This is a genomic window from Pelagibius sp., from assembly GCF_965249265.1.
Classification (GTDB): Bacteria; Pseudomonadota; Alphaproteobacteria; order Kiloniellales; family Kiloniellaceae; genus Pelagibius.
Map to the genome: position 1 here is coordinate 2138607 of NZ_OZ252224.1, position 55462 is coordinate 2194068.

The window sequence follows — 55462 nt, forward strand, 5'->3', positions numbered from 1 at the left end:
TCCTGTGTCATCGACCGTCCGTCCTCTTCGGAGCTACCTGACCCCCGTTGGAACAGTCTTGTCGAATTGGCTCAAGAATTCCCTAACACCGAAGGGCGCGCAGAGGCCTAGCGGTTGATGGCGAACAGCCGGGCTTGGCGCTGCAGGGAAGGCGGTAACACCACCTCTTCCGCCCACTGTGGTGCCTCGCCTTCGGAAAGGCGTTTGTAGAGGCTGTCGCTGGCGCTCGAGAAGAAGATCTTTTCCGCCCGGCTCTGACAGAGCAGGACCAGGTCGATCCGGCGCTCAGCCATCACGCGGCGGGCATTTTCGGTATCACTGCTGGTCAGGATCCTATAGCTGTCGTAGATCCCATCACTGTTGCGATGATACGGCGTGGCGATCACCGCATGGCCGGTGCGATAGAGCAGCTCCGGGCCGATGTCGAGGAATGTCAGAATGGTCTGTTGAGATCCGGCCCATCGGCCATCGGTTTCCAGGAAGTCTGAGACCTGCCGGACGTTGCAGGCCTCCAGCGACTGGCCGGAGGCATCCTTGGCGTCGGCCTCTTGGTTCTTCAGCATAGTACCGACCGTAATCGGTCCGAGCAGCAGCACGGTAATCACACAGCCACGTACCAACCCGCGACTGAGGTCGCTGTGAATGCTGTGGGTCCACTGCAGAAAGCGGTCGAAAACAACCGCGATGGCCATGACGAAGACGACCTCCGCATAGCTGGAGAACCGCATGTGTTTGATCGCCATCGGCCAAAGAATAAGACAAGCGAAGCCGATGAAGGCGAGGACCCAGAAACGGTCAGAACGACGCTCTTCAAGCATGAACTTGAGGAAAAATGGAAGCACCATAAGACCGCTGCCAAAGTAGAAGATAAAGGCCCCGAGGCTGTCGCGATCCTGCGGAATAAGAGGGCGCATCTCCAATACCCGATCGAGCCAGATCGGCAGAATGCGGGGATCGACACCGGCCATGGGGCCGGTGAAGAACAGCGGATAGACGGCGTTGACCAGCAATCCGGCGGAAGCGACGCCGAAGACGCCGAGCAGCAGGCGTCCCAGAATGTGGGTTTGCCTGGCGGCGTGGTTCTCATAGAACTCGGCGGCGCGCCAGAACAGCAGAATACAAACAACAATCAGGAACTGGACCGAGGAAACCCTGTCGTAGCTTGGCTCCAGAAGGTCTTCCAGGGGGCGTTCTGCGAAAAGCGCGGCCAAGAGAACCAAACTGGCCGAGAGCGCGAACCATTTGTTCTGAGCCGCTTTCTCCCTTTGCCCGAAGAGCCAGGGTGTTCCCAAGGCAGCCAGGCAGACGGCCATGGGCAGGAGGAACTCCACCGAAAGCCAGATTCCGAACCCGGCGCCGGCGCCGGCGTAGACGGCCGGGCGCGCATCCAAAGGATTGCGCAGGGCCTGCAGCGTGAAACCGGCAGTGATGACGAAGACCAGCATCAGCAGGCTGTGATGATCGGCCCGCCCCGCAATGGAGTAGGCGAGGGCCGCGGGTTGAAGAAACAGCGCTACTACCGGCAGGAACCACACCTCGGGGCGGATCAAGGGGCGCATGGCCCAGGCGAGCGCAAGCGCCGTCATTAACTGCAGCAAGGGCGAAACGAGAATGCCGGAAACGTAGATTGCTTTTTCGAAAGTCATCCCGAACGAGGCCGGCAGAGCCACCAGCATGATCAGGATGTCAAAAGGCCGAGTCCAGTGCAGCGTGTCACCGTATGGGGCGTTAGCGCGGTCGATGGTGCCATCGAACCAGTCCCAGCTCTGATAAAGCTCGGTGACGCGAAGCAGACGCATATAGCTGTCGGGGCCGACAAGTCCGGACTCGAAGACCGGTAGGTCGCGGAAGACGATCAGGCTGGTGTGGACCAGGGCCCAGGTGATGACGAGGGCCAGGTAAGGCAGCAACTGGGCTGGCCCGTTTCTTTTCGCGCTGTATGACTGCATTGACCCGTCGTGTTTTGTGCTGCGTGAGCAGCGGTGATCCTGGGGCCAAAGCTCTAAGGAACGATTAAGTCTGAGGTCCGTCCAGGCCAGTGGCCGGCGCAGCGGGTATCGCTGGTCACAAAGCTGTCAACGGCTTCAACTCCACTTAACGACTTTTCGCTACCTTCCCCTTTCCGGCCGACTCTCTGTCGGGATTGGGTCCGAGCATCTGCGGGCCTTCGCACAACTGGCCGCGGCCAAGCCGCAGTATCTGGGTTTTTGGATTGAGCGATGTCGTGGTTCGGAAAAGCTTTACTGCCGGCAGGCAACTCGAACAGGGGCTTCGGGGCGCAGCGTCATCTTGACTTGGGCAGCGACACTCTTTTCTGCCTCTTCCTTCTCGCTGCCTGCCTGTTGTACAGCCTGCATGCGTCATTCAATTATCTGACGACCTTTACGGATGGCATCCTGGACTTTGCAGGACGTCCGATCGGGCGCGATTTCGTCAACTACTGGACGGGCGGGGTCGCGGTTATTGATGGTGCGGTCTCGCGGCTTTTCGATTTTAACAGCTACCATAGCTACCAGGAATACATTCTCGGCTTGGACTTTGCCGATCACAGCTGGTCCTATCCACCTCATATGCTTCTGATCCTGTGGCCGCTTGGGAGTTTCTCCTATCTGCCTGCCTTGGCGCTCTGGTCTGCGGCAACACTGTTTGCATACCTTTGGGCTTGTCGGCTGCGTAACGGCGACCCTTGGGTTGTCGCTTTGGCGCTGCTGCTGGCGCCATCTTCGTACATCTGCCTTGCCGGCGGGCAGAACGGATTCTTGACCGCCGCTTTGTTGATTGGTGGGTTTCGACTCATGAGAACACACCCGATCATTGCCGGCGTTCTGTTCGGTATTCTTACGGTCAAGCCGCAGTTAGGTATCCTGCTTCCCTTTGCATTGATGGCTTCGCGAAGGTGGCTGACGATAGTGTCCGCCGGGGTGACGACGGTTTTCATGGTTGCCGCCAGCGCTTTCCTCTTTGGTCTCGAAAGTTGGGAGGCCTACTTCGAGATCATCGTTCCCTTCCAGGCAGTCATCATGAACGAAAGGCAAGGCGAGTTTCTGGTGATGATGCCATCCGCCTATATGGGTCTTCGGCTTCTTGGCGTGGAACAGGAGATTCGCACCGCGGTGCAGCTTCTGCTCTTCGTCATTGCGCTGGCCGGCGTGGTCTGGACCTTTGCCAGGTGTCAGGATTGGATTCTTCAGTTGGCCGTTCTGACGGTGGGAACGTTCATTGCTTCGCCCTATGCCTTCAACTACGACATGACCGCCATCAGCTTCGCCCTGGTACTCATCACCATGCGGGCGCTTCGCAGCGGATTTCTTCCGTTTGAGCGCATTATCTTGGCAATGGTCTGGTTGCTGCCGATCTCGATAAACTGGCTCAACCTGCACAACCTCCCTGTTGGCTCTGTCATGCTGATGGCTTGTTTTTGCTGTCTGCTCTTGCGTGTCCACGGTGAGCTGGCAACCCCGAAGGTTGGCGGCGCGCAGTTGGGAAAGAAGCAGATATAGCGGATCGCTGACGACGCTTTCTTGATTGTTGTGTGCCAAGTGAATGGCTGCGTGCCTTTTTTAGGCTTCAGGCCGAGCGGCGGTCGGTCGGTTGAAGCGGCGTTTGTTTGGCTGCGATCATGCTGCCGCTTTGCGACTGACCGATCCGCTCTTCGGTAGGACCGTACTCGCTTTCGACGAGGTACTTCTCCTCTTCCTGAGGACGGCTGGCCCGGATCACTTCAGCAATCAGTCCGGTGGCCACCATCTGGGTTCCGAACAGTACCGCCATGATCCCCAAGAACAGGAGTGGACGCGATCCGATGGGCCCGGCGCCGATCAGCCAAAGCACTGACAGATAGGTAAGGGCGGCAAACCCAGATCCGGCGATCGGCAGGCCGATATAGGCAAAGAGGTGCGCCGGGCGCATGCGAAAGCGCGTCGAAAGCAACACGGTGAAGAGGTCGATCATGCCCTTGATCAGGCGGCTCCAGCCGTACTTCGACTGGCCATGACTTCGCGGGTGATGGGTAACTGGAATCTCGCTCACCTGAAAACCGAGGCTGTGGAGCAGGGCAGGGGTGAAGCGATGTAGCTCTCCATAGAGGTTGAGGTGCACCAGGGCGGAGCGCCGATAGGCCTTAAAGCCGCAGTTGTAGTCGTGCAGGCGCAGCCCGAAAATGCGCCCGACCACGGCGTTGAACAGCTTGGAGGGCAGAGTCTTGCCGAGCGGGTCGTGGCGCTTCTGCTTCCAGCCGCTGACCACGTCGACCCCGCTGCGGATCTGTTCCAGGAAGCGTGGTATCTCGGCAGGGTCGTCCTGCAGGTCGGCATCCATGGTGATAACCACATCGCCGCGGGCCCTTCGAAAGCCGGCGGAGAGGGCGGCGGCTTTGCCGAAATTGGTTCTGAAGTTGATCAGCGAGACTGCGGTGTTGCTCTCCACCAGCTTCTGGGCCTTCATCGCGCCCAGGTCGGTGCTGCCGTCGTTCACATAGATAACCTCGAACGGGCAGCCTGTCGGCGCGACCGCGGCGACGATCTGCTTGTAGAGTTTGTCTATGGTTTCCTCTTCGTTAAAAAAGGGGACCACGATTGAAAGAGACAGCGACATGAGGCTTCCTCGCATCTTCTCCGCGGCCGCGGAAACGCAGGATCCACGCGGCGGCAGAGGCTGCAGTCTGCGACAGAGTCATTAATCCTTTCACAAGCCGAATGGTTTACGACTTGGCGTTTCCATGAAAAGTCAAGGCGGGCCAACTGCTTGTCGACCTTTCCAGCTTCAGAGAACACAGGGCTGCCTGGCCTGCGCCGGTATGCCGGCCTGCTGACCGTCCTGACGATGGGCGTGGTCGTTTTTGCATTACCCCTCGTCTTTCCTCTCGGCATCGCCCGCGATTACCCCAATCATCTGGCCCGGGTTTTTATTCAGTACAGTCTTGGCGACGATGCCTTGCTGGCAGAGAACTATGCTCTTGAATGGCGTTTGATCCCCGACCTGGCGATGGATCTCTTCGCGGCGCCTTTCATGGGATGGCTGTCACCCTATGTCGTCGGCGCACTGTTCAACAGCCTGACCCTGCTGCTTCTGTTTTCCGCCGCCGTGGCCCTGCAACGGCGCAGGGCAGCGGCCATCAACCTTTGGGCGCTGCTGCCGCTGGCACTGCTATTTAACGAAGCCCTGCGCTGGGGGTTCATGAATTTCCTCTTCGCGGTCGGCCTGGCGCTCTGGGCTGTCTACTTCTGGCTGATGAGTGAGACCTGGTCCTGGCGCCGGCGCTTAGCGGTTTTCGCCTGCGCGCAGTCGGTTCTCTTTTTCGCCCACCTTCTTGGCTTTCTGCTCTGCGGATACCTGATCCTCTGCCTCGAACTATTGCGGGTCTGGCGCAGGCGGGACCTTGGTCTGCGGGAAAACCTGCTGACTTTCATCAGACACATGATGCAGTTTGCGCTGCCGCTCGTGTTCTTCGCCTACGTGCTCTTCGGCCAAGCCGGGGTCGGCGACAGCCAGACCTTCTATGGCCCGCTCAGAGCGAAGGCCTTGGCCTTTCTTTCCCCGACCTCGGCCCAGGTGGTGCCGGCCGGTCCTCTGGTGTTGCTGGTCATTCTGGTGCTCCTCTATGGCCTGCTGCGCCGCGGCGAAGCCAGGCTCGATAGCGATCTGAAGCCGCTGCTTTGGGCCATGGCGGGCCTTGTGATCGCCATGCCCAACATGGTCCTTGGAATCTGGGGCCTGGACTTTCGTTTTCCCTTTGTCGGGCTGCTCTTGCTTGTCGCAGCGGTGCAGCCTGCGGCGTCGGTTCTGGCCTCGCGACTGGTTCAGGTTCTATTGTTGTCGGTGGTCGGCACTTCGCTATTGGCCGGTGGGCTGCAGATGGCCCGTAACGACGCGGTACAGCAGGAGGTCCGACAGGCTCTGATGAAAGCCACACCCGGCGGCGCTCTTCTTGTCGCCGGCGACTACGATCCGGCCTGTCCGGGCTGCTCTCCAGCTTGGATCGACTTCGTGCACAGCGGCTCTCTCGCCGCTATTGAGCGCGGCATGTTCGTGCCGCTACTCTTCACCGCAACGTCTTTGGTGGAGGCCGCGCCTGCGCGTGCTGCCTTGGACGTGCCCCAGGGTTGGCCGGTGCCACGACAGGCCTTGGAGCAAGGCCGGGACCGGGTCCTGGCCGACCCGGCCGGCCGCCATGACCCGGCCCATGCCTATTGGAACGACTGGCCGCGCCACTTCGACTATCTGCTGTGGCTGCGCAGCGGCACCGCTACGTTGGATGAACTGGGTGGTTTGGAAAGAGTGGCAACGAGCGAGGTCTTCATTCTCTACCGGATCATCGCGCCGTTGCCGAGGGGCGGCTCTGGGCGCTGACTTCCTGACCCGGCCGGAACAGAAAGCCGGAGACCGAGAACAGCGCCTCGCCAACCAGGAAGGCGCCGCGTGTCAGGGCGGCAAAAGCGAGCACGGCTTCGGGGTCGGCCAAGCCGCCGAGCCCCGCCAGCAGACAGGCCTCCCGCACCCCCAGTCCGCCCGGGGCGCCCGGGGTCACGAAACCGATAAGCCAGGACGCCAGATAGACGAAGACCATTAGGGGCATGGCCTCCTGCGGCAGGTTTAGTACGGGAATAGCAAGCCAAACGCCGAGCAGAGCCACCAAGGCGAAGAAACTGAGCTGCAGCAAGCCGACGAAGGATAGCAGGCGGATGTCCAAGGAAGGCAGCAGTGCGCGCGCCTTCGGCGACAGCCACAGAAACACAATGCCGGCAACCGCACAGAGCAGCCCGGCGAAAACCCAAGGTCGCAGTTGCTCACCGGCCAGTGACAACAGCGCGGCAAGGCCGGACAGTGTGAAGGGCAACAGGGCCAGCAGGATCACCCCGACCGCAGCCAAGTGTCCCAGTATCTCCAGGAAGGTTGCCTGTGCCGGTGCCTTCTGGCCGTAGCCCAGGCGGGCTGCGGCGATCTGTCGTCCGGCATAGTGGAAGACGTTGCCGGGAAGGTACTTGGCGAAGGTGGCGAAGGCGTAGAGTTGCACCGCTGCTTCCGGACTGACCGGATTTCTTGAACACTTCTGCAGGCAGGCCGACCAGGCGAAAGCCAGAAGATAGAGCCCGGCGCCATAGAGCAGGGCGACGATGCAGGCGACCCCCAGAACCCGGCTGTTCAGATAGCTACCGAACTCCGAGAGGTCGAGGTCGCTCAGGGCGAAGCCCAGATAAAGCAGGGCCGCAAGCGGCAGCAGCCAGGCGGCGGCTCTCAGCAGACCCCTTGTCATCCTGCGTCCACCAGGGCCTGCAACACCGCCTGCTCCGGCGACAGTAGGACGGTGGAGTCCGGATAAGGCAGACAGGCGGTGAGACCGGAGGTCGCCAGTTTGGGCATGGCGCTGCCTTCCAGGGCCGCACGATAGCGCCGCCGGCCGGCGTTGTCGAAGAGGATCAGCCCATCCGGTTTGATGCGCCGCTTGGCCGCCTGCAGGCAGTGGGCCCGGCAGCGGCCGTCGATTACGATGAGATCGAAGAGGCCTTCGAAACGGTCGATGGCCTGTACGTAGTTGTTGAAGTCATACCCGGACCAGGCGCGGTGGGCGGACCAGTGAGTGCTCTGGGCGTCTACCGGTTCCGCCTCTGCCAGAGTGAGGAGTACATTGGGATGTCCGGCCACCTTCTTGGTCACTGTCGCGTGCCAGCGCGGATCGTGCTCTGCGGAAACAACGATTTCGGCACGCTTTGCCAGAAAGACCGTGCTGGCGCCTGAGCCGTATTCGAAGACCATCGCCCCCGGCCGCTGCTGAAGGAAGCGGTCCACCAGCTTTGCAGCCCGCAGCGTCCACCAGGGCAGGTCCAGTCGGACCATGGCGTCGATGTCGTAGATCGCGAAAAGGCTGTGCAGCCAGCGCCACAGATCACCGTGCAACGGCGGTGTCTCTCGATTCAGCACACCGCTGCTGTAAAGCCCGGACCCCAGGCCTTGCATGGCTGAAGCATAGGCGTGCTTGATTGTCTGCATAGTGGCTTCGCGCTCGTGACGGTCGTTGGGCCCGAAAATCAGGCGCAATTGTCCCAAGCGGATGTTAAGCCGCAGTTAACCTTGGATTGTTTCCGGAAGGGGGGCGGGCAATGCCCCGTGATCTCGGAGCGGCAGCTTAGACGTGGAAGGATTCCCCGCAGCCGCAGCGTCCCTTTTCGTTCGGGTTGGTGAAGACGAACCCTGTCTGGAACTTGTCCTCGACATAGTCCATCTCACTGCCGAAAAGGAACATGACCGCCGTCGGCTCTATGAAGATCTTGACGCCCTTGTCCTCGACCACGTCTTCCAGCTTGCGCTGCTCTTTGGCGTACTCCACCACATAGCTCATACCGGAGCAGCCGCGCGTGCTGACGCCGACGCGCAGGCCGAGGACCGGCTCTTCGCTCTTGGCGATCAGGGCCTTGACCCGCTCTGCGGCGGCGTCGGTCAGGCTGATGAGATTCGCAATAGCCATGGTCTATCTTACCCGTTCTCTTGAAACCTACATATAGGGATTACCGGGTTCAAACGGAAGGCCCTATAACTATCTATAAACGTTAGAACATTCCTAATGCCAGCTTGGCGTCCTCGGACATCCGCTCCGGCGTCCAGGGCGGGTCCCAGGTCAGGGTTACCTGGACCTCGCCGACGCCCTCGGCATCGGCCACGGCGTCGGCGACCTGCTGCGGCATCTCGCCGGCCACCGGACAGGCGGGGGCCGTAAGGGTCATCTGGATGGCGACCGAGCCGTCGTCGTGGATATCCAACTCGTAGATCAGGCCGAGGTCATAGATGTTCACCGGAATCTCCGGATCGTGGACCTGGCGCATCGCGTTTTCCACGGTCAGCTTCTCGGCCACCGGTAGGCCGGACTGCAAAGGCGCCCCGGCTCTGGCGGTCAGGCCTTCCGGTGCGGCGCCGAAGCCGAAGCTGTCCAATCCCAGGGGATGATCGTTGGGCGGATGGTCGTTCATCTTATCCTTCTATTCCGCGCTTCATTCCGTTGTCGCTTCGCCGCCGCCGGAAAGCGCTGATGTCATGGCGTGCCAGGCCAGCGTGGCGCATTTCACCCGCACCGGAAACTCGCGCACGCCGGAAAGCACCTGAAGACGCTCCAGCGCCTCGCGGTCCTCGGCTTCAGCCTGATCGAGAGTGAAGTCGTTTTCCGTGCAGAGACGGTGGAAGTCGTCGAAGAGCCGTCGCGCTTCGGTTTCGGTCTTGCCGCGCAGCACCTCCGTCATCATCGAAGCGGAAGCGATGGAGATTGCGCAGCCCTGGCCCTCGAAAGCGACGTCCTGGATGCAGCCGCTGTCGTCGGCCGCCAGATAGACCGTCACCTGATCGCCGCAAAGCGGGTTGTAGCCGCGCGCGGAGCGGTTGGCCTCCGGCGGATGGCGGTGGTTCCGCGGATGCTTGCCGTGGTCCAGGATCACTTCCTGATAGAGATCGCGGAGGGCGTCTTCCATGGCGCTAACCGAAGAGGTCCTTCACTTTTTCCAGTGCCCGGGCCAGCACGTCGACCTCCGACGGCGTGTTGTAAAGGCCGAAAGAAGCCCGGGCGGTGGCGGGTACGCCCAGGCAGGCCATCAGTGGCTGGGCACAATGGTGGCCGACACGAATGGCCACACCCTCACGGTCAACGATCGTGCCGATGTCGTGGGGGTGGATGCCGTCCAGGGAGAAGGAGACGATGGCCGCCTTGTCCTTGGCGGTGCCGTGAATCGTCAGGCCTTCGATCTGCTGCAGCCGCTCCGTCGCATAGGCGAGCAGGCCCGCCTCGTGGGCGGCGATGGCGTCGTGGCCAATGGCGTTGACGTAGTCGATCGCCGCGCCGAGGCCGATGGTTTCGACGATCGGCGGCGTGCCGGCTTCGAAGCGGTGCGGCGGATCGGCAAAGGTGGTCTCGGCAAAGCTGACGGAACGGATCATATCGCCGCCACCCAGAAAAGGCGGCATCTCCTTCAGAAGCTCTGCCTTGCCGTAGAGGACGCCGATCGCGTTCGGCCCATAGAGCTTGTGCCCGGTGAAGGCATAGAAGTCGGCGTCGAGGTCGCGCACATCGACCTTGCCGTGGACGGCGGACTGGGCACCGTCGACCAGAACCCGGGCACCGGCTTTATGGGCCAGCCGGATGATGTCCTTCATCGGGTTCACCGTGCCCAGCACGTTGGAGGTATGGGTCATTGCCACCAGCCGCGTGCGTGGCGAGAGCATCGCCTCGAAGGCTTCCATCTGTAGGCTGCCGTCTTCGGCGATGGGAACCACTTTCAGCGTGATATCCGCCCTGTCCCGAAGCAACTGCCAGGGCACGATGTTGGCGTGATGCTCCATCTCGGTGATGATCACGTCGTCGCCGGCCGCGAAGCCGTTGCCGAAGCTGTGGGCAACCAGATTGATCGCCTCGGTAACGTTGCGCGTGAAGACGATTTCCTGATCCGAGGCGGCGTTGAGGAAGGCCGCCACCGTCTTGCGGACGCCTTCATAACGGTCGGTCAGATGCTGGCTGAAGTAATAGGCCCCGCGGTGCACATTGGCGTAGCAGGTTTCCTGGATCTCGCGCATGGCATCGATCACGGCCCGCGGTTTCTGGGCCGAGGCGCCACTGTCGAGGTAGGTCAGCGGCTTGCCGTGAACCTCTTGCTGCAAAACCGGAAAGTCTTCGCGCACCCGCGCCACGTCGAAGGCAAGGGTGGAGTTGCTGCCGGGGCCGATCTCGGCCAGGGTCTCGGTTGCAAATGCCATGTCAATAGTCTCCGCGGCTGCCGGCCAGCCAGTGGCCGATGGAGGCCATCAGCGCCGGGCAGAGACCTTCAGCGGCGATCTGATCGACGCTTTCGCCGAGGAAAGCCTCGATCAGCATGGAACGGGCCGCGGCTTCGGGAATGCCGCGGGCCCGCAGATAAAACAGCGCATCGTGGTCCAGGTCGCCGGCGGTGGCGCCGTGGCTGCAGACCACGTCGTCGGCATAGATCTCCAGCTCCGGCTTGGCGTTGATTTCCGCCCGGTCCGACAGCAGCAGAACCTTGCTCAGTTGGTGGCCGTTGGTGTGCTGGGCATCGCGATGCACCTTCAGCTTACCCTGGAAGACGGCGCGGGCCTTGTCATCAACAACACCCTTGAAGACTTCCCGGCAGGTCGTATTGGGCACCAGGTGGTCGACCACGGTGGTATTGTCGCAGTGTTGCTCGCCGCGCACCAGATAGGCGCCGTTCAGGTGACAGTCTGCGCCTTGGCCGGAGAGCCGCACCGAGACCTCGTTGCGTGACAGCCGCGCGCCGGTGGTCATGCAAAATGAATCATAGGTAGCATCACGTCCGACCTCGGCCTTTACGGTGGCCAGATGAAAGGCGTTAAGCGCGTCGGCCTGGAGTTTGTAGTGCCGCAAAGTTGCGCCGTCGGCGACGCTGATCTCGGTCATTGAATTGCTGAGATAAGGCTGCTCGCCGAGATGACTGCAGTGTTCGATCAGAGTCGCCTGGCTGCCTTCCTCCAGAACCACGAGATTGCGCGGATGATAGGCGAGGGGCGCATCGCCGGCGCCGCCCAGGTGGATCACCTCGATTGGGTGAGGCAGAACTGTGCCGCGCGCCAGCCTCAGGACAAAGCCGTTCATCATCATTGCCGTGTTCAGGGCCAGCATCGGCTGAACCAGCGGCGCCTCCAGGTGGTCGAGATGGCCATGGAGCCAGTCGGGATCATCCACCATCTGCTCGCCCAGGGTCGCGATCCGGGCACCTTCCGGCAGCTCGCCTAGCCGCGACAGATCACTGCGAAAATGACCGTCGACGAAAACCAGACGGTGGCTCTCGGTCGCCTCCGGCAGCAGGCTGGGCGCCCGGTCGATCGAGATGCAGGCCCGCGGCACACCCTCGGCGGCAAAGTCGACCTTCTCGATGGGACGCAGGCTTGTGTATTTCCAGGCCTCCATGCCCGTGGTCGGCAAGCCGTTCTTGGCAAAGCGGTCCAGGCCGCGCTGACGCAGCGCCGTCAGCCAGGAGAGGTTCTGCCCCGGCAGGTGGTCGCGCAGGGCGCCGAAGTGTTCGTTAAAAGGTTCTGTCATCGTGATCTCTAGCCAAGCTCTTTGATCTTCTTCGGTATCAGGCGGCGGCGCCGGTGAATTCGGCGTAGCCTTTCTTTTCCAGCTCCAGCGCCAGTTCCTTGCCGCCGCTGCGCTGGATCCTGCCCTGGGCCAGCACATGCACCTGGTCCGGCACGATGTAGTCCAGCAGCCGCTGGTAGTGGGTGATCACCAGCATAGCATTGTCCGGGCCACGCAGCAGATTGACCGAGTTGGCGACGGTTTTGAGCGCGTCGATGTCGAGGCCGGAATCGGTCTCGTCTAGCACGGCGAGGCAGGGCTCCAGCACCGCCATCTGCAGCGCCTCGTTACGCTTCTTCTCACCGCCGGAGAAGCCGACATTCACCGCGCGCTTCAGCATCTCGTCATTGATGCCCAACTGTTTGGTCTTCTCGCGCACCAGCTTCACGAACTGCATGGCGTCAAGCTCATCCTCGCCGCGGTAACGGCGCACGGAGTTCATGGCCTCTTTCAGGAAAGTGGTGTTGGGCACGCCGGGGATTTCGACCGGGTATTGAAAGGCCAGGAACAGGCCTTCACCGGCGCGCTCCTCCGGTTCCATCTCCAGGATGTTCTTGCCCTTGAACAGCACTTCGCCTTCGGTCACTTCGTAGCCTTCGCGGCCGGTCATGACATAGGAGAGCGTGGACTTGCCGGAGCCGTTGGGACCCATGATGGCGTGCACCTCGCCGGCCTTGATGGTCAGGTCCAAACCCTTGAGGATTTCCTTGCCGTCCACGGTGGCGTGCAGATTCTTGATCTCAAGCATGCTTTCTAAGCTTCCTCTTTGCTCTTTGTCTGCGCCTTCGCTGCCTCGCGATCTGCTGGCGTGAATTCGCGTATTACCTCGATCTTGCCGATGATGTTGGTGTTGAAAGCTTCCAAATCTTCGGCAGGGATCCAGTATTCCTCGTGCTCTGCGCCGCCGACGACCTTCCGCTCGAAGCCATCAAGAAAGGATTTTTTGACCGCGAAGCGGGTGACGAAGCCCAGGCCGTCGCCGGTCTTTGTGTTCCAATCCCGGGCGATCTGGCTGGCGTAGGCCTCGTTGGTGACGGGATAGAAAATCGGCTGTTCCGGCAGGCGCGGCGGAAAACCGGCGAAATCCATTTCGCGGATCAGCGCCAGTTCGTTTGACCCGGTCGGCCGGAACAGCGTGATGGTTTCGTCGGTCATTGTTTTCACCCGTTAGCCGACGCTGCCTTCGAGGGAGATGCCGACCAGCTTTTGGGCCTCGACGGCAAACTCCATGGGTAGTTGCTGCATGACCTCACGGCAGAAACCGTTCACCACCAGGGCGACCGCGTCCTCTTCGGAGATGCCGCGCTGGCGGCAGTAAAAGAGCTGGTCTTCGCTGATGCGCGAGGTTGTCGCCTCGTGCTCCAGGATGGCATTGCGGTTCTTGCTTTCGATGTAGGGCACGGTATGGGCGCCGCAGCGGTCGCCGATCAGCAGCGAGTCGCACTGGGTGAAGTTGCGCGCGCCCTCGGCCTTGGCGGAGATCCGTACCAGGCCGCGGTAGGTCGAGTCCGACTGCCCGGCGGAAATGCCCTTGGCGATGATGCGCGAGCGGGTGTTCTTGCCCAGGTGGATCATCTTGGTGCCGGTGTCGGCCTGCTGATGATTGTTGGTGATGGCGATGGAATAGAACTCGCCCACCGAGTTGTCGCCCTGCAGGATGCAACTCGGATACTTCCAGGTGATGGCCGAGCCGGTTTCCACCTGGGTCCAGGAGATTTTGGAGTTGCGCCCGCGGCAGGCGCCGCGCTTGGTGACGAAGTTGTAGATGCCGCCGTTGCCGTCCTCGTCGCCGGGATACCAGTTCTGCACGGTCGAGTACTTGATTTCGGCATCGTCCAGCGTGATCAGTTCGACCACCGCCGCGTGAAGCTGGTTCTCGTCGCGCATCGGCGCGGTGCAGCCCTCCAGATAGCTGACATAGGACCCTTCGTCGGCGATGATCAGGGTGCGTTCGAACTGCCCGGTATTCTCCGCATTGATGCGGAAATAGGTGCTGAGTTCCATCGGGCAGCGCACGCCCTTGGGGATATAGACGAAGGAGCCGTCGGTGAAGACCGCCGAGTTCAGGCAGGCGTGCTTGTTGTCGCCGTAGGGCACCACCGAGCCGAGGTACTTCTTCACCAGTTCCGGATGGTTCTGGACGGCCTCGGAGATCGAACAGAAGATGACCCCGACCTCTTCCAGGTTCTTCTTGAAGGTGGTGGCCACGGAGACGCTGTCGAAGACGGCATCGACGGCGACACCCGCCAGCATCTTCTGCTCTGTGAGGGGGATGCCCAGCTTCTCGTAAGTCTCCAGCAGCTTGGGGTCGACCTCGTCCAAACTCTTGGGCCGGTCCTCCGGCGACTTCGGTGCCGAGTAGTAGTAGGAGTCCTGATAGTCGATCGGTGGAAACTGCACCTTGGCCCACTCAGGCTCCGGCATGGTCAGCCAGTGGCGATAGGCTTTCAGGCGCCACTCCAGCAGCCATTCCGGCTCGTTCTTTTTGGCCGAGATGAAGCGGACGATGTCCTCGCTGAGCCCCTTGGGCGCGGTTTCGGTCTCGATGTCCGTGACGAAGCCGTACTTGTACTTCTCGATTCCACGGACCTGTTCGACTGTCTCTACTGTGGCAGCCATCTAAAAAATCTCCTGATTGCCAAAAGCTTGACGGGCATTCTTTACATCAATTCTCAATCTTACCTCTGGGCCGGAGCGGCACCTTGGTTCCGGCCGTCGGCAGGCCGAAGTTTTCGGGGAAGGCCGACATCTCGGCCAGACTGACGCTGGTGAGGGCGTCCTGAATGGCGGTGTTCACCTTGTCCCAGTTGCCGCGCATGGGGCAGAGCGATTCCACATCGCAGGAGTCTGATGCGCCGGTGACGCAGGCGGTGAGGGCAATCGGACCTTCCAGTGCCTGGATGATCTGGGCCACGGAGATCTCTTCCGGACTGCGGCTCAGGGCATAGCCGCCGGCGGCGCCGCGCTGGGAAGTGACCAGACCGGCCTTGCTGAGCAGATTGAGCAGCTTGGCCACCGTCGGCAGGGGCACGGCGGTGTCGTCGGAGATCTGCTGGGCAGAGCGCAGCTCCCCGCCGCGCAGGCTCATCTGCGACATCAGCACGACGCCATAGTCTGTCAGGCGGTTTAACCGGAACATGGGAAACCTCAAATCTGACTAATCTAGTATGGATTTAAATATAAGATATCGCGGGAGAATCAAGTGATAACCGCTCGCAACTGACAGCTTTTGAACGATGTTCGGCGGCGGACTGGGGCGCAGCGTGTCCGGATAGTTCATCAATCCGGTGGTTCGTCAGTGCTGGGCGGCTGTTCCCGGGGAAAGGACTGCCTGCCTGCGCAGCGCCAATGAAAAAGGGGAGACAGCGATGCCTCCCCTTGTGAAGTGCTTTTTGGAAACCCTGTTGCGGTCAGCGCAAGGATCAGGGTTCACTGCTGTTGGCGCAGTTGCCGGGATAAGAGGTGCCCGTGGTGTCGCTTTCACAGCCGCCGGTTGCCTCGTACTCCTCATGATAGTCGCAGGAACCTTCATAGGACGTTTGCGACGCCCCGTCATGACAGCCGGATGTATTGGCCGTGTTCCCTGACCCGGTCGTGGTCATCTTCTGCGGCCCGGCGACCGGCCTGGTGCCGCGGGTGGGTTTTTTGAATTTCTGCGCACTGGCAACGACCTCAGCCTTGGGAAATGCCTTCGCATAAGTGGTTGCGGCACTCCCGACTGCGCTGGCGGCGCCCACGCCGGTCATCAGTGCCATCAGGGCGGCGGCAATCGAAATGGTTGCGGTTTTGCCAATATCTGAACTGGTTAGCATTGAATGGCCCTCGTTGTCCTGAAAGTGAAAACTGCTGGGATCGCAGCCTTTCAGCAGGTTGCTGGAAACTCGATCGATACCCCTGTGTCGTCCAGCAGGACGCGATGGTTCAAAATGAATGCGCCGCGTGGAAAGAGGCTGCGGGTCGGCCAGAGGGTCGCGCCTTCACGCTTTCTTGAGGTGTAACCGCCGGGCTTTGATTTGCGTCTCAGGCGGTATCCCGGCTGATATGGATCGCGGACGGCGTCGGGGTTCCGGACCTGGCCCGGGAGCGCTTTCATGGGGATCGGGACACTATCGGGAGAGAGATGATGTTGCGGACAGTTTCGGCCGGCATTTCGGCGGCTTTCCTTGCCCTAGCGCTTTCAGCGCCGGCTGTGGCGGCGGGGGATCCGGCCAACGGGCAAAAGCTGTTCAAGAACTGCGCTGCCTGCCACTCCCTGGACGAAGGCAAGAAGAAGGTCGGGCCAAGTCTGTACAAGATCTTTGGCGCCACCCCGGGCCAGGTTGCCAAATTCAGGTATTCCAAGGGGATGGTGGCTTATGGAGCGACCGGCGTCGTGTGGAATGAGGAGACCCTGGATGCTTGGCTGAAGAAGCCGAAGGACCTGGTGAAAAAGACCAAGATGGCGTTTCCCGGTTTCAAGAAAGAGCAGGATCGCGCCGACGTCATCGCCTACCTGAAAAACCTTTCCGAGTAATCTGAATCGGAAGGGGCCGCTTCTGTAGGCCTGCGACACTTCGTAACTTGTCTTTTAAGGCTGACCGTCCATAGTCTGCTGCTGCTTCGGCGGAATGTCGTTGCTGCAGGAGAGATGACCCCGTGCGGGGACCAACAAGACCGGAGTGTATTAATGCGCCTAAAGAATTCGCTTCCTATTTTTGCCTTTGCCGCGGCCTCTCTTGTGGCGGTTCCGGCTATGGCCGAGGGTGACGCGGCCAACGGCGAGAAAGTCTTCCGCAAATGCAAAGCCTGCCATGCCGTCGAAGAAGGCAAGAACAAGGTTGGGCCAAGCCTCTACAACATCGTCGACCAACCCGTCGGCGTTGTTGAAAAATACAAGTATTCCAAGGCGATGAAAGCCTACGGTGAAGGCGGAGCCATTTGGGACGCCGCCACGCTGGATGCCTATCTTGAGGCGCCGCGAAAGGCCGTGAAGGGCACCAAGATGGCCTTCGCCGGTCTCAAGAAGCCGGGCGACCGCGCCGACGTCATTGCTTACCTGATGCAGTTCAAGCCGGAGTAGTCTCCCCAAGACTGATCTTTCAATTTTTTTGGGCGCCGGCAGAACTGTCGGCGCCTCTTTATTTAGAGAAAGCTCAACCTCTTGTGATGTTGAGTTGATCCGCCGATCCCATCTTTTGCCCGCACAATGAACCAATAGCGCGGAACCCGGTATCGTCGACCGAGGCCGAGCCGCCGCTGGACTTCGACAGGAGGCTGGCTTGGTTTGTTGTTCCCCACAGTTCTCTCGGGTCTTTCAGTTCTTCCTTGCCCGGCATCTGCCGCAGGTGGTTCGGGGCGGGCTGGTTCCCTTGGCGGTCTCTGCGGCATGGATTGCGCTCGGGAGCACTTCGCCCGCACAGAGCCAGTCGTCCGACTTCAACAGGCCGGAACACCATTTCTCCGTCGAAGGGCCGGCGGATCTCTCCGCCGCGGATGCGCTGGTGATATACGACAAAGTGCGCGACCGCATGGTCGCCGGTTATCGCTTGTCGCATGACCGAAGCGCGGAGTCTTTTGCGCGATGGCGGCGCTTTAACTCGGCGCCCTATCGTTCGGCGACCCATGGGCAGCGCTACGTGAACAACTATGCCAATGCCATCGGCAGAGCCTACGGGCGCTATGAAGCCGCCGGCCCCATGTCGGTTGGTGCGATCCTGGCGAAGGACTCCTTTGCCGTCACACAGCGCGGAGACGTCTTCACTGGTCCGCTGTTCCTGATGGAGAAGATGCCGCCGGGCTTCCGGGCTGACGCCCATGACTGGCGCTATTCCATGATCATGCCCGACGGCAGCCTCTTCGGGGTGACAAACGGGGAGGGCAGTGAGCGCGTGGAGTTCTGCATCACCTGTCACGAGGCCGTCGAAGAAGAGCACCACCAGATGTTCTTTGTGCCCGACGAATATCGGGTGGAGTTTCTCAATCTCCAGTAGCTTCATCTGTCGTGCATCACAGGTCACAACGCAGCGCCGTCAGGCGGCATTCTCAAGCCGGAAAAGGCTCTGCTCTCACGACATCGTGAGCCGCCGTGACTCTACAGAATCGTCCATGAGTCCTAGGCTTGGAGACCGAAACCTGCAGTCAAAGACGGGTTTCGCAAATGAACAAAAACCAAGAGTATCTGTCTGGGAGTGATCTGATGAAATCCAGGAAACGCTTGTTAATGTCGACCGCCGTGGTTCCGCTGGCGGTTTTGGCCGGTGTGGCGACCGGTGGCCTGCTTGTCACAGGGCATATGGGCGTTCCCATGGCCCAGGCAGCCTGCAACCCTTGCAATCCCTGCGCTGCGAAGAAGCCGGTCAATCCGTGCAATCCCTGTGGGGCCAATCCCTGCGCCGCCGCGAACCCCTGTAACCCTTGCGCGGCCAACCCCTGTGCTGCAAACCCTTGCGCGGCGTCCAACCCCTGCAACCCCTGTGCGGCAAATCCCTGTAATCCCTGCGCGGCGGCAAACCCCTGCAACCCGTGTAATCCCTGTAACCCCTGCGCAGCGGGCGGTGGCGGCTCGGTTGCCGCTTGCGCGATCCCGCGAATTCAGGCGGCGGCCCGGGCCAACCCCTGTGCGGCGAAGAATCCCTGTAATCCTTGCAACCCCTGTGCGGCCAATCCGTGCAATCCCTGTGCGGCGGCGAACCCCTGCAACCCTTGCGCAGCAAATCCCTGCAACCCCTGCAACCCCTGCAACCCCTGCAACCCCTGCAACCCCTGCAACCCCTGTGCGGCCGGCGAGGCCCCTGAGTTGACGGACGCCGAGGCGCTGGCCGCCTACGACTGCATGTTCGAGACCATGAAGGCCGCCTATGCGAAGTCGGACAAGGGCGATGCCTCCGGCTATTCAAACTGGCGGCAGTACAGTACCCAGGCCTATGTCTCGGCCACCCATGGCGGGCGTTATGTCCAGAACTGGGCCAATTCCGCGGCAAAGGCTTACGGGCTCTATGAGAATGCGGGGACCTTCCCGCAGGGTGCCAAGCTTGCCAAAGACAGCTTCGGGGTGAACGCCAAAGGCGAGGTCTCCGTCGGGCCGTTGTTCCTGATGGAGAAGATGCAAGCCGGCTTCAACCCTGACAGTGACGACTGGCGTTACACGATGGTAATGCCGAACGGCTCGGTCTTCGGCACCACTAACGGGGCGGGCTCCGATAACGTTGCCTTCTGTATCGGCTGCCACCAGTCGGTAACGCCGGAGCAGGACAACGTCTTGCTGCTGCCCGAGGAATACCGGGTGAAATAGCAATGGGCAGAGACGGATGGCTGCTTTGCTGACCGGTTCCCTCCGCCTCTGTTCCGTGTTCGTGATTGTACTGGCCGCCTCGGCCTTTGGGTCGGGGCGGTCTGTCTTTGCCGACTTCATCGATGGTCTGGCCGCCTATGATTCGGGTCAGCTTCGCGATGCCTACGAAGAGTGGTTGCCTCTGGCGGAGGCCGGAGACCTTCAGGCACAGGTCGCGCTGGCCGGTTTGCTCCAGGTTGGCGGGCGGGGCATGGACCGGGATCTGCCGGCGGCAGCCGCCTGGTACCGGCGTGCCGCCGAACGCGGTGACCCGGTGGCGCAGATGAACCTTGGCGACCTCTATGCCGAGGGTCAGGGGGTGGAGCGTGATCTGGTGCAGGCCGTTGCCTGGCTTTCGCTGGCCGCCGAGCAGGGCCGTCTGTGGGCGGCCCAGCGGCGTGCGGCGCTGGTCGGCTCTTTGAGCGAAACCCAGTTGCGCGCTGCCGATGCCTTGTCGGCGCGCCTTCGGCGCGACGAGTGAACACCGCGGCGATTTGCATCGCCTTTTCATTGCGCCGAGGGCGAATTCGGCGGTCTCAATCCGAAACGCGAACGCTCGCCCACTGGTGTCCTGGGTTTTCTCATCCAATGGGTCTATAGTCTTAGTGATTAGCCACCGCGGGGTGCGGCGTGGACCTTCGATTCTCAATTCTTCTTTCGGTTCTCCTGCTGTCCTTTTTCACGCTTGGCGCCGCCCAGGCCCAAGTGACCGGCACCGAGTCTCCAGGCGAAGAAGCGACGGCTCTGGAGGAACTGCGGGCCGGCGGCGCGGCGCTTTCGGAAGAGGCCGTCCGTGATCTGGTCGCCCGTCTGGATGATGCCGAGGTCCGCAGCCTGCTGCTGGAGCGCCTGGATGCGGTGGCGGCCGGCGGGCGGGGGGAGAATGAAGACCTGGGCAGTCTGCTGCTGCAATCTCAGAACCAGGCCGAGGCTGTCCGGGACGGCTTTGCCGGCCTGATCGGAGCGGTGCCGCGGGTTCCGGCGCAAGTCTCTCTGGCGCTCGAGCGCCTTAGAGACGGCCGGCCGGCGGGTGTGTTGCTTTGGATCGTATTCGGTTTCGGCGTGATGATGGCGCTGGGCTGGTTCGCCGAATGGCTGGCGCGCCGCGCCATGAACAGGATTTTCCGCCAGATCGTCGAGGGCCGTTCCGACTCGGCTCTGGGCCGCTTTGGGCGCCTGTTCGCGCGGCTGGTGCTGGAGTTCGTCTGGCTCGCCGTCTTTATCGGCGTTGCCCTGGCGGTTTTCTTCGCCCTGACCCAGGGTAACGAGATCACCCGCACGGCGGTGATGACCTATATCGCGGCGGTCATCATTGTGCGCAGCTATGCGATTTTCTCGCGTTTTCTGCTGGCGCCCTATCTGCCCGGGCTTCGCTTGGCCATGATGTCCGATGTTGATGCCCGCTACTTGCACCGTCAGAACCTGGTCATGGCCTCCATCGCCGGTTTCGGCTTCCTGACCTGCAGCCTGCTCCACAGCCTTGGGATGCCGGACGATGGACATCAAGTCCTGAGCTTCGCGGTCGGCTTCGTGCTGATCGCCACGGTCGTCTACACGATCGTCAGGGCCCGCCGTGCCATCGCCGGCGATCTCAATTGGGATCTTGAGAATGCGGCGCCCCTGCGGGCGATGATTGCTGAGGTTTGGCCGCTCGCGACCATCATCTACACCATCCTGCTCTATCTGGTGATTATCGTGATCGAGCTTGGCGGCGGGACTGCCTCTTACTTCGCTTCCTTCGGCAGTCTGCTGACGGTGCTTTTCCTGCCGCACCTGGATGCGATCCTGGAGCGCGCCGCGCAACGTATGGAGCGGAGCGACAACGGTGCTGCAACAGCCGTCGGCCAGTTGAAAATCGTGGTGATCCGGGCTTTCCGGTTTCTGCTGTGTATTGCGGCGGCGCTGTTCCTGGCGCGCATCTGGGGGGTCGATCTGTTTTCTCTGGCGGAAGAGGGTTTCGGCGCCCGCATCGCCGGGGCCTTGGTTGACATCGGTCTGACGGGCCTGATCGCCTATGTGCTCTGGGAACTGGCCCGGATCACCATTGATCGCAAGCTGGCCGAGGATGCGGCTGCGGTGGCCGGTGATGCGGAGGGTGCGAGCGAGCCGGAGCCGGGCGAGCAGGGCGGTGCCGGGGCCTCCCGTGTCCGCACGCTGCTGCCGCTTCTGCGCGTCGCCATACAGGTCACCATCATCATCATGGCCATCATGCTGATTCTCAGTGCGCTCGGCGTGAACATTGGTCCTCTGCTGGCGGGGGCCGGTGTGGTTGGATTGGCCGTGGGTTTCGGCGCCCAGACCCTGGTGCGCGATATCGTTTCCGGTGTTTTTTTCCTGGTCGACGATGCCTTCCGGCTTGGCGAGTACATCGATGTCGGGGTGGTGAAGGGAACCGTGGAAAAGATCTCCCTGCGCTCGCTGCGCCTGCGTCACCATCGGGGCGCTTTGCACACGGTGCCTTTCGGAGAGATCCAACACCTGACCAACTACAGCCGGGACTGGGTGATCGTGAAGCTGCAGTTCCGCCTGCCGTTTGACACCGACGTCAACAAGGTCCGCAAGATCTTCAAGGCCATCGGCCAGGAACTGCTGGATCACGAAGAAATCGGGCCGGATTTCCTGGCCCCCTTCAAGTCCCAGGGCGTCTTCGCGACCGACGACAGCGCCCTGGTGATCCGGGGCAAGTTCATGGCCAAGCCGGGCCGCCAGTTCATGATCCGGCGCGAAATCTATGCCGCCGTCCAGCGCGCCTTTGCCGCCGAGGGCATCAAGTTCGCCAACCGCCAGGTCACCGTGCAGGTGCCGGGCGTTGAGGGGCTGCCGCCGGACCAAAAGGCGGCCGTCGAGAAGGCGGCCGCCTCTGCCGTCGCCGAAGCCGAGGGGGAAGGCGAGGGACTGGGGGCGGCAGCGGGCGCGACCGGCAAGGCCTGAGGTCGTTTTTTGCCTTGTGCCGGGTCAAGCTCGGGCTCGACAGAATCGTCTTCGTCTTTTAACACTCCGCCTCAGCCGCCGGGTCCAAAAGCCGGCGGAGGTCAAACGAACCGATCAGAACAGGCGAGGCAGAGGCATGGAAAAGACAGTCGCGAATCATAAAGTCACTGTGGTCGACCACCCTCTGGTTCAGCACAAGCTGACCCTGATGCGCGACACCGAAACCGCCTTGCCGGAGTTCAGGCGCCTCTTGCGGGAGATCAGCCTGCTGCTGGCTTATGAGGTAACACGGCATCTGGAACTGAAGACCGTTTCCGTCGAAACGCCGGTCGCCAGGGCGGAACTGCCCCTGCTTGCGCAGCAGGAGCCCTGCTTCATCACCATCCTGCGCGCCGGTAACGGGCTGCTCGACGGGATGTTGGACCTCATTCCGGCTGCCTCGGTGGGCCATGTCGGACTTTACCGTGATCCCAAGTCGCTGGAGGCGGTGGAGTATTACTACAAGGTCCCCCGGGATATGGCGGAACGCTTGGCGATCGTTGTCGACCCGATGTTGGCGACCGGCCATACCGCCGTTGCGGCCCTTGAGATGCTCAAGCGAGACAACGCCAAGGACATCAGCTTCGTCTGTCTTGTGGCAGCGCCGGAGGGCATTGACGCCCTCCATCAGGCGCATCCCGACGTGCCCGTCTTTACGGCGGCTGTTGACGATCACCTGAATGAAAAGGGCTACATCGTGCCTGGTCTGGGGGATGCCGGCGACCGGATCTTCGGTACCAAGTAACCCCAATTCGCGGCCTGGCCGGCAGGGTCTTGGAAGGATGTGTTCGATCACGCATCTGTGATGTTCAGATAGCCGTGAGAAGCACTATATCCTTTTTAAATCAAGACCGTAGGGGGGTAAGGGAACGGTCATTGTTAGGAGACCGTTTTGCTATGCTCGCCCGTTTTTTTGCGCTTCCAGGCGCGCTACTCCTGCTTACCGCGGCAGCCGGCTGCGCACCGACACAGAACTCCAGCAGCACCCCCGCGAACACTGATCTTGAAGGTCAGCAGGCTCAGGGCTTCGAAGATGAACTGGATGAGCCGCTGCCGTCTTTCAGCGCTCAGGGGGCGCCTGAACAGCAACGTCACGACCGGATCCGGAATTCAGCCGCGTTGACCGCGCAGGAGGCGGCGGCAATCTATCGCGCGCTGGCCGATGACCTGGCGCAAACCTATGCGCTCAGCGGCGATCCAGTGAGCGCCGGCTACCGTGACTGGCAGCGCTTTAACACCGCCCCCTACAAGTCGATGACCCATGGCCGGCGCTATGTCAGCAACTACGCAAACGCCATCGCCCGCGACTACGGCAAATATGAAGCGGCCGGGCGGCTGCCGGTAGGCTCTGTTGTTGCAAAGGACAGCTTCGTCGTGACCGAAGATGGCACGGTCAGCGCCGGGCCGTTGTTTGTCATGGAGAAGATGGAAGCGGGTTTCAACTATGTCAGCGGCGACTGGCGCTACTCGATGATCTCAGCGGACGGCGTATTGCTGGGCCGCACCAAGGGGGCCGGCGCCGAGCGGGTCGAATTCTGCATCGCCTGTCATCTTGCGGTGGAGGACCAAGACCATCTGTTCTTTGTGCCCCAACAAGTCCGACTTTCGCCCTAGAGCGTTTCACGCATTGATTGAATCGGAATGTGGGTTCCCAGGGGCGCGGATTTGTGATTCAAGCTTTCTACTGGAGTAGGAGGCCAGCATGCATGACGCGACCCTATTCGAATGACCTTCGTGAGCGCGCGATAGCGGCCCTGCAAGCAGGCGAGAGCTGTCGTGTGGTTGCCAAGAGGTTCGGTGTGGCAGTGTATTCGGTGGTGAAGTGGCATCAGCGCTATCGGGCGACGGGTAGCGTTGCGCCAGGCAAGGTTGGCGGTCACCGTCGTCGGCTTCTGGAGCCGCATCGGGCGTTCATCGTGGAACGGATCGAGCAGACCCCGCACCTGACCCTGCACGGCTTGAAGGACGAGTTGGCCGCGCGCGGGGTCAAGGTCTCCCACAATGCGGTCTGGCTGTTCCTGCGCCGCGAGGGATTGCGCTTCAAAAAAAACGCTGTTCGCTCTTGAGCAGACGCGCGTCGACATCGCCCGGCGGCGATGGCGCTGGAAGTCCTGGCAGAGCCGGCTCGATCCCCAGCGCCTCGTCTTCATCGATGAGACCTGGATCAAGACCAATATGGCGCCGCTGCGCGGTTGGGGACCAAAGGGCAAGCGCCTGCGCGGCTTTGCCCCGCAAGGCCGTTGGCGCACCATGACCTTCCTGGCGGCCCTCAGGTGCGATGGCCTGACCGCTCCTTGCGTCTTCGACGGCCCGATCAACGGCCAGGCATTTCGCGCCTACGTCGACCAGCTACTCCTGCCCACCTTGAGGCCCGGCGACATCGTCGTGATGGACAACCTCGGCAGCCACAAATCCAAGGCCGTCCGAGCCGCCATAAAGGCCGCCGGCGCACGGCTCTGGTTCCTGCCACCCTACTCGCCCGACCTCAACCCCATCGAGCAGGCCTTCGCCAAAATCAAACACTGGATGCGCCTTGCCCAACGCCGAAGCACCGATGACACCTGGCGCCACCTCGGCCAGCTCCTCGCAACCATCCAGGCACAGGAATGCGCCAACTACTTCCAAAACGCTGGATATGCTTCCGTCAAAACGTGAAACGCTCTAAACCGAGCCGTCCCACTGCGGCTCGGTTTATCATCAGAAGCCACGCTCGGCAGACGGACTCCGACGTGCGTGTTTAGAGTTCCTGGCACTGGAGGCCGAAAGCCTCCGTCAATCGACCTTCATTTCTCTCCCCGACCGGCTGTTGTGCTTCAGGACGCGGCTGCGCTTTGCGGCCGATCCCATCGACGCTCCGGTATATGGACCTCGCTGGGTTTCTGCTTCTTGCTCGGCCGTTGGGACTCCATCTGGCGATAGAGCTCTCCGGGCCGGAAGCGGATCAGATGCTCTAGATCTTCGCGCGCCATCCACACGATCCACTCAGCGAAGGATTCAGAACTGCCGGGAGCGTGCCAGAAGCCCGGCTCCATATGCATATAGCCTTCGCGTGCCGCCAAGCCCCTGCAGGCGGCGTCGGGGTACATGAAGCCGAAGACAAAATCGGGTGACCACTCCATCAGGCTCAAGGCCAGGGCCATGCGGGGCAGCACCGTCGTCAGGCCGCTGCCGCGGAACCGCTTGCGGCCGTCGTTCTTCAGCCAAAGCTCGCCGTGGTAACAGACCCGCCCGGATATCCGCTGGGTGGCCGGGGTCGGTGAATAAGTGAATTGCGATGGATCGTCGGTGTCGCCGGGGGTCATGTACTTGTGGCGGTGCAGACGGAAGTGATCGGCCAGAGTGATCCCCGAGAGATCGAGCAGGCAGACAGCCTGGGTGTGAACAAGGTCGCCGTTCTCATCGACCCCCTTGATCCAAAACCCGTTCCTCGAATCGATGTAGGAAGAAGCGGTGTCGTACATCGGGTAGAGGGTCGATCTGTCTGTTTGGGCCATGCGAACCCTTCGAAACTCCTCAAAGTCGGTGGAGACCTCCAGGGTGAGGCCTTTTTCTTCGCCGATCCGGATAATCTCGGAAATGTAGCGAATTTCTTCGTAGAGGCTGCTGGTAGACATAGGTGAACGCTTCCTTATCTCGCTAAGAGGTGAAGCGATAAGGTAACGTGATACGTGCCTTGCGGAACGGAGTTCGTCTGGTGCGGAGAACGGGTTTCGCCGCTGACCCTAAATCTCGAAGTCCATGACAAGGTCATCGGACATGGGGTTCACCCTATCCGGGTCAAAGTCTTCGATCGCTATGCGCTTTGTCCTGGCGACCAGAACGGCCAGCGCCATCTGCCCGTCGGGGAAAGTGCAGCACATCAGAAGGCGTTGAAAACTAACAGGAACCGGCGGACCTCCGCGTTCCCTGGGGATCTGGGCATAGACGTGATCCAGTCTTGCGCCACCCTGACTGAAGATTTGCGAGTGGGCGCCGGAGATGAAGTCATTGAACTCCGCACCTGCGGGATCGTCCTTGGAAAAGCGGCCGATTGCGCTCTTGGCCCAGACCCGATCGAACCAGGTCGCATAGGAGGATTCTTCGCCGATGGCGACACAGAGCCAACTGTCATCGTGCTGCCGGTAGAGCAGCAGATAGGGCATTAGCGCTTCCATTTCCGGTGAGTCGACCTGAAAACGCGCGTTGGCCCAGGCGAGAAAGCCTTTTTGAAGGATGGGCGGGCTGTCTACCCAGAGCCGGCTGAGCGGGTGCTGCTGGGCGTAGAAATCGCGGCCTTCCTCATCGTGGAACCGGGATCGGTCCATCCCCGAGGCGGTTGCGCCGTGCAAGCGCTGTCCGCCGAGCCAGGCTTCAGCCTGCTCGAGCACTTTTTCAGCCTCGGTCATTGCCTTCTTGCCGGCTTCAGTGAGGGCGTAGTGGCGATCCCGGACCTCGAAGAAGGTGGCGCCCTTGATCTCCTCCAAGGCACTGATATGGCGGCGTACGGTCTGGCGCGAAACGCCGAGCTTGTTCACTGTCTGCGTGAGATTGAGCGTTTGCCCCAGGGTTATCAGGGACTTCATCATGTCGAACAGCACTGGGGGTCGGCGCAAACTAGGCATGGCAGTTTGAATGGTCCAAACGATCAACCGAGGATTGTTGTGCGTTTTATACAACAAGCTCTTTGTTTAGGAAATCCGCTTCTATGGTTAACAGTAGAAGCGGAGATCTTCTATATAAACAATACAGCGTAGCCGGAGAAATACTGTGCTGTTCGTCACGGTTTTTGTTACAGGATCTTTGGTCCAGAGCGCTCAGCGGCGGCCTGCCGGCTGCACGCGCGATCTGGGCATCGGCCGCCACGCGGCCCTTGAGGGATCGGCGAAGGCATTGCTTCGGCGGCTCGGCTTGGCGCAGAATAAATTCCATGGAGCTGGGGCTGGTAAAAAACGGGGCGGACCGAAGCGGGTCCTACTACGCGGAGTTTTCCGTTGACGACGCGGCGGCGGGCGGCGGCGGGCCAGTCTTTATGGACGGAGACGCTTTTGAGGCGCTCTGCTTCATCGCCGGCAACTTTCGGGTTTCCAGCACCACCACCCTGTCGGGCTTTGCCATCGATCGCCTGGTCGAAGAACTGCGGGATGCCGCCCAGCGGATCTCCCATAGCGATAGCCCGAAACAGGTTTGGCCCTTGAGCGCCAGCTATGGCTACACTCAGTTCAACTCGATCACGGATTGGGAGGCCGGGCGCCGCGATTTCAGCCTGATGCTGCGCGAGCTCGGAACGTGGCTGGAGGCGGCGCGTGCCCGCGATCTATCTGTCACAATCAGGGGCGTTTAGGTGAAGGCCTTGAAGGCAATCAGGGTGAAGGTGTCTTTGATGCCGGATAAGGTCTGGACCCGCTCATTGACGAAATGACCGATGTCGTCGTCGTCCTGCAGATAGCATTTCACCAGGAGATCGTACTCGCCGGACGTCGAATGCACCTCAGAGACCTGTTCGACGCTTTCGACCAATGCGTCGGCCACCGGATAGGCTTTTCCAAGCTCACACTTGATCATGATGAAAATCGTCTGCATCGCATTCCATCTTTCGCCTGTTGGCCGCCGCCGGCCCCGAGTCGTTGATCGCCATCATAGCCGCTTGAGGCCGAAGGCCAAGATCGCTGCCTTTGGGGCGTGGCGGTGAGCTATCGCATCCGGCCTGCCCGCGCTGCCGATGCCGATGTTCTGGCTGCCATGGAAAGTGCTGCCGCCCAGCGTTTCGGCGACATCGGGCTGACCGCGATCGCGCAGGGACGTCCGCCCGAAAGAGCAGAATATGAGCGCCAGATCGCAGAAGAACTGGCCTGGGTCGCAGAGACGGCGTCGGGGGAGCGGGAGATTGTTGGGCTCGCCCTGGCCGATGTGGTGGACGGGCAGGGCTTTCTCGCCGAACTCTCGGTGCATCCGGATCATGGAAGACAGGGCCTGGGGCGCCGCCTGACTCAGGCCGTCGAAGCTTGGGCGGAGGCAAGCGGCTTCGGGACACTGTCGCTGACGACATTCGATAGCGTACCCTGGAACCGGCCTTACTATGAGTGCCTTGGCTTTTCCGTCCTCGACGATGAAAATATCGGCCCGGAGCTGAGAAGGTTGCGCGAAGGGGAGAGGGCGCGCGGTCTTGACGATCTCAGCCCCCGCGTCTGCATGCGGAAGAGTCTTCTGAAGTCCTGAGGCGGCTTGAGAGGGTCGGCGTCAGGCGACCTTTGCAGGACGCAGCAGGAACGCGGGGATGTGATCGCCGAAGGCGGTCTCGCCCGGTGCCAGTTCTTCATTCTCCGGCTTTTTCTTGCCGCGTCGCGGGGACCGCTTTGCGTCCCGGCTCTTGGCGGGCTTTGAAGCGGCCGCTTTCGGTTCGGCGGTTGCCTCGAAAGCGACAACCTCGACGGCGGCCGCCTCGCTTGGCTCCGTCGCCGTTTCATCTTCGACCACGGCGGACTCGCTTGCCGGATTTCCTTCAGAGGGCGCGGCCTCTGCCTTCTTGGCAGAGCGGCGCTGGCCGCCGCGGCGCCCGGACTCGCTGCTGCTGCGGCCACCGCCACGGCGCCGCCGGCCGCCTCTTGAGTCCTCGGCCGCGTCACCGGCTTCCCAGCCGCTATTCTGGTCAACCGTGATCTCGGGGATGTCCTTGCCCAGCATGCGGACAACATTGGCGAGATACTTGCCTTCTTCCCGCAGCGCAAAGGTGAAGGCCTTGCCGCTGCGCCCGGCCCGGCCGGTGCGGCCGATGCGGTGGACATAGTCTTCGGGATTGGAAGGGACGTCGAAGTTGAAGACGTGGGACACTGCCGGGATATCCAGCCCGCGCGCCGCCACGTCGGAGCAGACCATGAACTGGACCTTGGCGTCCTTGAAGTTCTGAAGGGTTTCCATGCGGACAGGTTGGGCCATGTCGCCGTGCAGCGCGGCAACGGAAAAACCATGCCGCTCCATCGAACGGAAGACGATATCGACATCGCGCTTGCGGTTGCAGAACACCAGCGCCGATTTCACGTCCTCGCCGCGGATCAGATCGCGCAGGGCGGCCCGCTTTTCCTTGGCCGCGCCCTTTACCTTGATGAGCGCCTGGGTCACCGTCTCGGCGGCGGAGGCCGGCGGATCGACCGAAATCTCTTTCGGGTTCATCAGGAAGGTGTCGGCCAGACGGCGGATTTCCGGCGGCATGGTGGCCGAGAAAAACAGAGTTTGGCGGATCTTCGGCAGCAGGCCGACGATACGCTCGACATCCGGCATAAAGCCCATGTCCAGCATGCGGTCGGCTTCGTCGATCACCAGGATCTTCACGTCCGCCAACAGGATCTTGCCGCGCTCGAACAGGTCGATCAGCCGACCCGGCGTGGCGATCAGAACATCGACACCGCGGTCGAGCTTTTGTTCCTGTTCGACGAAGGAGGAGCCGCCGATCAGCAGCGCCATCGAAAGCTTTCCGTGCTTGCCGTAGAGCTCGAAGTTCTCGGAGACCTGGGCCGCCAGTTCGCGGGTCGGCGCGATGATCAGCGAGCGCGGCATTCTCGCACGCGCCCGGCCGCTCGAAAGGATATCGATCATCGGCAGGGTGAAACTGGCTGTCTTGCCGGTACCGGTCTGGGCACAGCCCAGCACGTCGCGCCCCATGAGCACTACCGGTATGGCTTTTTCCTGGATCGGCGTCGGCGTGGCGTAACCCACTTCGTCAACGGCCTTCAGGACCTCTGGACTGAGTCCAAGATCTTCAAACGTCATGCAATCCGTATATTCGCTTTGGAGTATCAAGGCCGACTGAATTCACTTCAGTCGTAACCGTGGCGGATCATAAGAAATAAAGGCAATATGTCAATCATTAGCAGCAGTCGTCATGAATTAGTCGCGGCTTCTCGTTCCAATTAAAATAATGTTCCTATATCCTCGCTCTAATATGGTTAATATTTCTGGACTCGAAGTGCTGCAGCCAGAGGTGGATACCGGTAACTTGGGTCTTCTTCTGGTCGATTTGCAGACGCGGCTTGCCCCGGCGATCGCCGAAAGTCCCGCGGTTATCGATCAAGCGGCTAAGCTGCTGCAGGTTGCGCGGGCGGTTGATCTTCCGATACTTGCGACGGAGCAGTATTCCAAGGGTCTTGGCGCCACGGTCGGGGCCTTGCGTCGTTTCTTGGATCCGGCGGAGATCATCGAAAAGACCGCCTTTGGCGCCCCTCGGGAGGAAGCTTTCCGCCGTGCTCTGGCGGCCCGGGGCATCGGTGAGGTGGTGGTGGCGGGCATGGAGGCGCATGTCTGCGTTCAGCAAACCGTGCTTTGCCTGCTGGAGCAGGGCGTGGCGGTCAGCCTCGTGACCGACGCTGTTGCCTCGCGGGACCCCTTCAACAAAGAGGTAGCGATCAACCGTATGGCCGCGGCCGGTGCCGGTATGGTAACCGCCGATGCCGCTATCGCCCGATTTCAGACCTCCCGTTGTGCGAACGGCTGAACGCCAAACAATTCCTGGAAACGAGAGACAAGAAAGACATCATGGCCGACAAGCTTCCCCTTGCGCTGCTGCCGGGTCTGCTCTGTGACGCAGCCCTTTGGCAGCCGCAGATCGCCGCACTTTCCGACCTTGCCGATTGCTGGGTTGCCGATTTCACGACCCAGGACTCGGCCACGGCCATGGTCGACACGGTGCTGGCGGCGATGCCGGAGCGCTTCTCCTTGGCCGGTCTTTCCATGGGCGGCTATGTCGCGCTGGAGTTGATGGCCCGGGCCCCGGAACGGGTTGATAGGCTGGCCCTGATCGACACCAAGGCCCGGGGCGACAGCGCGGAACAGACCTCGCGCCGCCGCGGCCTGATCGAACTGGCCGAGAAAGGCCAGTTCAAGGGCGTCACCCCAAGGTTGCTGCCGCTTTTCATTCATGAAGACCGTTTGGAAGATGAAGTGCTCACCGCCATCGTCACCGGCATGGCCGAGCGGGTGGGGAAGGACGCCTTTATCTCCCAGCAGCGCGCCATCATGACCCGGCGGGATCACTTCGAGACCCTGGCAGGCATCGCCGTGCCGACGCTGATCCTCTGCGGCCGCCAGGATGTCCTGACCCCGCTTTCTGAACATGAAGACATGGCTGCCGCCATTCCCAATTCGGAATTGATGGTGGTGGAAGACTGCGGTCATCTCGCTACCCTCGAAAGGCCGGAGGCCGTCACCGCCGCGCTGCGGCGCTGGCTTGGCTCTTGAGGCTGAGCGACGGTCGCAGCCGCCGTCTGTTCCATGCGAAAGATGCATAACAGACGTGATGAAGAAGCGAGCCGGGCGTCTTGACGAAAGCCGCCGTCTGGCGCATGTGCTTGCTGCCGCCGCATTTGATTGCCGAAGCCGTCGTGCAGACCATTCAGTCTCCCCGAACGTGTGATTCCCGGTGTTCTAGATGAGCGGACTTTGCGCAGGTCTTTAGGACGACGAAACAATGGAAATTGCTCTCGAAACACCGGTTCGAGCGACCCTGGCTGTTGAACGCAACAAGGCGGATACCTGGTCTGTCGGCTTCTATCTGATCGATGCCGATGGCCGTCGCGACCGCCGCTGCCTCGGGGTCTACGAGTCCGATGTCGACGCTACAGAGGCGGTTCGGACCTTCTGGACCAAGTTGGCGCTGTAAAACGCCTGCTGCTGCCGCCAGCGGCGGCCGGAGCAGGTCAACCGCCTCGTTCAGCCGAGGCGGCGCTGGAGCAGCAGTACCACGATGAAGCTTGCGCCGATCGACGCGGTGACGATCCCGATCGGGAGCTCTTGAGGGGCAAGCAGCACGCGTGAGGCGAGATCGCTGGCCAAAAGCAGCAAGGCGCCAAAGAGCGCGCTGAGCACAAGGCTGGCGCGGTGCAGCGGCCCGACCAAAGCCCGCGCCATGTGCGGCACCATCAGCCCGACGAAGCCGATCACACCGGTTACCGAGACAAAGATGGCTGTCGAGAAGGCTGCGGCGAGAAAGACTTGCAGGCGAAAGCTGTTTGCGTTTACGCCCAGGCTGTTTGCCGTCAACTCACCGCCCAAAAGTGCGTCCAGATGACGGTGACGCGCCACAGCGAAGACCAGGAGCGCGGCAAAACCAAAGAGGACAAGGGGCAGGTTTTCCCAGCGTGCCAGGCCGAGTCCGCCGAGGCTCCAGAACAGGACCGAGTGAGCGGCGCGCTGATCGCCGGCAAAGACCATGTAGTTGGTTGCGGCTGTGAAAAGAAAAGAGACCGCCAGGCCGGCGAGCACAAGCTTTTCCGGCCCCTGAAAGCCCATACGCCGGACCAACGCGAGAACGATCAGCGCCGCCAGCATGCCCCCGCAGAAGGCCGCAAGCGGCAGGGTCCAGATACCGAGCCGGTCGCCGGTGACGGTAATGACAAAGACCGCGCCGGCCGCGGCGCCGGACGAAAGACCGAAGAGAAACGGGTCCGCCAGATCGTTGCGCGTGACGGTTTGCAGCAGGCAACCAACCATCCCGAGACCGCCGCCGACCAAGATTGCAAGCAGGGCACGCGGTGTTCGCAGGTCAATAACGATACGGTCGACCGGCGTGGTCCCGGCTCCTTCCGCCAAGCCGAGTGCCCGTGCGAAGGCAGCAAGGAGATCCGCGACAGGGATGGGGGTGGCGCCCCAGCCGACGGACAGCAGTGCCAGGGCCACAAGCCCCGCCACTCCCGCCGCCGCTGTGAAGGAGAGGCGGATCACAGGCCGATCAGAAGGCTTTGGGATTCATCGCTTCTGCAATCTTGGCGATGGCGGCGATGTTTGCAGGGCCGGGCGTCAGTTCCTCATAGCGAAGCGCAACGAAGCGTTCGGCCTTGACCGCATCGGTTTCCTTCATGGCCGGATGGGACCGCAGCCAGTCGAGAAGGCCCTGGGCGCCGGTACCCTGCTGATAGTCGAGCAAAATCAGAAACTGGGGATTTGACGCGGCGACGGCTTCCCACGACGACCGTCCCCAACTCGTTTCCATGTCGCCGGTGACGTTGACGCCGCCGGCAGCTTCGATCATCGCGTTGACAAGGGCGTACTTGCCTGCAGTGAAGGGTTTGTCCTCACCTGAGTCGAACAGGAACACCCGGGTTCCCTTCGCATCACCAATCTTGGCCGTGATGTCCGCAAGCTGGGCTTGCCAGCCCTCCACCAGCGCTTCGGCTTCGGCGCGCTTGCCGAAGACGGCGCCCAGACGCAGAACGTCTTTGTAGAGCAGATCCATGGAGGCCGGTGGTTGGGATTTCTTCAGGTGGATGCAGCTTTCAGAGAGGATCAGGGTCTTGATGCCGTGGGGGGCAAGCGTGTCGGGGGTGACGTCCCCGCCGGGCTTCATCCCATAGTACCAGCCGGCAAAGAAAGCGTCCGGGGCCGCCGCGACCAGCGTTTCGACCGTCGGGTACTTGGGTGCCAGTTCGGGGATAGTGCCCCTCTTGATCTCGAACTCCGGGCTTGTTTTGTACCAGCCCGAGATTCCAGTCACGCCGACCATCCGGTCCTGAAGGCCGAGCGCAAAGGCCATCTCGGACATATTGATGTCGTGGACGACCATGCGCTCTGGTGCCTTCTCGAAAGTCAGAGGTTCTCCGCAGTTGTCCACCGTCACCGGAAAGGCCTGGGCCGTGCCCGCGACTGCGAGGCTGAACAGGGTAGGCAAGAGGTACTTCATCGAACGAACTTCCTTCAATTTGAGGCGGAATGATTGTTGCTGACGGGGATATCCAGGACGGAAACCACGCGGTCCTCCGTCGGATGGGCCAGATGCAAGAAATCGACACCGAAGACCTGGTGCACCGCTTGCGCGGTCAGTACGTCTGCGGTGCGCCCGGCGGCCACCACACGGCCGCGGTTCATGAGAAGCGTGTGGCTGGCAAGCTTGGGGATCAGCGCCAGTTCGTGCAGCACACACAGACTGGTGATGCCGCGGGCGAAAAGAAGGGACAAGAGCGTCCCCTTGGCCTTCGGATCCAAGTGGTTGGTGGGTTCGTCCAGAAACAGGATGTCCGGTTTCTGGCATAGCGCACGCGCCACCGAGGCGCGTTGCAGTTCGCCGCCTGAGATCTGTCCGAGAGGGCTCGATTCCTTGCCAGCAAGCCGAAGCTCTGCGATTGCTTCTTCGATTGCGTGTTCATTTTCCGCGCGTGAGGCTTTTGTCCTGTGCGGGATGCGGCCAAGGGCAACGTAATCGTAGACGCTCAGCCGACGATCCGGTTCGTCCAGTTGACCGACATAGGCAATCCTGCGGGCGCGCTGCAGCGGTGTGTAGTCTTTGAAAGGTCTGCCGCAGAGGTGAAGCGAGCCCTTTGTCGGGGCCAGCAGGCCGGCCAGCATGCGCAGCAGAGTCGACTTGCCCGCGCCGTTGGGGCCTGCGATGGCCACCATATCACCGGCCCGGACGGTGGCACTTGCATCCACCACAAGGGCGTTGCCGGCGCCGGCCCGGTAGGTGAGCCCGCTGGCTTCAAGCACGGCTGGATTGCCGCACGAGTCCGTCATGGCGCGATCTCTCCATCGATACTGGTGAGGCTGTTCAGCGCGGGCACCCTGGCCAGCGTTTTTGTGGCGAGGGCGGCAGGCCGCTCGTCACAGCGGGTCCAGCCGTTGGCGGAAGTCTTATAGAGCCGCGCGAAAGCGACAAGCGCCTCTGTGTCGCTCGGCTCGATATCGCCAAACAGGTAGGTTGCCTTGCCGTCGCCCTGAAAGGCGACAGTAGCGGGGCGGTCGCAGCCGGCCATACAGGCAATGCCGATAACCGAAAAACTCTGCGATACGCCGTCACCAGCCGCGGTTCCGACAGCGGTCCGCAAGCTCCCGATCAGATCGTCGCCGGAATTCTCTCCGGTCTTCGGATGTCGGCAGGTTGTGCAGACGACGATACGATGGCTGCGGTCGGCGGGCTCGGAAGGGGTTGTCATGGCCAGTTCTGGTCTTTGCGTTCGGACGAGAACTGCGGAACAACCGGCAGAGCAAACAGTGCGTGCCATTCCATCCCTCGGAAACACCCCGTCCCGGTTTAGACTGTGGCGATGGCAGGTCTCCTGGCTCGCGGCTCGTCGCTTTGCACCCGCCTTCCCGACCCGTCGGATCAGTGGCTCTGTCAGGTGCTCGCTCACCGCTTACAGTTGCGGGGGCAGCCACGGTCTTGGTCCCTGATGGGTACGCCTCACCGTGTTCCCTTTTCATCCGCCTTACGTTCGTATCGGCAGAACCATCGGCTCGCACTTTGGGATAGTTTGCGTGCCGTTGCAATCAAATTGACGGGTTACCGGCAAGTGTTCCGCTATGGCGCTCCCCGACCGCGCCAATGACGCTAGCGGTTCAGACGTCGATCTCTTCGACGAAGCGGGCGTTCTCCTGAATGAAGGCGAAGCGGGCCTCGGGCTTGCGGCCCATCAGGCGCTCGATCATATCCGCCGCCTTCTTCTCCTCCGCCGCCGGGCTCTTGTCGCCTTCGGCGGCGATGGTCACCCGCAGCAGGGTGCGCTTGGCCGGGTCCATGGTGGTTTCCTTGAGTTGCCGCGCCGGCATCTCGCCCAGGCCCTTGAAGCGGCTGACGTCGATCTTACCGCGGCCCTTGAAGTGGGACTTCATAAGCTCGTCTTTGTCCGCGTCGTCCATGGCATAGACGCTTTCGCTGCCCTGGGTCAGGCGATAGAGCGGCGGTTGGGCCAGATAGAGGCGGCCGCTTTCGATGAGGCCGGGCATCTCGCGGTAGAAGAAGGTGATCAGCAAAGAGGCGATGTGGGCGCCATCGACATCGGCATCGGTCATGATGACGACGCGCTCGTAGCGCAGCTTGTCGATATCGAAGTTGCCGCGGGTGCCGCACCCCAGTGCCTGGGTAATGTCGGCGATTTCCTGGTTGGACTTCAGCTTGTCGGCCGAGGCGCTGGCCACGTTCAGGATCTTGCCGCGCAGGGGCAGCACGGCCTGGGTCTCGCGGGCGCGTGCCTGCTTTGCCGAGCCGCCAGCGGAATCGCCCTCGACCAGAAAAACCTCCGTTCCCTCCGAGCGGTTGCGGCTGCAATCCGACAGCTTGCCCGGCAGGCGCAGCTTGCGCGTCGCCGACTTGCGGTTCTGTTCCTTTTCCTGACGCCGGCGCAGGCGCTCTTCGGCGCGCTCGACGAAACGCTCCAGCAGCATGCGCGCGCGTTCCGGGTGGCCGGAGAGCCAGTGGTCGAAGTGGTCCTTGATGGAGGTTTCCACCAGCTTCGTCGCGGCTGCCGTTGCCAGCTTCTCCTTGGTCTGGCCCTGAAACTGTGGGTCGCGGATGAACAGCGACAACATGGCGCTGGCGCCGCCCAGGGCATCGTCCGAGGTGACCTGGCCGGTCTTCTTGTTGCCGGTCATCTCGCCGTAGGCCTTCAGACTCTTTAACAGGCCGGAGCGCAGGCCGGCTTCATGGCTGCCCCCTTCGGGTGTCGCCACGGTGTTGCAGTAGGAATTGAGGAAGCCGTTCTCGTCGGCGGGCCAGGTGATTGCCCACTCGACCCGGCCTTGGCCGTCGGGCAGCTTGGCCTCGCCCTCAAAGGGGTCGGGCGTCAGGGTCTTGCGTTTGCCCAGGGTCGCAGCGAGATAGTCGGAAAGACCATTGGGGAAGTGCAGGGTGTCGTTCTCCGGCACCTCGTCGCCCTTCGACAGCAGCTTCTTGTCGCAGGCCCAGCGGATTTCCACGCCGCGATAGAGGTAGGCCTTGGAGCGCGCCATGCGATAGAGCTGCGCCGGCCGGAAGGCTGCTTCCTCACCGAAGATCGTCGGGTCGGGATGGAACAGGATCGTGGTGCCGCGCCGGTTGTTGACCGGTTTGCCCTTGGACAGCTTGGTCTTGGGCTTGCCCTTGTTGTAGGTCTGTTCGTAGAGCTTCTTGTCGCGGGCGACCTGAATGATCAACTCGTCCGCCAGAGCGTTCACGACGGAGAGGCCGACCCCGTGCAGGCCGCCGGAGGTCTCATAGGCCTTTTGGGAGAATTTTGCACCGGAGTGCAGCGTCGTCAGGATCACTTCCAGGGCCGACTTGGGCTTGAACTTGGGGTGGGGGTCGACCGGGATGCCGCGCCCGTTGTCGGCGACCACCACTACGTTGCCTTCGTGCAGTTCCAGTTCGATGCGGCTGGCGTGGCCGGCGACGGCCTCGTCCATGGCGTTGTCCAGCACCTCGGCGACCAGGTGGTGCATCGCCCGCTCATCGCTGCCCCCGATGTACATGCCCGGTCGCCGGCGGACCGGCTCCAGCCCCTCCAGGACTTCGATATCCTTGGCGGAATAGTTGTCCGGTGATTTCTTCGATGTCGATTGAAAGAGGTCTGCCATCTTGGCCCGTATTCTGACTGAAGAACTGTTCTTGAAAGGTTTAAGTAGGCGACGATCCTGCCGCTGCCCGGGGGACGGCCGCTTGGCAAAAGAATCGCACTATACGGTATGGTACCTTATGTTGGTCCCCGATATCTAGTTGTGGAGAGGGGACTTGTCCATGCCCAAACGCTATGACGTCTGAGACATCCGGACCGGCCGGCCAACCGCGCGGCGCGCTCGCCACCCGTACGCTGGCGATGCCGGCCGACGCCAATCCCAGCGGCGATATCTTCGGCGGCTGGGTCTTGTCGCAGATGGATATTGCCGGCGGGATCACGGCCGGAACCTTTGCTGCAGGGCGCGTGGCGACGGTGGCGGTGGACGCCATGACCTTTCACCGCCCTGTCTATGTCGGCGATGTGCTCTGCACCTATGCCGATATCATCCGGCGCGGCCGCACCTCTCTGGCCATCCATATCGAAGCCTGGGCCCAGCGCGGGCGCCAGGGCGACCGGGTGAAGGTGACCCAGGGCGTTTTCACCTTTGTGGCGATCGATGACCAGGGCAAGCCACGGCCGTTACCGGAGGTCATGGTCAGCGGGACCGATCATCTGACAGACAAAGAGGAACCGGCTGCATGAGAAAAGCGATACTGGGTGCCTTGGCCGCGGCAGTCCTTGGCTTCTCCATTACGACCGCCCTGGCGGGCGAGGCCGATGTGATCGCCGTTGAGGCGGTGCAGGAGGGCGATAACACTTGGCGCTTCTCCGTCACCGTCCGCCATGCCGACGAGGGTTGGGATCACTATGCCGACCGCTGGCAGGTGGTGGCGCCGGACGGAACAGTGCTGGGTACGCGCGTGCTTTTGCATCCGCATGAGAATGAACAGCCTTTCACACGCTCGCTCGGCGGTGTGGTCATTCCCGAAGGTGTGGATCAGGTGGTCGTGCGCGCGCACGACTCGGTTCACGGCGACGGCGGCGCGGAGATCCAGGTGAAGCTGAAACGCTGACCGCGCTCAAGCTGTCGGCAGCTTGCGCCACAGGCCGAAAGGGGCCCCCGGGTCTTCCCGCGCGATCCAGCGGTAGGGGAGCCGGCGCCAGGGCTCCACGTGGCGGCGCCGGTTATCGAGGGCATAAACACCCCTGTCGCTGTGCACGAGCAATACCGCGTGCCCCTGGCCGCTCTCGATATGGCAGGCAGCCAGGGTTAGGGCCGAACGGGGCCAGCCGTATTTCTGACAGAGCGTGAACAGCTTGCGGATGGCGTAGTCCTCGCAATCGCCTTCCGACTCCACCAACTGCCAGCGGTCGGGTCCGTCTGGGCGAAAGCGGATCAGGCGATTGACCTGTTGGTGGACCAGGGCCAGCTCGACTTCGCGCGCGTGCGTCAGTGCCACGGGCGCCAGGGGCTCGGCCGAAAGATCGAGTTCCGGATGCTGTTTGATCAGTTTGAACCAGGCCGCCGGTGCCGCGCGAAATCCGGCCGCACGCATGGCGGAGGAGGGTGGCAAGGTAGCCGGCAGGGTGGTCAGGTTGGCGCCGCCGGGTGCAGGCAGTGCACAGGTCGCCGTGACGCCCGCAAGGACGCCGATCAGGCGGCGCCGGGAAAGGTCGGAGGGCTTAGCGGCGGACTCGGACGAGGCGTCGCGGTGGTTGTCTATGGAAGGCACGCTGGACTCCAGGCAATGGAATTGACTGCCGGAGTGATAGGCTAATTACTGTGGTTGAGGCGTGCTATATTGGAGGTGTTATTATGATATCAAAAAGAAAAAAGGATGTTATTTAAAATATATTAACTATCAATTAGTAATTAGGAGATAATTCCAATTCATTATTCATCTTTTTTCAATAAATGCACGCTGTGCATGCACCCCTGACAGGCACTGCAGAGGCGCTGAGCCAGGGTCAGTAAGCGTGCCGCCGAAACTGCCGTTTCGTTTCTTCAGTTGGCTTCAGGGGCCAATGTGATCGGCATTTCCCGTCGCTTCTGCTGCAGAATCCCGCCGCCGCGCTTCGGGTGCCGCAAGACTGAGCCTTTCTTCCGAGATCGCCATGCGCGGTGGTATGGGCCGCGCCTCTGCCGTGGTGACCCATGGCACATAGGTCGCCCGCGGAAAGGCGACGACACCAAGAACTAAGAAGGACGCCACGACGACACTGCGCCAAGTCACTGCTATCAACATCACAAAAACAAACCACCTCAAGAAACGATGGTCCCTTTTTAGAGTGTTTCTTGTGCTTCGGGCGTGATCTCTCGGCGGCAGAAATATGGTGAAAATAAAGCCGTTCTGTGTTCTCGCACGACTGTTTACGCTTCCTTAACCTCGATCAATATCGGACAGCAAAAAAAGCCCCGCCGACTCGCGCCGGCGGGGCTTCATACGCTTGTGTGGTCTGACGGCGGACTTCCCTCCGCTGAGGATCAGACCGAGTAGTACATCTTGAACTCGACCGGATGCGGGGCGTGTTCGAACTGGTAGACCTCTTCCCACTTCAGTTCCGCGTAGGCTGCGATCTGATCTTTGCTGAAGACGTCTCCGGCCAGCAGGAATTCGTGGTCGGCTTCCAGAGCTTCGATGGCTTCACGCAGAGAACCACAGACGGTCGGTACGTCGGCCAGCTCTTCCGGCGGCAGGTCATAGAGATCTTTGTCCATGGCGTCGCCCGGGTGGTACTTGTTCTTGATACCGTCGAGGCCGGCCATGAGCATGGCGGAGAACGCCAGATAAGGGTTGGCCGTCGGATCGGGGAAGCGCACCTCGACGCGCTTTGCGTTGGGGCTGTCGCCATAGGGAATGCGGCAGGAGGCCGAGCGGTTGCGCGCCGAATAAGCCAGCAGCACCGGCGCCTCGAAGCCCGGGATCAGGCGCTTGTAGCTATTGGTCGAGGGGTTGGTGAAAGCGTTCAGCGCCTTGGCGTGCTTGATGATGCCGCCGATGTAGTGGAGGCAGGTTTCCGACAGCCCCGCATAGCCGTCGCCGGCGAACAGCGGATTGCCGTCTTTCCAGATCGACTGGTGGGTGTGCATGCCGGAGCCGTTGTCGTCGGCGATCGGCTTCGGCATGAAGGTCGCCGACTTGCCGTACTGGTGGGCGACCTGGTGCACGACATACTTGTAGATCTGCATGCCGTCGGCAGCCTGAACCAGCGGGGCGAACTTGATGCCCAACTCGTGCTGGGAGGGCGCTACCTCGTGGTGATGTTTTTCGACCGCCAGGCCCATATCGCCCATCACCTTCAGCATCTCCGCGCGCAGGTCCATGGCGGAATCGACCGGCGGCACCGGGAAGTAACCGCCCTTGATGCCCGGCCGGTGACCCATGTTGCCGTCCTCGAAAATCGAGCCGGTGTTATAGGGGCCTTCGTCGGAATCGAGGAAGTAGTAGGTCTGGTTCTGCGATACGTCGAAGCGCACATCGTCAAAGACGAAGAATTCGGCCTCAGGCCCCCAGAAGCTCTGATCGCCGACGCCGGAGGACTTCACATAGTTTTGGGCGCGCACGGCGGTGGATCGCGGATCGCGATGATAGAGCTGGCCGGTGGAGGGCTCGACGATGTTGCAGAAGAGAATCAACTGCGGAAGGTTTGAGAAGGGGTCCATCACGGCGGAGGAGAGGTCCGGGCGCAGGATCATGTCGGACTCATTGATCGCCTTCCAGCCGGCAATCGACGATCCGTCGAACATGATGCCTTCGGTGAGCGCATCTTCATCGACCGCATCGACATGCATTGCCAGATGCTGCCATTTGCCGCGCGGGTCGGTGAAGCGGTAGTCGACGTAAACAACTCTCTGATCTTTGATCATCTCGAGGATGGTTTTTGCATCTGACATGGATGTTCTTTCCGTTTCTTCGAACCTTGTGATGGATGTTTGTTCGGCCGCCCGGAGCCTGTTGGTGTCCTGCGGGCCGAGATGATACGGCTAGACCGCCGCGGCCCCGCGTTCTCCCGTGCGGATGCGGATTGATTCTTCGATACCGCTGACAAAGATCTTGCCGTCGCCGATGCGGCCGGTATGGGCGGCCTGCTGGATCGCCTCGACGGCCCGTTCGACCAGTTCGTCTTCAAGAACCACTTCGACCTTCACCTTCGGCAGGAAGTCGACGACGTATTCGGCGCCCCGATAGAGCTCGGTATGACCCTTCTGGCGTCCGAAGCCTTTGGCCTCGGTGACAGTGATGCCTTTGATACCCACTTCGTGGAGCGCTTCCTTCACTTCATCCAGCTTGAAAGGCTTGATGATCGCTTCGATCTTTTTCATCGCGTGTTAGGGCCTCATATCCGGTGCTGATCGATCCCGGCAGCAGCGTGCCAGACTGACGCTTAAGCAGGAGGCGTGCCAAAAGGCGCGGAGACCGGAAGATCACGGGGTTTAGGGCTTGGCCGGCGTGCGATATCGCCGCTGCTTTGGTTTGTCTGCCTACAAACTGTGCAGTCTGGGCAAAAACTGATCACGCGACGCCGGATTGCCGGCTTTCCAGATGGGCGCCGATGCGCTCCAGCGCCAGACGGATGTTGTCCAGGGAGTTGGCGTAGGACAGGCGGAGATAACCTTCGCCGAAGCGCCCGAAGGAGGTTCCGGCGATGATGGCGATTCCGGCCTCTTCGAGAAGCTCCAGCTCCAAGGTCTTGGCCGGGATGCCGGTCCCCGTGATGTTAGGGAATGCGTAGAAGGCCCCCGCCGGCTCAACACAAGAGACGCCGGGCAGGGCGTTGAGGGCGCCGTGGATTGCCCGCCGCCGCACATCGAAGGCCGACATCATTTCCGCGACTGCATCCTGCGGCCCGCGCAGCGCGGCCAGGCCGGCAAACTGGGCCGAGGCATTGACGCAGGAGTGACAGTTGATGGCCAGACGCGTGGCCGTCTCCGCCAGGCCCTTGGGCCAAACGGCGAAGCCGAGCCGCCAGCCGGTCATGGCGTAGGTCTTGCTCCACCCGTCCAGCATGATCACCCGGTCGCGGATTTCCGGATACTGCAGCAGGCTGACGTGCTCACGCCCGTCGTAGAGCATCTGGCTGTAGATCTCGTCGGAAAGGATCGTGACCTGCGGATGGGCGTCCAAGCCTTCGACCAGCCGGTCGACTTCCTCGCGCGGGGTGACGCCCCCGGTCGGGTTGGCCGGGCTGTTGATGATGATCAGCCGGGTTTGCGGGGTGATGGACTCGAGCACGGCCTCGGCGGAGAAGGCGAAGCCCTTGTCTTCGGAAAGGGCGATGGGGACGGCCTTGGCGCCGGAGAAGTTGATCACCGACTCATAAATGGGGAAGCCGGGGTTGGGATAGAGAATCTCCGCGCCGGGTTCGCCGAACATCAGCATGGCGAAGAACATCGTCACCTTGCCGCCGGGCACCACCACCACCGTGTCCGGATCCACCTGGACGTTGTGGCGCAGTTCCAGGTCTTCGGCGACGGCTTCGCGCAGTTCCAGAATCCCGTTGGCCGGGGTATAGCCGTGATGCCCGTCGCGCAGCGCCTTCACGGCGGCCTCGACGACATGCTCCGGCGTCTGAAAGTCGGGTTGGCCGATGCCCAGGTTGATGATCGACTTGCCCTGCTGCTCCAGCGCCTTGGCGCGGGCCAGAACTTCGAAAGCGCTTTCGGTACCGAGGCGCCCGATGGCTGTGGCCAGTTGATTCATTTCCGCCGTTTCCTTCTTTTCCAACCTTTTTTCAGGCGGCTGCACACTAAGGCAGGGGTACGGGATGCCGCAAGAAGCCAGGGGTGCGGGATGCCGCAAACCCATGCCTTGCCGAAACCGGCCGTTTCGGGTTCTTTGCCCTGGGGTCTGAGAGTTGAGGGCGCCGTCGGTGGCCGGATGAGCGCGCGTCGGTTTGACAATCCGCTTTTTGTCCCTAGGCTCCGCCCGCGTCAGGACGATTGCGGATCGTCGGCTGGCAGATCATTGCGAACCGGAGGACTCAGCTATCAAAACCGAGAGCCTTAGTGCAGAAGATCAGGGTCACGCGGACACCATCGGCAGCAGGATTGGCTGCGCCCGAGAAGCCGCCGGGCTGACGGCCGCGCAGGCTGCCCGTCGCCTGGCTGTGAAAACAGCGACTTGGCAGGCCTGGGAGAGCGACCGGTCGGAGCCCCGGTCCAACAAACTGATCATGATCGCCGGCACTCTGGCGGTCAGCCCGGCTTGGCTGCTGACGGGGCGGGGCGAGGGCCCGGTTGAAGGTGTTGGGGATGATATCCAGCTGCTCATTCAGGAATTGCGGCTGGTCTCGCGCGAAGTCGATACAGCCAAAGCCCGCTTAGATGCCATTTTGCGCCGGCTCGAGACCTTCCACTCCTATAACCATGTCGAGTCGATATAACTCATAGTGTCAGCGCTGCCTGGAGCCGGAGCAGAGGGCTCTGCGCAGGCAGCAGCCCGGAGCATGGCCGGGGGTATGGCTGGGGCAGGGGGCAAGGCGCCGCAAAGCGCGAACGATGCCGGTGCGCGGCGCTTGACGCCCCCGAAACAAGGGCTTAAACACGCCCCTTCGAGAGCGCGCGCCGATGCCGTGTTCTCCGTCTTCGGATGGTGGCTGTAGCTCAGTTGGTTAGAGCGCCTGGTTGTGGTCCAGGAGGCCGTGGGTTCAAGTCCCATCAGCCACCCCATTCCCCCGTTACCTTGATGCCGCCCCTATGGAAGGTCGCCGACAGCCGGTATGCCGAAGCTGTCGCGCACGGCGGTGTTGCTGCGGCTTCTCTGCAGATTGGCGAGCAGGCTCGAAAGGCGCCACTCCTGTACCGCAGGCGCCGGACCGAGGTCGAGCGACAGCGTGAAGCCGATGGCATAGCCCCCGGCGCTGTCGGCCGACAGGTCGGAGCCGATAAGAAAAGGTCCGAAACGCTGGTCCAGGCCGACGCTGGCCTCCGACAACGCGGAGGCCGGCTTGTGCGTGACATCGATGGTTGCGCCGATGCCGTCATTCATTGGCCAACGCGAGCCGAAGGCCAGCTCGGTGATTTGCCTGTCGGGCAGAATCCCGTAATCGATGCGGCCCTGATGGTCGCCCCCCATCCAGTCGAAACCAAAGGAAAGCCCGCCCCCGATGGTCTGGGTCGTCTCGCCGTCCGCTGCAAAGCCCTGGTCAATGGAAAGGCGGGTGCCAATGCGCAGATGCGGAAAGGTCAGGCCGCCGTCGACTGCGACATCGAGATCCTGCTGCCCCGATTGACGTTGGCGGTATTCGCCGCTGAGACCGAGCGGCAGGGTCACGCCCTCCGCCACACCGAAACTTCCGGACATGCCGAGCCGGCTTTGCCGCGTGACGCGGTTCGCAGTCTCATCCTCGCCGTCAGATTGGCCATCCGCGATGTTCAGCCGGGCCAGGTGCTCCTGGTGCAGGGCGGTGAGACGCAGCGGCCCAAGATTGAGGCGCGCCGTGACCTCGCCGGTGGCCGCGCCCCCTTCGTCCATGACCAGGTCCAAACCATCGACCCAGCCGAAGCGATCGAGAATCCCCCAGCCTTTCGAGAGGTCGAAGCCGTCGCCGCGGCTTGCGGAGTTGGCGCTGAGGACGCAAGAGGCGGCTAGTCCTGCAAGGAGGCTGCTTTTCAGCCGTCGACGCAGAGGCGATCTGTTTTTCATGAAACGGCTAACTCTTGAAATCCCTGGCCCTTCGCGGCGCGGTAACCTTTCATTAAGAAATCATAAAGTAATTCTGTTAATATTCCGTAAACCATATTTAGAAAACACGTTTCACGTGAAACAAGAGATTTTGGTAAGTAATATAGAATTAGAATACTGAATATTGATTAAGTAAACGTGCTGAAATGCACAGTCTTTGATCCGTTTCGTGGGCTGCCCGCAAGAATTCTGTGGCACTGAAGTGTCCTGTGGCAGAACTGTGACCAGTCAACGGTTTCAGTTTGTTGTCGGCCAGGCTGAAATGTTGTTTCGGGTGCGCTCAACGCAGGGCGTGGGCGGGAGGAGGAATCGCTTCGCCTTTTCAGGAAACCTGCTATCAGGCCGCGAATACTTGGCCGAAGGTTCTGCGGCGTCACTTTGACGCGTTCTTAGGGGAAACCCACGCTGGCCGATGCAACCCGGCGCCTTGCGCGCTAGACTGCTGAAAGAAGATGCAAATTTGGGGGAGGTTGAGGTTGCAGGATGAGTTAAAGGCGGCAATGCGCGCAGGGCGTCCCGCCGTTGGGTTTTGGTGTGAGCTGTTCAGCCCGGCCGCGGCCGAGATCATGGCCTCCGCCGGCTATGACTGCGTGATGATCGACTGCGAGCACGGCCCGGGCGATACGGGCTCGGCAATCGAGATCATGCGCGCTATCGATTCTTCGGGCTGTACGCCCCTGGTACGTGTTCCGGGCAACGATCAGGGCTGGATCAAGCGCCTGTTGGATGCCGGCGCCCGGGGGGTGATGGTCCCGGCGGTAAACAGCGCGGCCGAGGCCGAGGCCGCGGTTGCCGCCTGCCACTATCCCCCAAGGGGCGTACGCGGCATGGCGGCGCCCATTGTACGTGCTTCGGGATATGGTCGGGACTGGCAGGGGTATGTCAGGCAGTCTGCCGAATCCCTGTTGGTTATCTGCCAGATCGAGAGCAAACAGGCTCTGGACTGCGTCGATGCGATCGCCGCCATCGAGCAATTGGACATGATCTTCATTGGGCCTTTTGATCTCTCGGCCAGTCTCGGCTTCATGGGCGAGCCCGACCATCCGGAGGTACGGCGCGCCATCACCGAGGCGGAGAAAGCCGCGAAGGCGCAGGGCTGCCTGCTGGGCGGTATCCCGACACCCGAACGCCCGGCCCAGGCCCTCTATGAGGCCGGCTATGACCTCGTCCTGGCGGATATGGACGTGGTGATACTGCGCGACGGTGCGATGGCCAGTGTGTCATCGCTGATGACGGCGGCGGGCCGGCGTTGAGGGGAAGGGACCGTCTGTGACCGCTTTGCCTTCTCCTTTGGCCAATCAGGGCGCTTCAGGCTCGGAAATCCTGACGGTGGAGCAAATGTACGCCGCAGATTGCCTGACCATCGCTGGCGGGATTGCCGGACGTGATCTGATGGAGACGGCGGGCGCGGCGGTTGCGGAAAGCGTCCGCCGGCAAGCAGCGGCAGGGGACGCGATCCTCGTACTCTGCGGTCCCGGGAACAACGGTGGAGACGGTTTTGTCGCGGCGCGGCACTTGAAGAAGGCCGGCTATCCCGTGCAGCTCGCGCTCTTGGGTGATCTCGCGGCGCTGAAAGGCGATGCGGCTGCGGCGGCAGATGACTGGGATGGCCCTGTGGAACCCCTCGACGCGGTCGCTCTGGAAGGCATCGCTCTGGTCGTGGACGGGCTCTTCGGCGCCGGGCTCAACCGGGCGTTGGAGGGCGCCGCGGCGGCGGCGGTCCGCGCCGTCACCGCCGCCGGGCTTCCCGTCGTCGCCATCGACGTGCCGAGCGGCGTCACCGGCAATCGTGGAGAGCCCTGGGACGGGCCGGTCTTTCAGGCCGATGCTACGGTAACCTTTTTTCGTAAGAAACCTGCACACCTTCTTGTCCCCGCTCGATTCTTCTGCGGAGAAGTTGAAGTCGCACAAATCGGTATCGCTGACGAGGTGCTGCAGGAGATAGCGCCCCGGCAGTTCGAGAACGGGCCGCCGCTCTGGGGCGCGGCATTTCCCCGGCGGGCGGCGGCTGCCCACAAATATCAAGCGGGCCATGCCTTGGTCCTGGGCGGTGCGGAGATGACCGGCGCGGGCCAATTGGCGTCGCGGGCGGCGCTGCGCATGGGGGCAGGGCTGGTCAGCCTGGCCTGCAGCCCGGAAAGCCTGCCGATCTACGCCCTGGCAAACCCCAGTGTCATCACACTGCCGCTGCACAAGGCTGGAGACTTCGCCTCGGCCCTTTCGGACCCGCGCCGAAATGCCGTGCTTCTGGGCCCCGGCAACGGTGTCACCGAGGAAACCCGGGAGAGGGCGGTCCTGGCCTTGAGATCCGGGCGCAACCTGGTTCTGGATGCTGACGCCCTGTCGGTTTTCGAAGGGCAGTCGGACTCGCTTTTTGCGTTGATTGCGGCATCGCCGGGGCAGGTGGTGCTGACCCCCCACGATGGCGAGTTCAAGCGGCTGTTTCCGGGCCTTGCCGGGGATCGTCTGGCGCGCGCGCGGGCAGCCGCGTCGCAAAGCGGCGCCACTTTGGTGCTGAAGGGCCCCGATACGGTGGTCGCCGAGCCCGGGGGCGCGGCTTCTATCAACGGTTCTGCGCCGCCCTGGCTAGCCACCGCCGGCACCGGCGACGTCCTCGCGGGCATGATTGTCGGGCTGCTGGCTCAGGATATGTCGCCTTTTCTGGCGGCTTCCGCGGCTGTTTGGCTGCACGGGCAGGTTGCCGAGGGCTTTGGCCCGGGGATGATCTCGGAGGATCTGCCCGATGCGCTGCCGGGGGTTCTGCAGCGCGTCATCTAGGCCTTTCGACAGCCTGTGGATGACTGGAATTTATTCAATAATTTTAGGTAGTTCCCCTTTAATCGTTAACGAAAACTTCATGTCTGAAAGCGCAAAATACCGATACTGGGGTCAAGGAATGGCCTGTTCGGGGGGGTGGCCTTGATGGAAAAGGTATTGAAATCATGCTTTCAACGCATTGGTTTAAGCAACCACAGCGCAGCGACACGATAAAAGTCGGCCGCGTCTACCAGCGTGCCCATGACGGCAACATCGTCGAAACCGCGAAGGTGATTGATGTCGGCAGCGATGCTCTGGGCATTCCCCACGTAACCTACGAGGTTTCCGTCGAGCGGGCGCGTCTCGCCAAGTACGAAGAGCGCCGCACGCTCGGTCTGGAGACCTTTGTCGAGCGTTTTCGCGAGTCGATCGCCGCCGATCGGCCTGTCGTCGAAAAGCACGACGCCTGAGCACCGGCAGAGGTTGCCCTAGAGGCGCAGCGGATCTCCTGAAGGGTCCGCACCGGCCTCACTGACATTAATCCTACGTCAAAGATTTGGCTCTAAGTTGATCGACATGCTTACGACGCGACAGGAAAAAACAGCGACGACGGCCCGGCCCGCCAGCCTCTGGCGCCAGCTGTCCGGCGCCTTTGGCGGCGGCGAGGGCCGCAGCCTGTTTTCCAAGCGCAGCATCGATCCGGCCAGTGTGAAAGCCGGCCGGGTTTTCCGTCACAGCGACGGTTCCGGGCGCTGCGAAACGGCCACTGTCGTGGGACTCTGCGACATCTTGGGCATGCCCCATGTCCGCTATGATCTGCGGATCGATCAGCCCGGCCACCGGCCCTTCGAGGACGGTTCGCGGGTCCTGGGCATGAAGACTTTCATCGAGCATTTTCGCGAGGCCGTCGGCTCCTGATTCCGGCCCGCCGGCGCCCTTGATCAGCTCCGCCGCCGCCCGGCATTCCGGGCGCAGCCGCCCCCGGGGCGGCAAACCCCACCAAAATCGCCGATATCAGCGGTATTCCAGGCTCTTTCGGGCCCTCTTGCTATTGCGTGTCCGGCTGCGATGATATACATCGGCCCTCCGCGGAGAGCGCGGGCGTGGCGGAACTGGTAGACGCGCTGGTTTTAGGTACCAGTGGAGTGATCCGTGGGGGTTCGAGTCCCTCCGCCCGCACCAGCGTTCTGCGGCAGGAAAACCTTAGTTGCCTGACAGGTCAGGCTCCTCTCGTATCCCTATTTCAGACAAGGCTCGGAAAGGCCTAGCCGATCATGCAGGTCACGGAAGTAAGCAGCGAAGGCTTGAAGCGCGATTTCAAGGTGGTCATCGGGGCCAAGGAAATCGGCGATAAGGTTGAGGCCCGTTTGCGGGAGCTCAGCAGCAAGGTGAAGATTCCCGGCTTCAGGCCCGGAAAAGCGCCCCTCAAGCTGTTGAAGCAACGCTATGGCCCTTCGGTCATGGGCGAGGTGCTGGAACGCGCGGTCACCGACTCCTCGGCCCAGGCGCTGAACGAGCGCGGGCTGCGTCCGGCTGTGCAGCCGAAGATCGAGATCGTCTCCTTCGACGACGGTAAGGATCTGGAATACAGCATGGCCATCGAGCTGCTGCCCGAGATCGAGCCCATGGATTTCTCCACGATCGAGCTTGAACGCCTGAAGATCGCCGTGCCCGAGGAAGACGTCGCCTCGGCGCTGGATCGCCTGGCCTCGTCGCGTAAGGAGTCCAAGCCGCTCGAGAAGCCGCGCAAGGCCCAGGCCGGCGATATCCTGGTGATGGATTTTGCCGGCACCGTGCATGGCGAGGCCCTGCCCGGCATGGCTGCTGAAGACCACCATCTCGAGCTCGGCTCGAACAGTTTCATCGAGGGTTTCGAAGACCAACTGATCGGTGTCGATGCGGGTGAGTCCCGCGAGGTGAAGGTGACTTTCCCCGAAGCCTACGGCAACGAGAAGCTGGCTGGCCAGCCCGCGGTTTTTCAGTGCACGATCAAGGAGATCCACGAGCCGGTTGCCGTCGAGCTTGACGACGAGATGGCCAAATCGATGGGCGCGGAAAACCTCGAAGATCTGCGCAGCAAGGTCAAGGAGCGGCTCGGCGCGGACTACGACGGCTTGTCGCGTATGCGGATGAAGCGCGAGATCCTCGACAAACTGGCCGATGCCCACGATTTCGGTGTGCCGGGCAGCATGGTCGATCTGGAATTCGATGCGATCTGGAAGCAGGTCGAAGCGGACCGGGAAAAGGGCAATGTCGATCCGGACGATGAGGGCAAGGAAGACGACGAGGTCAAGGAGGAGTACCGGGTGATCGCCGAGCGGCGGGTGCGCCTGGGTCTCCTGCTCTCAGAAGTCGGGCGCCTGAACCAGATCGATGTCGCACAGGAAGAGGTCAATCAGGCCCTGTTTCAGGAAGCGCAGCGCTATCCCGGGCAGGAGCAGCAGGTTCTGGAGTTCTATAAATCGAATCCGGAGGCCCTGGCTCAACTGCGCGCGCCTTTGTTTGAGGACAAGGTGATCGATTTCATCATCGACCTCGCAAAGGTCTCCGAGCGCGAGGTGTCGCCGGAGGAACTGCGCGAAGAAGAAGAAAAGGATGCCGCGGCAGCCGAAAAATCGGCGAAAGCGGCTAAAAAGCCGGCCAAAAAGGCAGCCGGCAAAGGGAAGGCCAAGACCAAGAAAGCGGAAGCAGCCGAAGACGCCGGGAAGGACGAGGAGCCGTCATAACAACGCACCTGCCGTGCGGAGCTTGTGGTCTGGGCCGCCAAGGCCTAGATCTGTCTCTGTCCCCACCCAAAAGCGTCGCCATCTTTGAGGCTATCGCAATAGAGGAAGGTCTATGAGCTACCTGTCTGATCCGGTCCTGAATCACCACGAAACGGTGATGAACAATTTGGTGCCCATGGTGGTCGAGCAGACCAGCCGCGGCGAGCGCGCCTATGACATCTATTCGCGTCTGCTGAAAGAACGCATCATCTTCCTGACCGGCCCCGTCCATGATGCGGTGGCCAGCCTGATCTGCGCCCAGCTGCTTTATCTCGAGTCGGAGAACCCGACCCAGGACATCTTCTTCTATATCAACTCGCCCGGCGGCGTGGTCACCTCCGGTTTGGCCATGTACGACACCATGCAGTACATCCGCCCGGACGTTCAGACCGTCTGCATCGGCCAAGCGGCATCAGCCGGTTCGCTTCTGCTGATGGCCGGCGCGGCGGGCAAGCGCTTTTCGCTGCCGAATTCGAAGATCATGATCCATCAGCCCTCCGGCGGCTATCAGGGCCAGGTCACCGACATCCAGATCCACGCCGAGGATATCCTGCGCACCCGGACCCGCCTGAACGAGCTCTATGTCGAGCACTGCGGCCAGGACATGGACACGATCGAGCAGGCCATGGAGCGCGATAACTTCATGTCGCCTGAAGCGGCGAAGGACTTCGGTCTGATTGACGAAGTGGTGACCCAGCGTCCGGGTTCGGATGGTGACGGTGCTGCGGCGCCGGCCGGGAAAGAAGGGTAGGCGGGACCCGCTGAAAAGGTCCCCGGGGCTGCCCCTGTGTCATGGCTGTTCTGTAATTGTTTGTGGTCAACCAAATCAACCACAAGCTTAGATTGCAGAACCGTGCCCCAGGGGCCGTCTTTCTATTAATAGATTATTGAGTCCTGACAATTAGGCTCAAATTGCTGTGTTGATGATCGGGCCTTTCGGCGCCCACGACCGAAGCAGGAGCACTCCGGTTTTTTGTCGTTGTGTGGTTACGGGCCGTTTGACTAACATGGCAATATGAGGAACAGGCGCCTAGATAAAGCGGTATGACCAAGTCAAGCGGCAGCGATTCAAAGAACACCCTCTATTGCTCCTTCTGCGGCAAGAGCCAGCACGAGGTGCGCAAGCTCATTGCCGGCCCGACGGTATTCATCTGCGATGAATGCGTCGAGCTCTGCATGGACATCATTCGCGAAGAGCACAAGACGACCCTGGTGAAGTCGCGTGACGGGGTGCCGACACCACAGGACATCTGCACGGTGTTGGACGACTACGTCATCGGCCAGGGCCACGCCAAGCGCGTGCTCTCGGTAGCGGTGCATAACCACTACAAGCGGCTGGCCCATGGCGCGAAGTCTGCCGACGTGGAGCTGGCGAAGTCGAACATCCTGCTGATCGGCCCGACCGGCTGCGGCAAGACGCTGCTTGCCCAGACGCTGGCGCGGATCCTCGATGTGCCTTTCACCATGGCGGATGCGACGACACTCACCGAGGCGGGCTACGTCGGCGAGGACGTTGAAAACATCATCCTGAAGCTGCTGCAGTCGGCCGACTACAATGTCGAGCGTGCGCAGCGCGGCATCGTCTACATCGACGAAGTCGACAAGATCAGCCGCAAGTCCGACAACCCCTCCATCACCCGCGACGTCTCTGGCGAGGGTGTGCAGCAGGCGCTGCTGAAGATCATGGAGGGAACGGTGGCTTCGGTGCCGCCACAGGGCGGGCGCAAGCATCCGCAGCAGGAATTCCTGCAGGTCGACACCACCAATATCCTCTTCATCTGCGGCGGCGCCTTTGCCGGCCTCGACAAGTTGATCGCCGGTCGCGGCAAGGGTACGTCGATTGGTTTTGGGGCCGACGTCCGCGGTCCGGACGACCGGGCCACCGGTGAAGTTCTGAAGGAAGTGGAGCCCGAGGATCTTCTGAAGTTCGGTCTGATTCCCGAGTTCGTCGGTCGCCTGCCGGTGGTCGCCACGCTGGAGGATCTGGACGAGGACGCCTTGATCGAGATTCTGACCCAGCCCAAGAACGCGCTGGTGAAGCAGTACGAGCGGCTGTTCGAGATGGAAGACGTTCGGGTGGACTTCACCGAAGACGCCTTACGCGCGATTGCCAAGAAGGCAATTATACGCAAAACAGGTGCGCGCGGGCTTCGCTCCATCATGGAGGGAATCCTCCTCGATCCCATGTACGACCTGCCCGGCCTTGAAGGCGTGGAGGAGATCGTCATCAATCGGGAGGTTGTCGACGGGCGCGCAAAGCCGCTCTACATCTACACCGATCGCCGTGAGGATCTGGGGACAAGCGCTTAAGCGTTTGTTTTTCCTGCGCTATTCCTGGGCCTTGAAGTCCCGGTGAGAATCTACAATTTTTAAACAGAAGCACCTTAGACTGGCGCTTCAGCCGATGTTCGCCGGTATCTCGCCAGCCGGCCTCCGTTTATCAAACGAGGTATCATGTTAGAACTCGCCCGCGGCAATCTCTTCCCCGTCCTGCCCTTGCGCGACATCGTGGTCTTTCCGCACATGATCGTGCCGCTCTTCGTCGGCCGCGATAAGTCGGTACGGGCCCTGGAAGACGTGATGAAAGACGACAAGCAGATCCTGCTTGTCACGCAGAAGAACGCGGCGCAGGACGATCCGACGCCGCCCGATATCTATTCCGTCGGCACCATCGGAACCGTGCTGCAGCTTCTGAAGCTTCCGGACGGCACCGTGAAGGTGCTGGTCGAGGGTGGACAGCGTGCGCGGATCACGAAGTATGCCGACACCGATGACTTCTTCCAGGCCTATGCCGAGGTCGTCCAGGACGACGACGGCGACGACCGGGAACTGGATGCGCTGGCGCGCACCGTGGTCTCGCAGTTCGAGCAGTACATCAAGCTGAACAAGAAGATCCCGCCGGAAGTTCTGGTCTCGATCAACCAGATCGACGATTTCAGCAAGCTTGCGGACACGGTGGCCTCGCACCTGGCACTGAAGATTCCCGAGAAGCAGGAACTGCTGGAGAGCGAAACCGTCAGCGACCGCCTGGAAAAGGTCTATGCCTTCATGGAAGGCGAGATCGGTGTGCTCCAGGTCGAAAAGCGCATCCGCAACCGCGTAAAGCGCCAGATGGAGAAGACCCAGCGCGAGTACTATCTGAATGAGCAGCTGAAGGCGATCCAGAAGGAACTGGGTGAGGGCGAAGACGGCCGCGACGAGCTCGCCGAACTGGAAGAGCGCATCAAGGCGACGAAGCTGACCAAGGAAGCCAGTGAGAAAGCGCTGGCTGAATTGAAGAAGCTGCGCTCCATGAGCCCGATGTCCGCCGAAGCGACGGTGGTGCGCAACTATCTCGATTGGATCCTGTCGATTCCCTGGAAGAAGCGCACCAAGATCAAGCGCGACATCAACAACGCGCAGGAGATCCTGGACGCCGATCACTATGGCCTGGAGAAGGTCAAGGAACGCATCCTTGAGTATCTTGCGGTTCAGCAGCGCATGAAAAAGGTGAAGGGTCCGATCCTTTGCCTCGTCGGCCCGCCGGGCGTGGGTAAGACCTCTTTGGGCAAGTCGATCGCGAAGGCGACCGGCCGCAACTTCGTGCGTATGAGCCTTGGCGGCGTGCGCGACGAAGCCGAGGTGCGCGGCCACCGCCGGACCTACATCGGCTCGATGCCCGGCAAGGTCATCCAGAGCATGAAGAAGGCCAAGTCGTCGAATCCGCTGTTCCTCCTCGATGAGGTCGACAAGCTGGGTGCCGACTGGCGTGGCGATCCTTCCTCCGCGCTGTTGGAGGTTTTGGACCCCGAGCAGAACGGCGCGTTCAACGACCACTATCTTGAGGTCGACTACGATCTTTCCGACGTGATGTTCGTGACCACGGCCAACACCCTGCGGATGCCCGGGCCACTGCTCGACCGCATGGAGGTGATTCGCATCCCGGGTTATACCGAGGATGAGAAAGCCCAGATCGCCCTGCGCTATCTGATCCCCAAGCAGATGAAGGATCACGGCATCAAGCCGGAGGAATGGTCGATCTCCAGCCAGGCGCTGCTCGATCTGATCCGCCACTACACCCGCGAGGCGGGGGTTCGTAACCTGGAACGCGAAGTCGCCGGGCTGGTGCGCAAGGCGGTCAAAGAGATCGCCATGACCAAAGCCGATACGGTCTCGGTCACCCGCCGCAATCTCGAAAAGTATGCCGGCGTACCGCGCTACCGCCACGGCGAGGCGGAAGAGGAAGATCTGGTCGGTGTGACCACCGGCCTTGCCTGGACCGAGGTTGGCGGCGAGCTGCTGTCGATCGAGGCGGTCACGCTGCCCGGCAAGGGCAAGGTGACGGCGACCGGCAAGCTGGGCGACGTCATGAAGGAGTCGATCCAGGCGGCGGAATCCTATGTGAAGAGCCGGGCTGTCGACTACGGAATCAAGCCGACCGTCTTCGAGCGCAAGGACATCCACGTCCACGTGCCTGAAGGGGCAACGCCGAAAGACGGCCCGTCGGCGGGCGTTGCCATGGTGACGGCAATCGTCTCCGTGCTGACCGGCAACGCGGTGCGCCGCGATGTCGCGATGACCGGCGAGGTGACTCTGAGAGGGCGGGTTCTGCCGATCGGCGGCTTGAAGGAAAAGCTGCTGGCGGCGTTGCGCGCCAACATCAAGACCGTTCTCATTCCCAAGGAGAACGAGAAGGATCTTGCCGA

The 55462-nt window shown here is 61.6% G+C and carries 58 protein-coding genes, 2 tRNA genes and 1 riboswitch (2 of these 61 only partly in view); of the genes, 29 read left to right on the top strand and 31 right to left on the bottom strand.

Annotation, left to right across the window (positions count from 1 at the left end):
• Both ACP146_RS10200 and ACP146_RS10205 read right to left on the bottom strand, forming a co-directional pair.
• Window positions 1-11: the 5' portion of a glycosyltransferase family 2 protein gene (locus ACP146_RS10200; protein ID WP_422366648.1), read on the bottom strand. It extends 1057 nt beyond the left edge of the window; the window shows 11 of its 1068 coding nt (coding positions 1-11); its start codon is at window positions 9-11; its stop codon lies off the left edge, out of view.
• Between the two features lie 96 nt (window positions 12-107).
• Window positions 108-1910 (bottom strand): hypothetical protein, encoded by a 1803-nt coding sequence (locus ACP146_RS10205; protein WP_422366649.1) that lies wholly within the window; start codon window positions 1908-1910, stop codon window positions 108-110.
• 309 nt (window positions 1911-2219) lie between these two features.
• Here ACP146_RS10205 and ACP146_RS10210 point away from each other — a divergent pair, with 309 nt between their 5' ends.
• A complete protein-coding gene (locus ACP146_RS10210; RefSeq protein ID WP_422366650.1) occupies window positions 2220-3500 on the top strand; it encodes a glycosyltransferase family 87 protein in 1281 nt (426 codons plus the stop codon).
• A gap of 67 nt (window positions 3501-3567) precedes the next feature.
• Here the strand turns inward: ACP146_RS10210 and ACP146_RS10215 are convergent, their stop codons facing one another.
• Window positions 3568-4593 carry a glycosyltransferase family 2 protein gene (locus ACP146_RS10215; RefSeq protein ID WP_422366651.1) on the bottom strand — a complete coding sequence of 342 codons (1026 nt, stop codon included), beginning with the start codon at window positions 4591-4593 and terminating at the stop codon, window positions 3568-3570.
• A 150-nt stretch (window positions 4594-4743) separates the two neighbouring features.
• On the opposite strand from ACP146_RS10215, the gene ACP146_RS10220 reads away from it, so the two are divergent.
• Window positions 4744-6348: a hypothetical protein gene (locus tag ACP146_RS10220; protein ID WP_422366652.1), complete on the top strand. Its 1605-nt coding sequence runs from the start codon at window positions 4744-4746 to the stop codon at window positions 6346-6348.
• Here ACP146_RS10220 and ACP146_RS10225 read toward each other — a convergent pair.
• The 12 genes from ACP146_RS10225 to ACP146_RS10280 form a co-directional block, all read right to left on the bottom strand.
• The gene (locus ACP146_RS10225; RefSeq protein WP_422366653.1) at window positions 6311-7252 is read right to left on the bottom strand and encodes a hypothetical protein; all 942 of its coding nucleotides are present in this window, start codon (window positions 7250-7252) and stop codon (window positions 6311-6313) included. The two genes, ACP146_RS10220 and ACP146_RS10225, sit on opposite strands and share 38 nt — an antisense overlap.
• Window positions 7249-7986, bottom strand: coding sequence for a class I SAM-dependent methyltransferase (locus ACP146_RS10230; RefSeq protein ID WP_422366654.1), 738 nt, complete (start codon window positions 7984-7986; stop codon window positions 7249-7251). Before ACP146_RS10230 ends, ACP146_RS10225 begins: the two co-directional genes overlap by 4 nt.
• A 136-nt stretch (window positions 7987-8122) precedes the next feature.
• Entirely contained in the window at window positions 8123-8461 is a 339-nt protein-coding gene (locus ACP146_RS10235; RefSeq protein WP_422366655.1) for a HesB/IscA family protein, read from the bottom strand.
• 82 nt (window positions 8462-8543) lie between these two features.
• The gene (locus tag ACP146_RS10240; protein ID WP_422366656.1) at window positions 8544-8960 is read right to left on the bottom strand and encodes an SUF system Fe-S cluster assembly protein; all 417 of its coding nucleotides are present in this window, start codon (window positions 8958-8960) and stop codon (window positions 8544-8546) included.
• Between the two features lie 21 nt (window positions 8961-8981).
• Window positions 8982-9452 carry a Fe-S cluster assembly sulfur transfer protein SufU gene (sufU, locus tag ACP146_RS10245; RefSeq protein WP_422366657.1) on the bottom strand — a complete coding sequence of 157 codons (471 nt, stop codon included), beginning with the start codon at window positions 9450-9452 and terminating at the stop codon, window positions 8982-8984.
• Between the two features lie 4 nt (window positions 9453-9456).
• Entirely contained in the window at window positions 9457-10728 is a 1272-nt protein-coding gene (locus ACP146_RS10250; RefSeq protein ID WP_422366658.1) for an aminotransferase class V-fold PLP-dependent enzyme, read from the bottom strand.
• Window position 10729: 1 nt separating this feature from the next.
• Window positions 10730-12046 (bottom strand): Fe-S cluster assembly protein SufD, encoded by a 1317-nt coding sequence (gene sufD / locus ACP146_RS10255; protein WP_422366659.1) that lies wholly within the window; start codon window positions 12044-12046, stop codon window positions 10730-10732.
• Window positions 12047-12083: 37 nt separating this feature from the next.
• On the bottom strand, window positions 12084-12833 hold the full coding sequence (gene sufC / locus ACP146_RS10260) for a Fe-S cluster assembly ATPase SufC (RefSeq protein ID WP_422366660.1): 750 nt from the start codon (window positions 12831-12833) through the stop codon (window positions 12084-12086).
• Between the two features lie 5 nt (window positions 12834-12838).
• A complete protein-coding gene (locus tag ACP146_RS10265) occupies window positions 12839-13240 on the bottom strand; it encodes a hypothetical protein (RefSeq protein WP_422366661.1) in 402 nt (133 codons plus the stop codon).
• A gap of 12 nt (window positions 13241-13252) precedes the next feature.
• On the bottom strand, window positions 13253-14704 hold the full coding sequence (gene sufB, locus ACP146_RS10270) for a Fe-S cluster assembly protein SufB (RefSeq protein ID WP_422366662.1): 1452 nt from the start codon (window positions 14702-14704) through the stop codon (window positions 13253-13255).
• 46 nt (window positions 14705-14750) lie between these two features.
• Window positions 14751-15224 carry an SUF system Fe-S cluster assembly regulator gene (locus ACP146_RS10275; RefSeq protein WP_422366663.1) on the bottom strand — a complete coding sequence of 158 codons (474 nt, stop codon included), beginning with the start codon at window positions 15222-15224 and terminating at the stop codon, window positions 14751-14753.
• Between the two features lie 283 nt (window positions 15225-15507).
• On the bottom strand, window positions 15508-15897 hold the full coding sequence (locus ACP146_RS10280) for a hypothetical protein (RefSeq protein ID WP_422366664.1): 390 nt from the start codon (window positions 15895-15897) through the stop codon (window positions 15508-15510).
• A 311-nt stretch (window positions 15898-16208) separates the two neighbouring features.
• Between ACP146_RS10280 and ACP146_RS10285 the strand changes: the two genes are divergently transcribed.
• The 3 genes from ACP146_RS10285 (at window position 16209) to ACP146_RS10295 (ending at window position 18054) form a co-directional block, all read left to right on the top strand.
• A complete protein-coding gene (locus tag ACP146_RS10285) occupies window positions 16209-16598 on the top strand; it encodes a c-type cytochrome (protein ID WP_422366665.1) in 390 nt (129 codons plus the stop codon).
• A gap of 153 nt (window positions 16599-16751) precedes the next feature.
• Complete coding sequence (locus tag ACP146_RS10290) at window positions 16752-17144, top strand: c-type cytochrome (RefSeq protein ID WP_422366666.1); 393 nt, start codon at window positions 16752-16754, stop codon at window positions 17142-17144.
• Between the two features lie 199 nt (window positions 17145-17343).
• Entirely contained in the window at window positions 17344-18054 is a 711-nt protein-coding gene (locus tag ACP146_RS10295) for a hypothetical protein (RefSeq protein ID WP_422366667.1), read from the top strand.
• 148 nt (window positions 18055-18202) lie between these two features.
• Here ACP146_RS10295 and ACP146_RS10300 read toward each other — a convergent pair whose 3' ends face one another.
• Window positions 18203-18583: a hypothetical protein gene (locus ACP146_RS10300; protein ID WP_422366668.1), complete on the bottom strand. Its 381-nt coding sequence runs from the start codon at window positions 18581-18583 to the stop codon at window positions 18203-18205.
• Window positions 18584-18860: 277 nt separating this feature from the next.
• On the opposite strand from ACP146_RS10300, the gene ACP146_RS10305 reads away from it, so the two are divergent.
• The 6 genes from ACP146_RS10305 (at window position 18861) to ACP146_RS10330 (ending at window position 25019) form a co-directional block, all read left to right on the top strand.
• On the top strand, window positions 18861-19355 hold the full coding sequence (locus tag ACP146_RS10305; protein WP_422366669.1) for a cytochrome P460 family protein: 495 nt from the start codon (window positions 18861-18863) through the stop codon (window positions 19353-19355).
• A gap of 16 nt (window positions 19356-19371) precedes the next feature.
• On the top strand, window positions 19372-19875 hold the full coding sequence (locus tag ACP146_RS10310; RefSeq protein WP_422366670.1) for a tetratricopeptide repeat protein: 504 nt from the start codon (window positions 19372-19374) through the stop codon (window positions 19873-19875).
• 149 nt (window positions 19876-20024) lie between these two features.
• Window positions 20025-22325: a mechanosensitive ion channel family protein gene (locus ACP146_RS10315; protein ID WP_422366671.1), complete on the top strand. Its 2301-nt coding sequence runs from the start codon at window positions 20025-20027 to the stop codon at window positions 22323-22325.
• A 136-nt stretch (window positions 22326-22461) separates the two neighbouring features.
• Window positions 22462-23109, top strand: a complete 648-nt coding sequence (gene upp, locus ACP146_RS10320; protein ID WP_422366672.1) for a uracil phosphoribosyltransferase — start codon at window positions 22462-22464, stop codon at window positions 23107-23109.
• Between the two features lie 152 nt (window positions 23110-23261).
• Window positions 23262-23978, top strand: a complete 717-nt coding sequence (locus ACP146_RS10325; protein ID WP_422366673.1) for a cytochrome P460 family protein — start codon at window positions 23262-23264, stop codon at window positions 23976-23978.
• A 92-nt stretch (window positions 23979-24070) separates the two neighbouring features.
• Window positions 24071-25019, top strand: a protein-coding gene (locus ACP146_RS10330) for an IS630 family transposase (RefSeq protein WP_422366280.1) whose coding sequence is annotated in 2 segments (ribosomal slippage) — window positions 24071-24406 and window positions 24408-25019 — 948 coding nt in all. Because the reading frame shifts where the segments join, the coding sequence is not laid out codon by codon here.
• Window positions 25020-25177: 158 nt separating this feature from the next.
• Here ACP146_RS10330 and ACP146_RS10335 read toward each other — a convergent pair.
• Window positions 25178-25978 (bottom strand): hypothetical protein, encoded by an 801-nt coding sequence (locus ACP146_RS10335; protein ID WP_422366674.1) that lies wholly within the window; start codon window positions 25976-25978, stop codon window positions 25178-25180.
• 108 nt (window positions 25979-26086) lie between these two features.
• A complete protein-coding gene (locus ACP146_RS10340; RefSeq protein ID WP_425032537.1) occupies window positions 26087-26929 on the bottom strand; it encodes a helix-turn-helix domain-containing protein in 843 nt (280 codons plus the stop codon).
• A 341-nt stretch (window positions 26930-27270) separates the two neighbouring features.
• On the opposite strand from ACP146_RS10340, the gene ACP146_RS10345 reads away from it, so the two are divergent.
• A complete protein-coding gene (locus ACP146_RS10345) occupies window positions 27271-27684 on the top strand; it encodes a hypothetical protein (RefSeq protein ID WP_422366676.1) in 414 nt (137 codons plus the stop codon).
• Here ACP146_RS10345 and ACP146_RS10350 read toward each other — a convergent pair.
• Window positions 27681-27923 carry an Lrp/AsnC ligand binding domain-containing protein gene (locus ACP146_RS10350; RefSeq protein ID WP_422366677.1) on the bottom strand — a complete coding sequence of 81 codons (243 nt, stop codon included), beginning with the start codon at window positions 27921-27923 and terminating at the stop codon, window positions 27681-27683. The two genes, ACP146_RS10345 and ACP146_RS10350, sit on opposite strands and share 4 nt — an antisense overlap.
• Before the next feature lie 105 nt (window positions 27924-28028).
• Between ACP146_RS10350 and ACP146_RS10355 the strand changes: the two genes are divergently transcribed.
• Complete coding sequence (locus ACP146_RS10355) at window positions 28029-28559, top strand: GNAT family N-acetyltransferase (RefSeq protein WP_422366678.1); 531 nt, start codon at window positions 28029-28031, stop codon at window positions 28557-28559.
• Window positions 28560-28580: 21 nt separating this feature from the next.
• Here ACP146_RS10355 and ACP146_RS10360 read toward each other — a convergent pair whose 3' ends face one another.
• On the bottom strand, window positions 28581-30107 hold the full coding sequence (locus ACP146_RS10360) for a DEAD/DEAH box helicase (protein ID WP_422366679.1): 1527 nt from the start codon (window positions 30105-30107) through the stop codon (window positions 28581-28583).
• A gap of 226 nt (window positions 30108-30333) precedes the next feature.
• On the opposite strand from ACP146_RS10360, the gene ACP146_RS10365 reads away from it, so the two are divergent.
• The 3 genes from ACP146_RS10365 to ACP146_RS10375 all read left to right on the top strand — a co-directional run bounded on the left by ACP146_RS10365 (window position 30334) and on the right by ACP146_RS10375 (window position 31992).
• The gene (locus ACP146_RS10365) at window positions 30334-30828 is read left to right on the top strand and encodes an isochorismatase family protein (protein WP_422366680.1); all 495 of its coding nucleotides are present in this window, start codon (window positions 30334-30336) and stop codon (window positions 30826-30828) included.
• 41 nt (window positions 30829-30869) lie between these two features.
• A complete protein-coding gene (locus ACP146_RS10370) occupies window positions 30870-31571 on the top strand; it encodes an alpha/beta fold hydrolase (protein WP_422366681.1) in 702 nt (233 codons plus the stop codon).
• 229 nt (window positions 31572-31800) lie between these two features.
• A complete protein-coding gene (locus tag ACP146_RS10375; protein ID WP_422366682.1) occupies window positions 31801-31992 on the top strand; it encodes a hypothetical protein in 192 nt (63 codons plus the stop codon).
• Window positions 31993-32042: 50 nt separating this feature from the next.
• On the opposite strand, the gene ACP146_RS10380 is transcribed toward ACP146_RS10375, so the two are convergent.
• The 5 genes from ACP146_RS10380 to parE form a co-directional block, all read right to left on the bottom strand.
• Entirely contained in the window at window positions 32043-33020 is a 978-nt protein-coding gene (locus ACP146_RS10380; protein WP_422366683.1) for a FecCD family ABC transporter permease, read from the bottom strand.
• A gap of 40 nt (window positions 33021-33060) precedes the next feature.
• Entirely contained in the window at window positions 33061-34008 is a 948-nt protein-coding gene (locus ACP146_RS10385) for an ABC transporter substrate-binding protein (protein WP_422366684.1), read from the bottom strand.
• A 14-nt stretch (window positions 34009-34022) separates the two neighbouring features.
• Entirely contained in the window at window positions 34023-34835 is an 813-nt protein-coding gene (locus ACP146_RS10390) for an ABC transporter ATP-binding protein (RefSeq protein ID WP_422366685.1), read from the bottom strand.
• Window positions 34832-35254: a DUF1636 family protein gene (locus tag ACP146_RS10395; RefSeq protein WP_422366686.1), complete on the bottom strand. Its 423-nt coding sequence runs from the start codon at window positions 35252-35254 to the stop codon at window positions 34832-34834. Before ACP146_RS10395 ends, ACP146_RS10390 begins: the two co-directional genes overlap by 4 nt.
• A 96-nt stretch (window positions 35255-35350) precedes the next feature.
• A riboswitch (cobalamin riboswitch) is annotated at window positions 35351-35567 on the bottom strand.
• A 90-nt stretch (window positions 35568-35657) separates the two neighbouring features.
• A complete protein-coding gene (gene parE, locus ACP146_RS10400) occupies window positions 35658-37649 on the bottom strand; it encodes a DNA topoisomerase IV subunit B (protein ID WP_422366687.1) in 1992 nt (663 codons plus the stop codon).
• 173 nt (window positions 37650-37822) lie between these two features.
• On the opposite strand from parE, the gene ACP146_RS10405 reads away from it, so the two are divergent.
• Window positions 37823-38272, top strand: a complete 450-nt coding sequence (locus tag ACP146_RS10405; RefSeq protein ID WP_422366688.1) for an acyl-CoA thioesterase — start codon at window positions 37823-37825, stop codon at window positions 38270-38272.
• Window positions 38269-38643 carry a hypothetical protein gene (locus tag ACP146_RS10410; RefSeq protein WP_422366689.1) on the top strand — a complete coding sequence of 125 codons (375 nt, stop codon included), beginning with the start codon at window positions 38269-38271 and terminating at the stop codon, window positions 38641-38643. The genes ACP146_RS10405 and ACP146_RS10410 overlap by 4 nt, the downstream gene beginning before the upstream one ends.
• A 6-nt stretch (window positions 38644-38649) precedes the next feature.
• Here the strand turns inward: ACP146_RS10410 and ACP146_RS10415 are convergent, their stop codons facing one another.
• The 5 genes from ACP146_RS10415 to ACP146_RS10435 all read right to left on the bottom strand — a co-directional run bounded on the left by ACP146_RS10415 (window position 38650) and on the right by ACP146_RS10435 (window position 43272).
• Window positions 38650-39303, bottom strand: a complete 654-nt coding sequence (locus tag ACP146_RS10415; RefSeq protein WP_422366690.1) for a transglutaminase-like cysteine peptidase — start codon at window positions 39301-39303, stop codon at window positions 38650-38652.
• A 282-nt stretch (window positions 39304-39585) separates the two neighbouring features.
• Complete coding sequence (locus tag ACP146_RS10420; protein ID WP_425032543.1) at window positions 39586-39819, bottom strand: hypothetical protein; 234 nt, start codon at window positions 39817-39819, stop codon at window positions 39586-39588.
• A 236-nt stretch (window positions 39820-40055) separates the two neighbouring features.
• Window positions 40056-41465: a type I glutamate--ammonia ligase gene (gene glnA / locus ACP146_RS10425; RefSeq protein ID WP_422366692.1), complete on the bottom strand. Its 1410-nt coding sequence runs from the start codon at window positions 41463-41465 to the stop codon at window positions 40056-40058.
• A 90-nt stretch (window positions 41466-41555) separates the two neighbouring features.
• Complete coding sequence (locus tag ACP146_RS10430) at window positions 41556-41894, bottom strand: P-II family nitrogen regulator (RefSeq protein ID WP_422366693.1); 339 nt, start codon at window positions 41892-41894, stop codon at window positions 41556-41558.
• A gap of 190 nt (window positions 41895-42084) precedes the next feature.
• Entirely contained in the window at window positions 42085-43272 is a 1188-nt protein-coding gene (locus ACP146_RS10435; RefSeq protein WP_422366694.1) for a pyridoxal phosphate-dependent aminotransferase, read from the bottom strand.
• A gap of 193 nt (window positions 43273-43465) precedes the next feature.
• Between ACP146_RS10435 and ACP146_RS10440 the strand changes: the two genes are divergently transcribed.
• Both ACP146_RS10440 and ACP146_RS10445 read left to right on the top strand, forming a co-directional pair.
• The gene (locus ACP146_RS10440; protein ID WP_422366695.1) at window positions 43466-43954 is read left to right on the top strand and encodes a helix-turn-helix domain-containing protein; all 489 of its coding nucleotides are present in this window, start codon (window positions 43466-43468) and stop codon (window positions 43952-43954) included.
• Between the two features lie 209 nt (window positions 43955-44163).
• Window positions 44164-44240 (top strand) — tRNA-His (locus tag ACP146_RS10445).
• A 25-nt stretch (window positions 44241-44265) separates the two neighbouring features.
• Here ACP146_RS10445 and ACP146_RS10450 read toward each other — a convergent pair.
• A complete protein-coding gene (locus tag ACP146_RS10450; RefSeq protein WP_422366696.1) occupies window positions 44266-45216 on the bottom strand; it encodes a hypothetical protein in 951 nt (316 codons plus the stop codon).
• A 539-nt stretch (window positions 45217-45755) separates the two neighbouring features.
• Between ACP146_RS10450 and ACP146_RS10455 the strand changes: the two genes are divergently transcribed.
• From ACP146_RS10455 to lon, 9 genes are all read left to right on the top strand, one after another.
• Window positions 45756-46508 carry an HpcH/HpaI aldolase family protein gene (locus tag ACP146_RS10455; RefSeq protein WP_425032545.1) on the top strand — a complete coding sequence of 251 codons (753 nt, stop codon included), beginning with the start codon at window positions 45756-45758 and terminating at the stop codon, window positions 46506-46508.
• Window positions 46509-46524: 16 nt separating this feature from the next.
• Window positions 46525-48033: an NAD(P)H-hydrate dehydratase gene (locus ACP146_RS10460; RefSeq protein WP_422366698.1), complete on the top strand. Its 1509-nt coding sequence runs from the start codon at window positions 46525-46527 to the stop codon at window positions 48031-48033.
• Between the two features lie 164 nt (window positions 48034-48197).
• Window positions 48198-48482, top strand: a complete 285-nt coding sequence (locus tag ACP146_RS10465; protein ID WP_422366699.1) for a hypothetical protein — start codon at window positions 48198-48200, stop codon at window positions 48480-48482.
• A 106-nt stretch (window positions 48483-48588) separates the two neighbouring features.
• On the top strand, window positions 48589-48930 hold the full coding sequence (locus ACP146_RS10470) for a hypothetical protein (RefSeq protein ID WP_422366700.1): 342 nt from the start codon (window positions 48589-48591) through the stop codon (window positions 48928-48930).
• A 179-nt stretch (window positions 48931-49109) separates the two neighbouring features.
• Window positions 49110-49194: transfer RNA gene (locus ACP146_RS10475), tRNA-Leu, on the top strand.
• A 92-nt stretch (window positions 49195-49286) separates the two neighbouring features.
• Entirely contained in the window at window positions 49287-50738 is a 1452-nt protein-coding gene (gene tig / locus ACP146_RS10480) for a trigger factor (RefSeq protein WP_422366701.1), read from the top strand.
• A gap of 112 nt (window positions 50739-50850) precedes the next feature.
• The gene (locus tag ACP146_RS10485) at window positions 50851-51528 is read left to right on the top strand and encodes an ATP-dependent Clp protease proteolytic subunit (RefSeq protein WP_422366702.1); all 678 of its coding nucleotides are present in this window, start codon (window positions 50851-50853) and stop codon (window positions 51526-51528) included.
• Window positions 51529-51821: 293 nt separating this feature from the next.
• Window positions 51822-53087: an ATP-dependent Clp protease ATP-binding subunit ClpX gene (clpX, locus tag ACP146_RS10490; RefSeq protein WP_422366703.1), complete on the top strand. Its 1266-nt coding sequence runs from the start codon at window positions 51822-51824 to the stop codon at window positions 53085-53087.
• Between the two features lie 144 nt (window positions 53088-53231).
• Window positions 53232-55462, top strand: the 5' portion of a protein-coding gene (gene lon / locus ACP146_RS10495; protein WP_422366704.1) for an endopeptidase La. The gene runs 181 nt beyond the window's last position; the window shows 2231 of its 2412 coding nt (coding positions 1-2231); its start codon is at window positions 53232-53234; its stop codon lies off the right edge, out of view.

Bases quoted from the DNA above. Each gene is read 5' to 3' on its own strand.
- ACP146_RS10235 (WP_422366655.1), bottom strand. From the start codon at position 8,461: ATGGCTATTGCGAATCTCATCAGCCTGACCGACGCCGCCGCAGAGCGG.
- tig (WP_422366701.1), top strand. From the start codon at position 49,287: ATGCAGGTCACGGAAGTAAGCAGCGAAGGCTTGAAGCGCGATTTCAAG.
- ACP146_RS10350 (WP_422366677.1), bottom strand. From the start codon at position 27,923: ATGCAGACGATTTTCATCATGATCAAGTGTGAGCTTGGAAAAGCCTAT.
- ACP146_RS10335 (WP_422366674.1), bottom strand. From the start codon at position 25,978: ATGTCTACCAGCAGCCTCTACGAAGAAATTCGCTACATTTCCGAGATT.
- ACP146_RS10375 (WP_422366682.1), top strand. From the start codon at position 31,801: ATGGAAATTGCTCTCGAAACACCGGTTCGAGCGACCCTGGCTGTTGAA.
- ACP146_RS10385 (WP_422366684.1), bottom strand. From the start codon at position 34,008: ATGAAGTACCTCTTGCCTACCCTGTTCAGCCTCGCAGTCGCGGGCACG.
- ACP146_RS10455 (WP_425032545.1), top strand. From the start codon at position 45,756: ATGCGCGCAGGGCGTCCCGCCGTTGGGTTTTGGTGTGAGCTGTTCAGC.
- ACP146_RS10435 (WP_422366694.1), bottom strand. From the start codon at position 43,272: ATGAATCAACTGGCCACAGCCATCGGGCGCCTCGGTACCGAAAGCGCT.
- ACP146_RS10215 (WP_422366651.1), bottom strand. From the start codon at position 4,593: ATGTCGCTGTCTCTTTCAATCGTGGTCCCCTTTTTTAACGAAGAGGAA.
- ACP146_RS10430 (WP_422366693.1), bottom strand. From the start codon at position 41,894: ATGAAAAAGATCGAAGCGATCATCAAGCCTTTCAAGCTGGATGAAGTG.
- glnA (WP_422366692.1), bottom strand. From the start codon at position 41,465: ATGTCAGATGCAAAAACCATCCTCGAGATGATCAAAGATCAGAGAGTT.
- ACP146_RS10345 (WP_422366676.1), top strand. From the start codon at position 27,271: ATGGAGCTGGGGCTGGTAAAAAACGGGGCGGACCGAAGCGGGTCCTAC.
- ACP146_RS10470 (WP_422366700.1), top strand. From the start codon at position 48,589: ATGCTTACGACGCGACAGGAAAAAACAGCGACGACGGCCCGGCCCGCC.
- ACP146_RS10310 (WP_422366670.1), top strand. From the start codon at position 19,372: ATGGCTGCTTTGCTGACCGGTTCCCTCCGCCTCTGTTCCGTGTTCGTG.
- sufC (WP_422366660.1), bottom strand. From the start codon at position 12,833: ATGCTTGAGATCAAGAATCTGCACGCCACCGTGGACGGCAAGGAAATC.
- ACP146_RS10405 (WP_422366688.1), top strand. From the start codon at position 37,823: ATGACGTCTGAGACATCCGGACCGGCCGGCCAACCGCGCGGCGCGCTC.
- sufD (WP_422366659.1), bottom strand. From the start codon at position 12,046: ATGACAGAACCTTTTAACGAACACTTCGGCGCCCTGCGCGACCACCTG.
- ACP146_RS10225 (WP_422366653.1), bottom strand. From the start codon at position 7,252: ATGACAAGGGGTCTGCTGAGAGCCGCCGCCTGGCTGCTGCCGCTTGCG.
- ACP146_RS10210 (WP_422366650.1), top strand. From the start codon at position 2,220: ATGTCGTGGTTCGGAAAAGCTTTACTGCCGGCAGGCAACTCGAACAGG.
- ACP146_RS10410 (WP_422366689.1), top strand. From the start codon at position 38,269: ATGAGAAAAGCGATACTGGGTGCCTTGGCCGCGGCAGTCCTTGGCTTC.
- ACP146_RS10465 (WP_422366699.1), top strand. From the start codon at position 48,198: ATGCTTTCAACGCATTGGTTTAAGCAACCACAGCGCAGCGACACGATA.
- ACP146_RS10265 (WP_422366661.1), bottom strand. From the start codon at position 13,240: ATGACCGACGAAACCATCACGCTGTTCCGGCCGACCGGGTCAAACGAA.
- ACP146_RS10450 (WP_422366696.1), bottom strand. From the start codon at position 45,216: ATGAAAAACAGATCGCCTCTGCGTCGACGGCTGAAAAGCAGCCTCCTT.
- ACP146_RS10230 (WP_422366654.1), bottom strand. From the start codon at position 7,986: ATGCAGACAATCAAGCACGCCTATGCTTCAGCCATGCAAGGCCTGGGG.
- ACP146_RS10325 (WP_422366673.1), top strand. From the start codon at position 23,262: ATGCTCGCCCGTTTTTTTGCGCTTCCAGGCGCGCTACTCCTGCTTACC.
- ACP146_RS10285 (WP_422366665.1), top strand. From the start codon at position 16,209: ATGTTGCGGACAGTTTCGGCCGGCATTTCGGCGGCTTTCCTTGCCCTA.
- upp (WP_422366672.1), top strand. From the start codon at position 22,462: ATGGAAAAGACAGTCGCGAATCATAAAGTCACTGTGGTCGACCACCCT.
- ACP146_RS10340 (WP_425032537.1), bottom strand. From the start codon at position 26,929: ATGATGAAGTCCCTGATAACCCTGGGGCAAACGCTCAATCTCACGCAG.
- sufU (WP_422366657.1), bottom strand. From the start codon at position 9,452: ATGGAAGACGCCCTCCGCGATCTCTATCAGGAAGTGATCCTGGACCAC.
- ACP146_RS10290 (WP_422366666.1), top strand. From the start codon at position 16,752: ATGCGCCTAAAGAATTCGCTTCCTATTTTTGCCTTTGCCGCGGCCTCT.
- ACP146_RS10395 (WP_422366686.1), bottom strand. From the start codon at position 35,254: ATGACAACCCCTTCCGAGCCCGCCGACCGCAGCCATCGTATCGTCGTC.
- parE (WP_422366687.1), bottom strand. From the start codon at position 37,649: ATGGCAGACCTCTTTCAATCGACATCGAAGAAATCACCGGACAACTAT.
- ACP146_RS10250 (WP_422366658.1), bottom strand. From the start codon at position 10,728: ATGGCATTTGCAACCGAGACCCTGGCCGAGATCGGCCCCGGCAGCAAC.
- ACP146_RS10280 (WP_422366664.1), bottom strand. From the start codon at position 15,897: ATGCTAACCAGTTCAGATATTGGCAAAACCGCAACCATTTCGATTGCC.
- ACP146_RS10390 (WP_422366685.1), bottom strand. From the start codon at position 34,835: ATGACGGACTCGTGCGGCAATCCAGCCGTGCTTGAAGCCAGCGGGCTC.
- ACP146_RS10240 (WP_422366656.1), bottom strand. From the start codon at position 8,960: ATGAACGACCATCCGCCCAACGATCATCCCCTGGGATTGGACAGCTTC.
- clpX (WP_422366703.1), top strand. From the start codon at position 51,822: ATGACCAAGTCAAGCGGCAGCGATTCAAAGAACACCCTCTATTGCTCC.
- ACP146_RS10275 (WP_422366663.1), bottom strand. From the start codon at position 15,224: ATGTTCCGGTTAAACCGCCTGACAGACTATGGCGTCGTGCTGATGTCG.
- sufB (WP_422366662.1), bottom strand. From the start codon at position 14,704: ATGGCTGCCACAGTAGAGACAGTCGAACAGGTCCGTGGAATCGAGAAG.
- ACP146_RS10485 (WP_422366702.1), top strand. From the start codon at position 50,851: ATGAGCTACCTGTCTGATCCGGTCCTGAATCACCACGAAACGGTGATG.
- ACP146_RS10360 (WP_422366679.1), bottom strand. From the start codon at position 30,107: ATGACGTTTGAAGATCTTGGACTCAGTCCAGAGGTCCTGAAGGCCGTT.
- ACP146_RS10370 (WP_422366681.1), top strand. From the start codon at position 30,870: ATGGCCGACAAGCTTCCCCTTGCGCTGCTGCCGGGTCTGCTCTGTGAC.